Source organism: Streptomyces sp. NPDC088261, assembly GCF_044740805.1.
In the GTDB taxonomy this organism is placed as follows: domain Bacteria; phylum Actinomycetota; class Actinomycetes; order Streptomycetales; family Streptomycetaceae; genus Streptomyces.
The window spans coordinates 455,963-512,927 of the sequence record NZ_JBIURL010000002.1; the positions used below are offsets into that span (position 1 = coordinate 455,963).

General features: G+C 71.3%; 51 protein-coding genes and 2 pseudogenes (2 of these 53 cut by a window edge). 32 read left to right on the forward strand and 21 right to left on the reverse strand.

Annotation, left to right across the window (positions count from 1 at the left end; translation table 11 throughout):
- The 3 genes from ACIODU_RS05915 to ACIODU_RS05925 all read right to left on the reverse strand — a co-directional run.
- Positions 1-1,901, reverse strand: partial view of an APC family permease gene (locus ACIODU_RS05915; RefSeq protein WP_401764933.1) — the 5' portion only. 355 nt of this gene lie to the left of the window's left edge; the window shows 1,901 of its 2,256 coding nt (coding positions 1-1,901); its start codon is at positions 1,899-1,901; its stop codon lies beyond the left edge, outside the window.
- A 493-nt stretch (positions 1,902-2,394) separates the two neighbouring features.
- Entirely contained in the window at positions 2,395-3,552 is a 1,158-nt protein-coding gene (locus ACIODU_RS05920; protein ID WP_401764348.1) for a homoserine O-acetyltransferase, read from the reverse strand.
- Positions 3,553-3,554: 2 nt separating this feature from the next.
- Positions 3,555-4,916, reverse strand: a complete 1,362-nt coding sequence (locus ACIODU_RS05925) for a bifunctional o-acetylhomoserine/o-acetylserine sulfhydrylase (protein WP_356420283.1) — start codon at positions 4,914-4,916, stop codon at positions 3,555-3,557.
- Between the two features lie 368 nt (positions 4,917-5,284).
- Here ACIODU_RS05925 and ACIODU_RS05930 point away from each other — a divergent pair, with 368 nt between their 5' ends.
- A complete protein-coding gene (locus ACIODU_RS05930) occupies positions 5,285-5,395 on the forward strand; it encodes a putative leader peptide (protein WP_327233060.1) in 111 nt (36 codons plus the stop codon).
- A gap of 155 nt (positions 5,396-5,550) precedes the next feature.
- Positions 5,551-6,381, forward strand: coding sequence for a glutathione S-transferase C-terminal domain-containing protein (locus ACIODU_RS05935; protein ID WP_401764351.1), 831 nt, complete (start codon positions 5,551-5,553; stop codon positions 6,379-6,381).
- A 79-nt stretch (positions 6,382-6,460) separates the two neighbouring features.
- Here the strand turns inward: ACIODU_RS05935 and ACIODU_RS05940 are convergent, their stop codons facing one another.
- The 6 genes from ACIODU_RS05940 to ACIODU_RS05965 form a co-directional block, all read right to left on the reverse strand.
- Positions 6,461-7,450 (reverse strand): ABC transporter substrate-binding protein, encoded by a 990-nt coding sequence (locus ACIODU_RS05940; RefSeq protein ID WP_401764354.1) that lies wholly within the window; start codon positions 7,448-7,450, stop codon positions 6,461-6,463.
- 73 nt (positions 7,451-7,523) lie between these two features.
- Positions 7,524-8,276, reverse strand: a complete 753-nt coding sequence (locus tag ACIODU_RS05945; protein WP_356420429.1) for an amino acid ABC transporter ATP-binding protein — start codon at positions 8,274-8,276, stop codon at positions 7,524-7,526.
- A 68-nt stretch (positions 8,277-8,344) separates the two neighbouring features.
- Positions 8,345-9,340 (reverse strand): amino acid ABC transporter permease, encoded by a 996-nt coding sequence (locus ACIODU_RS05950; protein WP_356420275.1) that lies wholly within the window; start codon positions 9,338-9,340, stop codon positions 8,345-8,347.
- Between the two features lie 17 nt (positions 9,341-9,357).
- Positions 9,358-10,299, reverse strand: coding sequence for an ABC transporter substrate-binding protein (locus tag ACIODU_RS05955; protein WP_401764357.1), 942 nt, complete (start codon positions 10,297-10,299; stop codon positions 9,358-9,360).
- On the reverse strand, positions 10,296-10,802 hold the full coding sequence (locus tag ACIODU_RS05960) for a GNAT family N-acetyltransferase (protein WP_401764359.1): 507 nt from the start codon (positions 10,800-10,802) through the stop codon (positions 10,296-10,298). Before ACIODU_RS05960 ends, ACIODU_RS05955 begins: the two co-directional genes overlap by 4 nt.
- A complete protein-coding gene (locus ACIODU_RS05965) occupies positions 10,799-11,974 on the reverse strand; it encodes an LLM class flavin-dependent oxidoreductase (protein WP_401764362.1) in 1,176 nt (391 codons plus the stop codon). Before ACIODU_RS05965 ends, ACIODU_RS05960 begins: the two co-directional genes overlap by 4 nt.
- A 584-nt stretch (positions 11,975-12,558) precedes the next feature.
- Between ACIODU_RS05965 and ACIODU_RS05970 the strand changes: the two genes are divergently transcribed.
- A complete protein-coding gene (locus ACIODU_RS05970; RefSeq protein WP_401764364.1) occupies positions 12,559-13,572 on the forward strand; it encodes an amino acid ABC transporter permease in 1,014 nt (337 codons plus the stop codon).
- Between the two features lie 29 nt (positions 13,573-13,601).
- Here the strand turns inward: ACIODU_RS05970 and ACIODU_RS05975 are convergent, their stop codons facing one another.
- The gene (locus ACIODU_RS05975) at positions 13,602-15,038 is read right to left on the reverse strand and encodes an MFS transporter (protein ID WP_401764366.1); all 1,437 of its coding nucleotides are present in this window, start codon (positions 15,036-15,038) and stop codon (positions 13,602-13,604) included.
- A 102-nt stretch (positions 15,039-15,140) separates the two neighbouring features.
- On the opposite strand from ACIODU_RS05975, the gene ACIODU_RS05980 reads away from it, so the two are divergent.
- From ACIODU_RS05980 to ACIODU_RS06000, 5 genes are all read left to right on the forward strand, one after another.
- Positions 15,141-15,704: a winged helix-turn-helix transcriptional regulator gene (locus tag ACIODU_RS05980; RefSeq protein WP_401764369.1), complete on the forward strand. Its 564-nt coding sequence runs from the start codon at positions 15,141-15,143 to the stop codon at positions 15,702-15,704.
- A 158-nt stretch (positions 15,705-15,862) separates the two neighbouring features.
- Positions 15,863-16,333 (forward strand): SAV_915 family protein, encoded by a 471-nt coding sequence (locus ACIODU_RS05985; RefSeq protein ID WP_401764372.1) that lies wholly within the window; start codon positions 15,863-15,865, stop codon positions 16,331-16,333.
- Between the two features lie 146 nt (positions 16,334-16,479).
- Positions 16,480-17,013: a type 1 glutamine amidotransferase domain-containing protein gene (locus tag ACIODU_RS05990; RefSeq protein ID WP_401764375.1), complete on the forward strand. Its 534-nt coding sequence runs from the start codon at positions 16,480-16,482 to the stop codon at positions 17,011-17,013.
- Positions 17,014-17,083: 70 nt separating this feature from the next.
- The gene (locus ACIODU_RS05995) at positions 17,084-17,452 is read left to right on the forward strand and encodes a hypothetical protein (protein WP_401764378.1); all 369 of its coding nucleotides are present in this window, start codon (positions 17,084-17,086) and stop codon (positions 17,450-17,452) included.
- A 249-nt stretch (positions 17,453-17,701) separates the two neighbouring features.
- On the forward strand, positions 17,702-18,232 hold the full coding sequence (locus tag ACIODU_RS06000) for an ATP-binding protein (protein WP_401764381.1): 531 nt from the start codon (positions 17,702-17,704) through the stop codon (positions 18,230-18,232).
- 109 nt (positions 18,233-18,341) lie between these two features.
- Here ACIODU_RS06000 and ACIODU_RS06005 read toward each other — a convergent pair whose 3' ends face one another.
- Positions 18,342-18,812, reverse strand: a complete 471-nt coding sequence (locus tag ACIODU_RS06005; RefSeq protein ID WP_401764937.1) for a DUF5709 domain-containing protein — start codon at positions 18,810-18,812, stop codon at positions 18,342-18,344.
- A gap of 331 nt (positions 18,813-19,143) precedes the next feature.
- On the opposite strand from ACIODU_RS06005, the gene ACIODU_RS06010 reads away from it, so the two are divergent.
- From ACIODU_RS06010 to ligD, 5 genes are all read left to right on the forward strand, one after another.
- Positions 19,144-20,496 (forward strand): NAD(P)/FAD-dependent oxidoreductase, encoded by a 1,353-nt coding sequence (locus ACIODU_RS06010; RefSeq protein ID WP_401764383.1) that lies wholly within the window; start codon positions 19,144-19,146, stop codon positions 20,494-20,496.
- A 149-nt stretch (positions 20,497-20,645) separates the two neighbouring features.
- Positions 20,646-20,969 (forward strand): WhiB family transcriptional regulator, encoded by a 324-nt coding sequence (locus ACIODU_RS06015; protein ID WP_401764940.1) that lies wholly within the window; start codon positions 20,646-20,648, stop codon positions 20,967-20,969.
- Positions 20,970-21,126: 157 nt separating this feature from the next.
- Positions 21,127-22,518, forward strand: a complete 1,392-nt coding sequence (locus ACIODU_RS06020) for an NADP-dependent succinic semialdehyde dehydrogenase (protein ID WP_356420238.1) — start codon at positions 21,127-21,129, stop codon at positions 22,516-22,518.
- 67 nt (positions 22,519-22,585) lie between these two features.
- Entirely contained in the window at positions 22,586-24,976 is a 2,391-nt protein-coding gene (locus ACIODU_RS06025) for a phosphoketolase (protein ID WP_401764386.1), read from the forward strand.
- Complete coding sequence (gene ligD / locus ACIODU_RS06030; RefSeq protein WP_401764389.1) at positions 24,964-25,902, forward strand: non-homologous end-joining DNA ligase; 939 nt, start codon at positions 24,964-24,966, stop codon at positions 25,900-25,902. Before ACIODU_RS06025 ends, ligD begins: the two co-directional genes overlap by 13 nt.
- An 8-nt stretch (positions 25,903-25,910) precedes the next feature.
- On the opposite strand, the gene ACIODU_RS06035 is transcribed toward ligD, so the two are convergent.
- Positions 25,911-26,270, reverse strand: a complete 360-nt coding sequence (locus tag ACIODU_RS06035; protein WP_356420229.1) for a tetratricopeptide repeat protein — start codon at positions 26,268-26,270, stop codon at positions 25,911-25,913.
- Positions 26,271-26,363: 93 nt separating this feature from the next.
- Between ACIODU_RS06035 and ACIODU_RS06040 the strand changes: the two genes are divergently transcribed.
- From ACIODU_RS06040 to ACIODU_RS06080, 9 genes are all read left to right on the forward strand, one after another.
- Entirely contained in the window at positions 26,364-27,329 is a 966-nt protein-coding gene (locus tag ACIODU_RS06040) for a pirin family protein (protein WP_401764392.1), read from the forward strand.
- A 778-nt stretch (positions 27,330-28,107) separates the two neighbouring features.
- A complete protein-coding gene (locus ACIODU_RS06045; RefSeq protein ID WP_401764395.1) occupies positions 28,108-28,371 on the forward strand; it encodes a hypothetical protein in 264 nt (87 codons plus the stop codon).
- 577 nt (positions 28,372-28,948) lie between these two features.
- Positions 28,949-29,728, forward strand: coding sequence for a DUF4331 family protein (locus ACIODU_RS06050; protein WP_401764398.1), 780 nt, complete (start codon positions 28,949-28,951; stop codon positions 29,726-29,728).
- Between the two features lie 196 nt (positions 29,729-29,924).
- Complete coding sequence (locus tag ACIODU_RS06055) at positions 29,925-31,322, forward strand: tetratricopeptide repeat protein (RefSeq protein WP_401764400.1); 1,398 nt, start codon at positions 29,925-29,927, stop codon at positions 31,320-31,322.
- Positions 31,319-32,950 carry a nickel/cobalt transporter gene (locus tag ACIODU_RS06060; RefSeq protein WP_401764403.1) on the forward strand — a complete coding sequence of 544 codons (1,632 nt, stop codon included), beginning with the start codon at positions 31,319-31,321 and terminating at the stop codon, positions 32,948-32,950. Before ACIODU_RS06055 ends, ACIODU_RS06060 begins: the two co-directional genes overlap by 4 nt.
- A gap of 117 nt (positions 32,951-33,067) precedes the next feature.
- Positions 33,068-34,360, forward strand: a complete 1,293-nt coding sequence (locus ACIODU_RS06065; protein ID WP_401764406.1) for a hypothetical protein — start codon at positions 33,068-33,070, stop codon at positions 34,358-34,360.
- Between the two features lie 112 nt (positions 34,361-34,472).
- Complete coding sequence (locus tag ACIODU_RS06070) at positions 34,473-35,000, forward strand: hypothetical protein (RefSeq protein ID WP_401764409.1); 528 nt, start codon at positions 34,473-34,475, stop codon at positions 34,998-35,000.
- Between the two features lie 227 nt (positions 35,001-35,227).
- Positions 35,228-36,919, forward strand: coding sequence for a DUF4331 domain-containing protein (locus ACIODU_RS06075; protein WP_401764411.1), 1,692 nt, complete (start codon positions 35,228-35,230; stop codon positions 36,917-36,919).
- 152 nt (positions 36,920-37,071) lie between these two features.
- A complete protein-coding gene (locus tag ACIODU_RS06080; protein WP_401764414.1) occupies positions 37,072-37,647 on the forward strand; it encodes a class F sortase in 576 nt (191 codons plus the stop codon).
- Between the two features lie 191 nt (positions 37,648-37,838).
- On the opposite strand, the gene ACIODU_RS06085 is transcribed toward ACIODU_RS06080, so the two are convergent.
- The gene (locus ACIODU_RS06085) at positions 37,839-38,315 is read right to left on the reverse strand and encodes a hypothetical protein (protein WP_401764417.1); all 477 of its coding nucleotides are present in this window, start codon (positions 38,313-38,315) and stop codon (positions 37,839-37,841) included.
- 27 nt (positions 38,316-38,342) lie between these two features.
- On the opposite strand from ACIODU_RS06085, the gene ACIODU_RS06090 reads away from it, so the two are divergent.
- From ACIODU_RS06090 to ACIODU_RS06100, 3 genes and pseudogenes are all read left to right on the forward strand, one after another.
- A complete protein-coding gene (locus ACIODU_RS06090; protein WP_401764420.1) occupies positions 38,343-39,260 on the forward strand; it encodes a hypothetical protein in 918 nt (305 codons plus the stop codon).
- An 834-nt stretch (positions 39,261-40,094) separates the two neighbouring features.
- Positions 40,095-41,420 carry an amino acid permease gene (locus tag ACIODU_RS06095; protein WP_327233030.1) on the forward strand — a complete coding sequence of 442 codons (1,326 nt, stop codon included), beginning with the start codon at positions 40,095-40,097 and terminating at the stop codon, positions 41,418-41,420.
- Between the two features lie 54 nt (positions 41,421-41,474).
- A pseudogene (locus ACIODU_RS06100) lies at positions 41,475-42,336 on the forward strand (IS5 family transposase).
- Between the two features lie 278 nt (positions 42,337-42,614).
- On the opposite strand, the gene ACIODU_RS06105 reads toward ACIODU_RS06100, so the two are convergent.
- Both ACIODU_RS06105 and ACIODU_RS06110 read right to left on the reverse strand, forming a co-directional pair.
- Positions 42,615-43,136 (reverse strand): EF-hand domain-containing protein, encoded by a 522-nt coding sequence (locus ACIODU_RS06105; RefSeq protein ID WP_401764424.1) that lies wholly within the window; start codon positions 43,134-43,136, stop codon positions 42,615-42,617.
- Positions 43,137-43,543: 407 nt separating this feature from the next.
- Positions 43,544-43,765 carry a hypothetical protein gene (locus tag ACIODU_RS06110; RefSeq protein ID WP_401764427.1) on the reverse strand — a complete coding sequence of 74 codons (222 nt, stop codon included), beginning with the start codon at positions 43,763-43,765 and terminating at the stop codon, positions 43,544-43,546.
- Between the two features lie 144 nt (positions 43,766-43,909).
- Here ACIODU_RS06110 and nhaA point away from each other — a divergent pair, with 144 nt between their 5' ends.
- The 3 genes from nhaA (at position 43,910) to ACIODU_RS06125 (ending at position 46,172) form a co-directional block, all read left to right on the forward strand.
- A complete protein-coding gene (nhaA, locus tag ACIODU_RS06115) occupies positions 43,910-45,211 on the forward strand; it encodes a Na+/H+ antiporter NhaA (protein ID WP_327233027.1) in 1,302 nt (433 codons plus the stop codon).
- Positions 45,212-45,348: 137 nt separating this feature from the next.
- The gene (locus tag ACIODU_RS06120; RefSeq protein WP_401764429.1) at positions 45,349-45,660 is read left to right on the forward strand and encodes a hypothetical protein; all 312 of its coding nucleotides are present in this window, start codon (positions 45,349-45,351) and stop codon (positions 45,658-45,660) included.
- 47 nt (positions 45,661-45,707) lie between these two features.
- Positions 45,708-46,172 carry a hypothetical protein gene (locus ACIODU_RS06125; protein ID WP_327233025.1) on the forward strand — a complete coding sequence of 155 codons (465 nt, stop codon included), beginning with the start codon at positions 45,708-45,710 and terminating at the stop codon, positions 46,170-46,172.
- A 90-nt stretch (positions 46,173-46,262) separates the two neighbouring features.
- Here ACIODU_RS06125 and ACIODU_RS06130 read toward each other — a convergent pair whose 3' ends face one another.
- On the reverse strand, positions 46,263-47,033 hold the full coding sequence (locus ACIODU_RS06130) for an ABC transporter permease subunit (protein WP_401764431.1): 771 nt from the start codon (positions 47,031-47,033) through the stop codon (positions 46,263-46,265).
- 59 nt (positions 47,034-47,092) lie between these two features.
- On the reverse strand, positions 47,093-48,022 hold the full coding sequence (locus tag ACIODU_RS06135) for an ABC transporter ATP-binding protein (RefSeq protein ID WP_401764434.1): 930 nt from the start codon (positions 48,020-48,022) through the stop codon (positions 47,093-47,095).
- 91 nt (positions 48,023-48,113) lie between these two features.
- On the opposite strand from ACIODU_RS06135, the gene ACIODU_RS06140 reads away from it, so the two are divergent.
- Complete coding sequence (locus ACIODU_RS06140) at positions 48,114-48,587, forward strand: GbsR/MarR family transcriptional regulator (protein ID WP_401764436.1); 474 nt, start codon at positions 48,114-48,116, stop codon at positions 48,585-48,587.
- Between the two features lie 181 nt (positions 48,588-48,768).
- Here the strand turns inward: ACIODU_RS06140 and ACIODU_RS06145 are convergent, their stop codons facing one another.
- The gene (locus ACIODU_RS06145; protein WP_401764943.1) at positions 48,769-49,173 is read right to left on the reverse strand and encodes a hypothetical protein; all 405 of its coding nucleotides are present in this window, start codon (positions 49,171-49,173) and stop codon (positions 48,769-48,771) included.
- Between the two features lie 305 nt (positions 49,174-49,478).
- Here ACIODU_RS06145 and ACIODU_RS06150 point away from each other — a divergent pair.
- From ACIODU_RS06150 to ACIODU_RS06160, 3 genes and pseudogenes are all read left to right on the forward strand, one after another.
- Positions 49,479-49,637: pseudogene (locus tag ACIODU_RS06150) on the forward strand (pirin family protein); the annotation flags it as partial.
- A gap of 157 nt (positions 49,638-49,794) precedes the next feature.
- Positions 49,795-53,415, forward strand: coding sequence for a protein kinase (locus ACIODU_RS06155; protein WP_401764438.1), 3,621 nt, complete (start codon positions 49,795-49,797; stop codon positions 53,413-53,415).
- Positions 53,364-54,800, forward strand: coding sequence for an FHA domain-containing protein (locus ACIODU_RS06160; RefSeq protein ID WP_401764441.1), 1,437 nt, complete (start codon positions 53,364-53,366; stop codon positions 54,798-54,800). The genes ACIODU_RS06155 and ACIODU_RS06160 overlap by 52 nt, the downstream gene beginning before the upstream one ends.
- Here the strand turns inward: ACIODU_RS06160 and ACIODU_RS06165 are convergent.
- From ACIODU_RS06165 to ACIODU_RS06175, 3 genes are all read right to left on the reverse strand, one after another.
- Positions 54,754-55,464 (reverse strand): hypothetical protein, encoded by a 711-nt coding sequence (locus ACIODU_RS06165; RefSeq protein ID WP_401764444.1) that lies wholly within the window; start codon positions 55,462-55,464, stop codon positions 54,754-54,756. The genes ACIODU_RS06160 and ACIODU_RS06165 overlap by 47 nt on opposite strands.
- A 5-nt stretch (positions 55,465-55,469) precedes the next feature.
- Positions 55,470-56,108 (reverse strand): DUF7019 family protein, encoded by a 639-nt coding sequence (locus tag ACIODU_RS06170; protein WP_401764447.1) that lies wholly within the window; start codon positions 56,106-56,108, stop codon positions 55,470-55,472.
- A gap of 345 nt (positions 56,109-56,453) precedes the next feature.
- Positions 56,454-56,965 carry the 3' portion of a TDT family transporter gene (locus ACIODU_RS06175; protein ID WP_401764946.1) on the reverse strand. It continues 448 nt past the right edge of the window, so only the last 512 of its 960 coding nucleotides appear in the window; the start codon falls outside the window, past its right edge — the gene reads right to left on this strand; its stop codon occupies positions 56,454-56,456.

The window sequence follows — 56,965 nt, forward strand, 5'->3', positions numbered from 1 at the left end:
GCCTGGTGCAGCGCGTCGATCGGCACGACGGACAGATGGCGGATCTCCTCCGGGGTGTCCTCCGTCTCCGCGTCCCGCTCCCGGCCCGCCGAGGCCGTGGGGTCCGCCCCGGTCGGCGCGGCGGGCCCCGGCGGCGCGGGCGCGCGGGCGGCCGACCAGGCGCCGGTGCCCGTGCCGCTGCCTGCGCCGTTGTCGGGGCGCGAGTGGGGCGTGATCGAGTGCCCGGGGATCTCGATCATCTGCGGGTGCAGCCGCAGCGCCTGACGCACCCTCGCGTAGTGGCGGTGGATCCGCGTTGTCACCAGCAGGAACGCGCCCACCGCGAGGATGGCGAGCCACGCCCCGGCCGTGAACTTGGTGATGCCCGCCGTGATGAAGACGGCGGCCGACAGGACGGCGCCGGTGGCGTTGAAGCACAGGCTCTTGCGCCAGTGGCGGTTGCGCTTGCGCCACCAGTGCACGACCATGCCCCACTGCGACAGGGTGAAGGCGAGGAACACCCCGACGGCGTACAGCGGGATCAGCGACGCCGTCTTGCCCTCGAAGGCGATGTAGACGAGCGCGGCGGCCACCGACAGCAGGATGATCCCGTTGGAGAACGCCAGCCGGTCGCCCAGGCGCAGGAAGATCCGCGGCGCGTGGTCGTCGCGCGCCAGCAGGAACAGGACCCGGGGGAAGTCGTTGTACGCGGTGTTCGCGGCGAGCAGGAGCACCAGCGCGGTCGCCGCCTGGGTGAAGACGTAGAACCCGTTCGACCCGTAGCTGCGATGGGCCAGTTGGGACAGCGCGGTCTCCTGCGACTGCGGCACGATCCCCTCGTAGTGGATCAGGGCGACCACCCCCGCGAACAGCACCACGAGCAGCACGATCATCCACGACAGGGTCGTACGCGCGTTGCGCCAGGCGACCGGCTTGAAGGCGGGCACGGCGTTGGAGATCGCCTCGATGCCGGTCATCGCCGTCGCCCCGGAGGCGAACGCCTTCATCACCAGCAGCACGCCCAGCCCCTCGGTCGCGTTCACGACCGGGTGCGGTGTGGGGGTGAAGTCCCGGCCCGCCGCGCTGTACAGGCCCGTCGCCACCAGCGCGAGGATCGCGATGATGAAGGCGTAGGTCGGCGCGGCGAACAGCGCGCCCGCCTGGCGCACCCCGCGCAGGTTGCCCGCCAGGAGGATGGCGATGACCAGCACGCCGATCGGGACGATCTCCGGGGACAGGCTCGGGATCGCCGAGGTGACCGCGCCCATGCCGGAGGAGACCGAGACGGCGACGGTGAGGATGTAGTCCGTCATCAGTCCGGCGGCCGCGATCAGTCCCGGGACGCGTCCCAGGTTGTCCGTCGCGACGATGTACGAGCCTCCGCCCATCGGATACGCACGGATCGTCTGACGGTACGACAACCCCACGGCCAGCATGAGGAACACGATCGCGAGGGCCACCGGCACCGTCGCGTGGAGCCCGGCGGTCCCGGCGAGCACCAGGACCAGCAGCATCGCCTCGGGGCCGTACGCCACCGACGACAGGGCGTCCGCCGAGAGGACCGGCAGCGCCACCAGCTTGCGCATCCGCTCCCGCACGATCGCGGTGTTCGCGAGGGGAGCCCCGAGGAGGGTCCGGCGCAGGCGCAGCGCCACTCCGCCGGGCTGCCATTCGGGGCCCGCCCCCGCCTCGTCCCCGCCGGCCCCGCCGGCCTCCGCCGTGGTCGGTCCGCCGCTGAGCGTGGGGACGCTGACGACCCGTCCGAACCGGGCCGGGACGATCTGGCCGGGCTCGGGGTAGCTGCCGACGTCGGGGTCCACCGGCAGGACGCGGCGCCACGCCTCGGGGGGCGCGGACACCCGCCCCCACTCCTCACCGACCCGCCGCAGGAGCCCCGACTGCTCGGCGTCGAGCTTCGGCATGATCACCGCGCCGCCGGCCGCGGTGTGCGGCGCGCCCGCGCTCTCCTTGCCCCGTCCGTCCTGACCCTCTGTGTCCGTCACATCCGCGAGTGTCTTCCGCCGGGGTCCCCACCGGTCCCACCCGGCGCGCGCGACACCCGGACAGCGGGCCCGATCACCCGTTCGGGCGTACGGTTCCGCTGTCCCCGCCGCCGCCGTCCGCCTCCGGGACCGGGGCGGGACCCGGGGGCGTACGGGAAGGGGCGTCCGGCGCCCGGCGCCCGCGTCGGCGGACCGGGCGCGTACGTGCGGTACGCGCCCGGCCCTCCGCGTGGCGATCACACGCGCGGGACGCCGCGCGCCATGCGCGCCGGGTGGACCCGCGCCGGGTGGACCCGCGCCGGGTGGACCCGCGCCGGGTGGACCCGCGCCGGGCGGACCCGCGCCGGGTGGACCCGCGCCGGGCGGACCCGCGCCGGGCGGACCCGCGCCGGGCGGACCCGCCCCGGTCACCTCACGCCAGCAACTCCCGCACCAGCGCGCCCACCTGTTCCGTCTCGATGAGGAAGCCGTCGTGTCCGTACGGCGACTCGACGACCCTCGGCCGGTCCGCGCCCGGCAGCGCGGCGGCCAGTTCCGCCTGCTGGGACGGGGGGTACAGCCGGTCGGAGTCGATCCCGGCGACCAGCGCGGGCATGGTCGCCCGGCGCAGCGCCGCGGCGGCGCCGCCCCGGTCCCGGCCCACGTCGTGGCCGTTCATCGCCTCCGTCAGAGTCACGTAGCTGCCCGCGTCGAAGCGGTGCGCCAGCTTGGCCGCGTGGTGGTCCAGGTACGACTCGACCTGGTAGCGCCCGCCCCGCCAGGGGTGTTCGCCCGGCTGCGGGGCGCCGCCGAACCGGGCGGCGAGTTCGGGCTCGCTGCGGTACGTCACATGGGCGATCCGCCGGGCCACCCCGAGACCGCGGTACGGCCCCGCGCCGGCCGGCGCGTCGTGGTAGCGGCCGCCGCGCCAGCCCGGGTCGGACCTGATGGCCTCGATCTGGACGGCGCCCCACGCGATCTGCTCGGCGGAGGCCGCGGCGGGACACGCGAGGACGAGGAGGGAGCCCGTACGTTCCGGGTGGCCCACGGCCCATTCGAGCGCGCGCATCCCGCCCATGGAACCGCCGACGACCGCGGCCCAGCGGCCGATGCCCAGGGCGTCGGCGAGCGCCGCCTCGGCGGCCACCTGGTCCCGCTGGGTCAGGTACGGGAAGCCGGGCCCCCAGCGCTCACCGGGGCGGGCCGCCCCGGGACGGAGCGACGAGGGGCCCGTACTACCCTGGCAGCCGCCCAGCGCGTTCGGCGCGACGACGAACCACCGCTCGGTGTCGAACGGCAGCCCCGGGCCGACCAGGGCATCCCACCAGCCGCCGGTGGGATGCCCCGGTCCCGCCGGTCCCGCGACATGGCTGTCTCCCGTCAGCGCGTGCAGGACCAGCACCGCGTTCGAGGCGTCGGGGGCGAGGCGCCCCCACGTCTCGTACGCGAGTCGTACGCCGGGCAGCGAACCGCCCGCCTCCAGGGGAAGAGGGCGCTCCAGCGTCACCCAGGAGCGGTGGCCCGCCGGGTCCCCCTCCCGCCAGCCGGCGGCGGCCGGCGGGAGGGGGCGCGTGGCCGGTCCGACCGACATCGTCAGGACGCCGCCTTGGCGGCGCGGAACCCGGCCTCCAGATCGGCCCTGAGGTCGTCCACGTTCTCCAGGCCCACGGAGAGCCGCACCAGACCGGGCGCGGTGCCGGTGGCCACCAGCTGCTCCTCGTCGAGCTGGCTGTGCGTGGTCGACGCCGGGTGGATGATCAGACTGCGTACGTCACCGATGTTGGCGAGGTGGCTGAACAGCTCGACGCCGTCCACGAACCGCTTGCCCGCCTCCACCCCGTCCCGCAGCTCGAAGGCGAGGACCGCGCCCGCGCCCCTCGGCAGGTAGCGCTGCCCGGCCTCGTACCACCGGCTGGACTCCAGTCCCGCGTAGTGGACGGCCGACACCTCGTCGCGCCCCTCCAGCCACTGGGCCAGCGCCAGCGCGTTGGACGTGTGGCGCTCGACGCGCAGGCTGAGCGTCTCGACACCCTGGAGCAGCAGGAACGCGGAGTGCGGGGAGAGCGCCGGACCGAGGTCGCGCAGCAGCTGGACCCGGAGCTTGATCGCGAAGGCGCCGGGGCCGAGGGCCGGCCAGTACTGGAGGCCGTGGTAGCTGGGGTCGGGCTCGTGGAAGTCCGCGAACCGCTCGGCGTGCGCGCCGAAGTCGAACGTACCGCCGTCGACCACCACACCGCCGATCGTGGTGCCGTGCCCGCCGAGGAACTTCGTCGCCGAGTGCACCACGATGTCCGCGCCGTGCTCCAGCGGACGCAGCAGGTACGGCGTCGGCACGGTGTTGTCCACGATCAGCGGCACCCCGGCGTCGTGCGCCGCGTCCGCCACCCCCCGGATGTCGAGGACGTTGCCGCGCGGGTTGCCCAGCGTCTCGGCGAACAGGGCCTTGGTGTTCGGGCGTACGGCCGCGCGCCAGGCGTCGAGGTCGTCCGGGTCGTCGACGAAGGACACCTCGATGCCGAACCGGGGGAGCGTGTGGCGCAGCAGGTTGTACGTACCGCCGTACAGCGACGTGCTGGAGACGATGTGGTCGCCCGCGCTCGCCAGGGTGAGGATCGCCAGGGTCTCCGCGGCCTGTCCCGAGGCGAGGGCGACGGCCGCCACCCCGCCCTCCAGCGCGGCGATCCGCTGCTCCAGGACGTCCTGGGTGGGGTTGTGGATCCGGGTGTAGATGTTGCCCGGCTCGGCGAGGGAGAACAGGTCGGCGGCGTGCTGGGTGCTGTTGAAGACGAACGACGTCGTCTGGTAGATCGGCGTCGCGCGGGCGCCGGTCGTCGGGTCGGGTGCGGCGCCCGAGTGGATCTGCTTGGTCTCGAAGGACCAGGCCGCGGCGGGCTCCTGGCCGGAGATGTCCTCGGGGGTGTGCCCCGCGGTGACGGAGTCGACGGGCTGACTCATGGTGTGCCTCGCACGGTTCGGGTCGGGCGGCGGGTGTCGGGTGGTGTGTGGGAGAGAAAGGAAGAGGGGGAGGGGGGAGAGGGAGATGGGAGGGAGAGGTCCACGCCTGACACGGACCCTAGAGAAGGTGTACGGCACCCGGTGGCGCGCGGCCGGTTCGGCCACAAACCCGACATGTCGCGGAAACACAACGCGCCCGCCGTTCACACGCGGAGCAACTCCCGTCACACACGCCCCCTCCTGCCCGCGGTCCCCACCCCCGCTCTCACCATGCGAGACGGTCCCCCCGAGAGGCGCGGGCACCCTTGACGGAGCCCGTGGGCGGCCGGACACTCGACTGTGGGCATCTAGCGAACGGGTAGGCACAAATGGGTCGTTCGGGGCTGGACATCGATCGTGGGGCCGGTACGGCCCGATCGCTGCCCCTGCTGACCTCCCGTCGCCACATCGACCTGCTCCGTGTCTGTTCCGCCGCGTAATCCTCCGAGCCGACACGGCACAGGCACGCCCTCCTCCGACCGGTAGCACCACGCGCCGCGCTCTCCCGCGCCCGCGTGCCCGGCCCGTGGTCCGCCCTGCCCCGCGCGTGTCGTGAGCGTCCGTCCGTCCGTACGCATCCACCGCAGGGAGACGCATGTCCCTCATCACCCCCGCCGTCGCACCCTCCATCCGCGGCAGGATCGGCTGCGACGCGCGCAGCGGCCACTACGCCGTGCCGCGCCGCTACCGCCTCCACCTGTCCCCGGCCTGTCCCACCTGTCTGGAGATCGCCGTCACCCACAGCCTGCTCGATCTCGGCGACACCCTTCCCGTGACCCTGCTCCCCGCCGTGCCCGACGGTCCCGGCGGCGGGTACGAGGCGCTGCTCCCGCTGTACGAGGCCACCTCGCACCACCACCCGGGGCCGGCCGCCGCACCCGTGCTCAGCGACGGCTGGACGGGGCGGATCGTCAGCACGTACGTCCCGGACATCCTGCGGGACCTGTCGGTACGGTTCGGGGGCTCGGGTCCCGAACTGCGCCCGCGCGGCACGGAGGAAGAGATCGACGCCGTCGCCCTCCTGTGCGAGCGGGACATCGGTGTGAACGCGGGGATCGCCGGGCGCCCCGACACGGCGCCCGAGGACCGGGACCGCGCCCTGCGCACGCTCTTCGCCGCGCTGGACACGCTCGAACAGCGCATGGAGGGGAGGGACTTCGCACTGGGCGGTGACGCGCCGACCGCCGCCGACGTCCAGCTGTGGGTGGCGCTGGTGTATCTGGACACCGTGCACCGGCCACACCTGGACACCGTGGCGGCGCGGTGTGTCGCGCACTATCCGCGCCTGTGGGACTACGCCCGCCGGCTGGCGGCGCGGCCCGCCTTCGGCGCGCATCTGGACCTGGCGGCCATCGCCCTCAAGTACCACGCGCGGTGCCCGTGTCCGGCGGGTTCGCCGGGCACGGGCACGGGGCAGCTGGGCTGAGACCGGCCGGGTGGGGCCGCCGGCCGGTACGCCCGCCGGCCGGTGGTCACCCCCCCGGCCGGTGGTCACTCACCACTCGTCACTGGTTGGTCTTCGGCAGTCCCGGCGGGTTGAGCTCCGAGGACGTCACGGCCTCGTTGGAGAGGCCCCAGCGCTTGAGGACCTTTCCGTAACTGCCGTTCTTGATCACGGTGTTGAGGGCTTCATGCACCGCCTTGATCAGGCCGTTGTCCTTCTTCGTGGTGGCCGCGATCTTGCCCTGGACCTCGGCCCCGCCACCGGAGTAGGTGCCGATGACCTCCGTCTGGCCGGTGGAGGCGGAGTGGTACGCGGCGACCGGGTTCGGGCCGAGGTAGGCGTCCAGGCGGCCCGAACCCAGCGCCAGGTAGTAGTCGGTGGCGTTCTGGTAGTACTTGATGTCGGTGGCCTTGAGGCCCTTCTTCACGTTCTCCTCGCTCCAACCGACCAGCAGTTTCTCCTGGTTGGTGCCGGAGCTGACCCCGATCGTCTTCCCCGCCACGTCCTTGGGGCCCTCGACCTTCCAGCCCGAGCCCTTCTTGGCCTCGAACGCGAGGTTGTCCAGCCGGTAGGTGGCGAAGTCGTACTTCTCCTTGCGCTCCTCGGTGACGGTGATGTTGCTGACGCCGAGGTCGTACTTGCCACTGTCGAGCCCGACGAAGATGTTCGCCCAGTCGACCGTGTGGGACCGCAGCTTGAGCCCCAGCACGTCGGCTATCAGCGAGGAGATGTCGGTCTCCACGCCGATCACGGTCTTGTCGTCGGTGGCGTAGAAGTCGAGTGGCGGCGCGGAGCCCGCCGAGTTGACGACCTCCAGCGTGCCGCGCTCGCGGACGGCGGCGGGCAGGAGGGCGGCGACGGCGTCGACCTTGGGGGTGGTGAGGCGCTTCTGGTTCGGACTCAGGTCGAACTCGGCCTTCTTGGCGCCCTTCGCGGCTGGCGCGGCGTTGCTCACGGTGTCGTCGGCGGGGTCGCCGCAGGCGGTGAGGGTGAGGGCGGTGACGAGGCCGAGCAGGGCGGCGGCGGGACGAAAGGCGCGACGGGGCGACACGGTGGGCTCCTTGACGGGGACGTTGACGAAGAAGGGGGAGGGGAGGACGGTGAGGTGGGACGTACGGAAGAGGTCAGAGGACCTTCGACAGGAACGCCTTGGTGCGCTCGTGCCGGGGCCGGTCGAGCACCTCCGCCGGTGTGCCCTGCTCGACGATCACTCCGCCGTCCATGAAGACGACGGTGTCCGCGACCTCACGGGCGAAGCCGATCTCATGGGTGACGACGATCATGGTGGTGCCCGACCGGGCCAGGTCCTTGATGACGTCGAGGACCTCGCCCACCAGTTCGGGGTCGAGCGCCGAGGTGGGCTCGTCGAAGAGCAGCACCTTCGGCTCCAGCGCCAGGGCGCGGGCGATGGCCACCCGCTGCTGCTGGCCGCCGGACAGCTGCCGCGGGTACACGTCGGTCTTGTCGGCGAGCCCGACCCGCTCCAGCAGCACCCGGGCCTGTTCGAGGGCCTGCTTGCGCGGGACGCGCAGCGCCGAGACGGGGGCCTCGATGATGTTCTCCACCACGGTCAGGTGGGGGAAGAGGTTGAAGTTCTGGAAGACGAACCCGATGTGGAGGCGCTGCTTGAGCACCTCGCGCTCCTTGAGCTCGTGCAGCTTGTTGCCGGCCCTGCGGTAGCCGATCAGCTCGCCGTCGATGCTGATGTAGCCCTTGTTGAGCTTCTCCAGGTGGTTGATGCTGCGCAGCAGCGTCGACTTCCCCGAGCCGGACGGGCCGAGCACCACGGTCACCTCGCCGGTGCGGACCTGGAGGTCGACCCCGCGCAGTACTTCGAGGGTGCCGAAGTTCTTGTGGACTCCGCGCACGTCGACCATCAGGCCGCCGTCGGGCCGCTCGGCGCCCGGGCCCTTGCCCAAGCCCACCGTTGTGGTGTCGTTGTCGCTCATCGCGGGAAACCTCCGGTGGCGGCGGTGGCCCGCAGCTTGAGGACGAACGTGCGGGCACGCTGGAGCGGGGTGGGCGGGGGAGTGCGTTCGTGGCCCCGCGCGAAGTGCCGCTCCACGTAGTACTGGACGACGGACAGCAGGGTGGTCAGCAGGATGTACCAGGCGGTGGCGACCATCAGCAGGGGCACCACACGCCCGTTGCGGCCGTAGATCACCTGCACCTGGTAGAACAGCTCGCCGATGGCCATCACGGACACGATCGACGTGCCCTTGAACAGGGAGATGACCTCGTTGGCGGCGTTGGGCAGGATGCCCCGCATCGCCTGCGGGAGCAGGATCCTGCGCAGCTGCCGCAGCCGGGGGATGCCCAGCGCGGCGGCGGCCTCCAGCTGCCCGCCGTCCACGGAGATGATCCCGCCGCGCACGATCTCGGCGGCGTACGCGGCCTGGTGCAGCGCCAGACCGATGACGGCGGCCGAGAGGGCGCCGACCAGATTCAGTGTGTCGAAGCTCCACAGCACGGGACCGAACGGGATCCCGACGCCCAGCTCCTTGTACAGATAGGCGAGGTTGAACCAGAACAGCAGCTGCACGATGAGCGGGATGGACCGGAAGGCCCAGATGTACGTCCAGGCGACCGTCTGGAGGATCGCGCTGCGCGACAGCCGCATGAAGGCCAGGACGATCCCGAGCGCGAAGCCCAGCACCGTGCCGTACGCGGTGAGTTGGAGGGTCACCCAGACGGCCTTCAGCACGCTGTCGGCCGTCAGGTAGAGCGAGAACGTGTGCCAGTCCCAGCCCGGGTTGGTGGCCAGGCCGTGGACGAACTGGGCGACGACGACGAGGGCGGCGATCCCCGCGGCCCATCGCCAGTAGTGGCGGGCGGGCACCACTTCCAGAGTGGCGAGCTCCTCGCCGTCCGGAACGGTTCCTGGTGGTACGAGAGGGCCTGGCGGCGGCGCGGCCTGCGCGGTGCCGGTGGCGGTTTCCATGGTGGGCGCTCCTGCCGCTACTTCTTCTCGGGGGGACTGATCTCGGACTTCTCGATCGCGGAGTCCTGGGTGCCCCACCGCGCGAGGATCTTCTGGTACGTGCCGTCGGCGATCAGTTCGTTGACCGCGCCCTCGAACGCGGGGAGCAGCGCGGAGCCCTTCTTGAAAGCGAATCCCACGTCGAGCCGGTGGAACTCACCGAGGAACTTGACGCCCGCGGCCGGCTGGGCCGCCTGGTAGCGGAGCCCGTTGATGGTCGACATGACGATGTCGATCCGGCCCTGCTGGAGGCTGGTGAGGACGGCGCCGGTGTCCGAGTAGACCTTGACCGTGTACGGCTTTTTGCCCGCCTGCGCGCAGACCGATTTGTTCGCGTTCAGCGTCGCCTCGAAGGTGGTGCCCGCCCCGACTCCGACGGTCTTGCCGCAGAGTTCGTCGAGCTTGGTGACCTTCTGGGTGGTCGTGTCGTTCTTGCTGACCGCGAAGCCCTGGCCGTCGTTGATGTACGTGACGAAGTCGATCGTCTTGCGGCGCTCGTCCGTCACACCGAAGTTGCCGGTCCCCACGTCGTACTTGCCACTGCCGAGCGCGGGCAGAATCGCTTCAAAGCTGGCCTCCTCGCGCTCCAGCCTCAGCCCCAGGATCTTGGCGACCCCGTCGGCGATGTCGATGTCCAGGCCGACCGGCTTCTTCCCCGTCGCGTCGGGGAAGTAGGCGCTGGGCGCGGCTCCCACCGACGAGGCGATCTTGATGGTGCCCCGCTCGCGGACGTCCGCGGGCAGCAGCTTCGCCAGCGCGTCGTCCTTCTTGAGCGCGGCGACCACGTCACCCGACGGCGCGGGGGACGCGGCGGCCGCCGACTCCTTGCCGGACGTGTCGTCCGTACCACAGGCGGCCAGGGCGGGCAGCAGCAGAAGGGCCGCGAGGACGGCGGATACCTGAGCGCGCACGGGTTTCATCTCTTTCCCCTCGACGGAGCGAGGTGTTTCTCGAACGGGAGCGGCCCGATGGTCTCCGGGTCGGCCGTCGTGTCGAACAGCGGTGTGTAACCGGTCCGCAGGTAGAGGCCCTTGGCCTCGGGCTGGCGCGGCCCGGTGGTGAGGTGGACCCGCCGGTAGCCCCGCGCGGCGGCGATCCGCTCCAGCTCGGCGACGACCCGCCGGGCCAGCCCGCGCCGCCGGTGGGCGGAGTGGGTCCAGATGCGCTTCAGCTCCGCCGTCGCCGGGTCGTAGCGGCGGAACGCGCCTCCGGCGACCGCCTCACCCCGCTCCAGCAACAGCAGCAGCACCCCGTGCGGCGGGTCGAACTCCGCCGCCGGGTAGCGGGCCATCTCGGCGTGCGCGTCCTTGCCGTACCGCGCGGAGTACTCGTCCCCCAGCTCCCGCAGCATCGGCCGGGCGAGCGGGTCCGTGACGGCGGCCGTGACCCAGGTCAGCCCGCCCGGTTCGGCGACGGAGGTCATCGTCCGGCCTCCGCCAGTCTCCGCGGGCCGCTCGCGGCGCTCGCGTCGGTGTGCTCGGCGCGCGCGTCCCGCGCGGTCTTCTCCGCGTCCCGCTTGGCGACCTCTTCGCGCACCAGCGGGATCACGTGGCGCCCGAAGTCGATCGCGTCGCCCAGCAGGTCGTAGCCACGGGCCGAGAGGATGTCCACCCCGAGGTCGTAGTAGTCGAGCAGCGCCTGGGCGACCGTCTCCGGTGTGCCGACCAGGGCGTTGGAGTTGCCCGCCCCGCCCGTGGCGGCGGCGGTCGGCGTCCACAGCGCGCGGTCGTACCGCTCGCCGGCCTCCGCGATCGCGAGCAGCCGCCGCGAGCCGGTGTTCTCCGGCGCTCCCCGCCCGCCGCCGCGCCTGACCACCGCGTCCCCGCGCTCCTTGCGGGCGTTGATGGCGGCCACCGTGCGGTGCGCCTTCTCCCAGGCGAGCTCCTCCGTCGGGGCGATGATCGGCCGGAACGCGACCTGGATCCGGGGCGGGGTCGTACGGCCGGCGGCGCGCGTCGCGGCCTTCACGGCCTCGATCTGCTCGGCGGTCCTCGCCAGCGGCTCGCCCCACAGGCAGTAGATGTCCGCCTCGGCGCCCCCGGCGGCGTAGGCCGCGTCGGACGAACCGCCGAACGAGACGCCGGGACGCGGCTGTTGGACCGGGAAGACGTCGCTCACGAAGTCGTGGAACCGGTAGTGCTCGCCCTCGTGGTCGAAGGGCTCGTGCGAGGTCCAGATCCGCTTGACGATCTCGATGTACTCGCGGGTGCGGGAGTACCGCTGGTCCTTGGTGAGCGTGTCGCCCTCGCGCCCCTGCTCCTGGTCGCTGCCCCCGGTGATGAAGTGGACCGTCAGCCGGCCGTCACTGATCCGGTCCAGGGTGGCGAACGTCTTCGCGGCGAACGTCGGGTACGACACGTTCGGCCGGTGCGCCAGCAGGAGTTGGAGCTTGTCGAGGTGCGCGGCGATGTACGCGGCGGCCGGGGCGGGGTCCGGTGAGCCCGACCCGTACGCGAACAGCACCCGGTCCCAGCCATGGTCCTCGTGGGCCCGTGCGAGCTTGAGTGTGTAGTCCTTGTCGAACGAGGCACCGGAGCGCGGATGTGTCTCCGAACCGTCGTGGGTGGCGGCTATCCCGAGGAACTCCACAGGCATGGCGGACCTTTCGTACAGAAGAGAAGCTGGGAGAGACCGGTCGTGGTCATGCCTCAGGGCCGCGGGAGCGGAACCGGAGCAGGGAGGGACCCGACAGGGTGGCACCGAGCAGGTGAGAACCGGACTGGCGCGACGACGTGATGACGTGACGAGGCGTGACGTGCGTCAGGGGTACGACGGGGTCGACGGCAGCGCGCGCCCGGTGAGGAGAGGAGTCTCGGCCCGCGAGGGGGTCACCGAGGGAGGGAGGGGCCGGTCAGGCGGCCCGCTGCCGGGTCAGGCGCAACAAGAGGCGGACCACACTCGACCGAAGTCGATGTGTCCGCGGGTGACCAACGGCAGCTGCTTCTGCATGGAGCCAATTGAGCATGGCGGGTCCGGGGAAGTCAACCGGCGTTCGTACTGTGGTCGGGCCGCGGCCGGGCGGAAAAGGACTTCTTGACAGACCTCCTGTTTCCGCACGTACGATCGAAGGGATGACGGCCCGGTGGGAACACCGGGGCGTGACGGCCGTGTTGAGGGACGCGGTGCGCGTGACGACACCCGCTGGCCACCGCCGACCACCTCTCCCGTGGAGCCCCTCCATGTCCGTCTCCCCCGACGTCCTGCCCGCGGCCGGCGCCTCCTCGCCGCGCCGCGCGGACATCCCCCCGTCCGCCGGCGACCTCACCCGCATCGTGCCCCGCCGCCACGTCGGCCGGTGGCTCTCCGCCGTCGTGGCCCTGCTGGCCCTCGCCATGGTCGTCAACTCGGTCGTCCGCAACCGGCGGTTCCAGTGGTCCGTGGTGGGCGAGTACTTCACCACCCCGGCCGTCCTGGACGGGCTGGTGCTCACACTCTGGCTGACCGCTGCCGTGATGGTCCTCGGATTCCTCATCGGCACGGTCTTCGCCGTCCTGCGGCTGTCCGCCAACCCCGTGCTGCGCACGATCAGTTGGGGGTACGTGTGGATCTTCCGCTCCACCCCGCTCCTGGTGCAGCTGCTGTTCTGGTTCAACATCGGCGCGCTCTACCCGACGCTGGGCCTCGGCATCCCGTTCGGCCCCGAATTCCTCACCGTCAAGACCGTGAACCTCTTCGGCGCCAGTCTCACCGCGCTGATCGGGCTCACCCTGCACGAGGCCGCGTACGCCGCCGAAGTGGTGCGGGGCGGCATCCTGTCCGTCGACGCGGGCCAGACCGAGGCCGCCGCCTCGCTGGGCCTCGGACGGTGGCGGGTGCTGCGCCGGATCGTCGTACCGCAGGCGATGCGGTCGATCGTGCCCACCGCGGGCAACATGCTCATCGGCACCCTCAAGGGCACCAGTATCGTCAGCGTCCTCGCCGTGCAGGACCTGCTGTTCTCCGTGCAGTTGATCTACAACCGCACCTACCAGGTCATCCCTCTGCTGATGGTGGCGACCATCTGGTACATCGCCGTCACCAGTGTGCTGTCGGCGGGTCAGTTCTACGTCGAGCGGTACTACGCGCGCGGCGCGGCCCGCGAGTTGCCGCCCACGCCCCTGCAACGGCTGCGCCGCCAGGGCACGTTGCTGACCGTACGTCTCCGCAGGGCGACCGCGTCCGACGCGCCGCCCCTGCCGGGCGGGCGCCCATAGGGCCCCGCCCGGCGGCTGACGGACAGGCTCTAGACCGCGACGGGCTCCGCCGGGGCCTCCTCGGCCGCAGCGCGGCGCCCGAGCCGGGGGACCAGCAGGACCGCGCCGGCCGCGAGGCCGATGGCGGCGAACACCCACCAGGTCCGGTGGAAGGCGCCGACGCCCGACGCCGGGCCCGGGGCGCCGAGGACGGCGACGAACACACTGATCCCGAGGACCGCCCCGAGCTGGCGGAAGCTGGCGTTGATGGCCGAGCCCAGTCCGTACCGCTCCGGGGGGAGCGAGGCGACGGCCGCCCCGGACTGCACCGGGAGCGTCAGCCCGATGCCGATCCCGATGAGCACGCTCGCCGGCAGCCAGGCCGCCGCCCAGTGCGGCGACGAGGTGACCGCGAGCGCGAAGGTGGCCGAGCCGGCGGCCCAGCTGACGGCTCCCGCGAGCAGCACGGGGCGGTACCCGATCGAGCCCGCCAGCTTGCTCGCGGACCGGGCGATCAGGGTGACCACCAGCGGTCCCGGTGTGCTGGCCAGCGCGGCCCGCAGGACGGAGTAGTGCCACTCGGTCTGGAGGAAGATGATGTTGCTGAGCAGCATGCCGTAGAAAGCCGTGGCGAACAGCAGGGTCGCCGCGTTGACCAGGCGGAACTGCCGGACCTTGAACAGCGCCAGGTCCATCACAGGCCGGGCCGCCGTGGCGGAGCGCCGTACGAACACCGGCAGCAGGGCCGCCGAGAGGACGAAGCCCGCGATCACCCAGGGGTCGGACCAGCCCCGGGACGGCCCTTCGATGATGGCGAAGCTGAGCAGCGCCGGGACGGCCGCGACCAGGACCACACCGAACGGGTCCGGGATGCCCGAGGCCTGCGGGTCGCGGGACTCGCGCAGCAGCCGGGCCCCGAAGAAGATCATGACGGCGCAGATCGGGACGTTCACCAGGAAGATCCACCGCCAGGACGCGTACTCGGTGAGGAGCGCGCCGATGGTGGGGCCGAGGGCGGCCGCCGCCGCGCCCATCGCGCCCCACGTGCCGACCGCCACATGCCGCCGCTCGGCGGGGAACTCGGGCAGGATCAGCGCGATCGAGGTCGGTACGACCAGCGCCGCGAAGACGGCTTGCAGGGCCCGGGCGGCGATCAGGAACCCGGCGTCCGGCGCGAGCCCGCAGAGGGCGCTCATCGCGGCGAACCCGGCGAGCCCTATGAGGAAGATCCGCTTGCGCCCGTACCGGTCGGCCAGGCGTCCCGCCGGGATCAGCATGGCCGCGAAGACCAGGCTGTAGGCGTTGAGGACCCACGCGAGATGCCCGGTCGTGGTGTCGAAGCCGCGGCTGATCGTCTCGAAGGCGACATTCACGATCGTCGTGTCGAGGAACACCACGAACACACCGAGGCTGCCCAGGGCCAGCACCCGCAGGGCATGCCGTTTCGCCGCGGCCTGCTCGTCGGGGACGGACGGGGGAGTGGACATGGGGGACCCCTCACAGAGTCTGTTGTGATTTCCAACTTACCTGGTGGAAGCTAGCAGTGGTCTGTTGGAAAAGACAACCAACCACCGGTTAGGGTGGAGGGCATGGAGACGAAGGACGGGTCGGGGACAGGGGCCGGGACGGGGTCCGTAACAGCGGAAGAGCCCGGGAACGAGGCGGCCGCCGCCGGGGAGCCCGGCGGCGGGATGTCCCTCATGGCGCGCCAGCCCCTCGCCGTGCGGCCCTGCTCGCTCGCCGCCTCGCTCGACGTCCTGGGCGAGCGCTGGTCCCTGCTGGCCATCCGCGAGATGGGATACGGCGTCCACCGCTTCGGGCGCATCGCCGGATACACCGGCGCCTCCCGCGACATCCTCGCCGACCGCCTGCGCAAGCTCGAAGCCGCCGGTGTGATCGAACGGCGGCAGTACAGCGAGCACCCGCCGCGCTACGAGTACCACCTCACCGAAGCCGGCCGGGAGCTGCACCCGGTGCTGCTCTCGCTCTTCCAGTGGGGCGACAAGTGGGCCGTGGAGGAAGTGGAGGAACCGGCGTTGACGCTCCGCCACACGTGCGGACACCGCCTGGAGGTCGACCACGTCTGCCGTCACTGCGGCGGCCCGGTCGGGCGCGGCACGGTCGAGGCACGGGTCTCCCGCGGCCAGGAGTGATCCTCGGGCCGTCAAGCCCGCGTCAGGAGAAGGCCGCGGTGGATCAAGGCCGCGTCAGCGACCGGGGCCGGAGCGTGCCGTACGGGCATACCATCTCTGGTATGCCCCGCTCCCGACCCGCGGACCGGGGCAGTCATTCTGTCCTCAGGAGCGACACCATGTCGGAGCATCAGAACAGCGAGGATCCGGAGCCTTCACATCCGACCCCGGCCGGAACGTTGTTCGTCCCGGTCCGGCCGGGATCCGCAGGCTTCAGCGTCCGCCTCTTCCGTACCGCCCTCGGCGCCCGGACGGCGGTCGCCTTCACCACCGCGACCGGACTGGCCGCGACCCTGGGCCCCCAGCAGTCCTGGATCAAGCTCTCGGAGCACGCGGTGCGCGCCCTCACCGAGCCGCTCGGCGTCACCGCCCTCACCGTCGACCCCCAGCTGGCCGCCCCGGCCACGGCCCCCGCCACCGCTCCGGTCACGGTCCCCGTCGCCGTACCGGGCCCGCCGCCCGTCCTCCCCCTCCCGGTCCAGACCGCCGGCCCGTACGGCGCGCGCAGGCCCTCCGCCGGCGCACTCCCGCCGCTCCAGCCCGGCCATCGCATGGCCCCCTCGGCACGGCCGGCCGCTCGACGCGCCTGATCGGCCCGCGTCCACCAGACTCGTCTTGCGGGACTTCTTCCCGCTCGCGGGACTCCTCCGCGCCTGCCCGCGCCTCCTGTGTGAGGAGAGCGCCTGCGGGCAGGCGCGAGACATCGCTCCGGTGAAGACGAAGGGACGTGTACCTCATGCGTGTGGCATTTCTCGTGGCTCCCGAAGGCGTGGAGCGGGTGGAACTCACCGAACCCTGGCAGGCCGTCGGCGAAGCGGGCGGCGAACGCGTGCTCATCTCGACGGAACCCGGCCAGGTACAGACGTTCGACCACCTCGACAAGGCGGCCACCTTCCCCGTCGACCTGACCGTCTCCGAGGCCTCGGTGGCCGACTACGACGGACTCGTGCTGCCCGGCGGCGTGGCCAATCCGGACGCCCTGCGCACGGACGCCGGCGCCGTCGCGTTCGTGAAGAGCTTCTTCGACGCGGGCAAGCCGGTGGCCGCGATCTGCCACGCCCCGTGGACGCTCGTGGAGGCCGATGTCGTACGGGGCAGGACGCTGACGTCCTGGCCCAGCCTTCGGACGGACCTCCGCAACGCGGGGGCCACCTGGGTCGACGAACAGGTCCAGGTCTGCACCTCCGGGCCCAACACCCTCATCACCAGCCGGAACCCCGGCGACCTCAAGGCGTTCAACGCCACCTTCGTGCCCGAGTTCGGCGGCTGAACGAGGCAGAGGAGGGCAGGGGGTGTCGGGGGGAAGACGGGGAGCGGACACGGAGAGAGGGCGATTTCAGGTGAAGACTGCGGATCAGCCGGCGGCGCAGGTCGTCGTGGCACTCAGCGGACAGGACCAGGACGACGCGCACACGGTGTTCTCCGCGCTCAGGACGGCGTTCGGGTCCGACCGGCCGGCCGACGACGTACCACGGCCGGCCACCGGCGGCAGGCCGGCCGTGTGGACCGCCACCTTCGACGCGTCCGACGTACGCGACGAGCCGGCCGCCGCGCGGCTGTCCGCACCCGTCAGCGCCACCCTCCAGGGCGCCTACACCGATGTGGACAGCCTGCGCAGGGCCCTGACCGCCGCCTTCTCCGTACGGATCGTCGGTACGGCCTCCGGGGACCAGGAGGAAGAGGTCCAGCTCCGCCTGGAGAGCAGGTAGCCGGGCGGACGCACCCGCAACACGGCCGGTCCCCGCGAGTGCGCGGGGACCCGCCCGTCGGCGTGCCCTGTTCCCGTACGGTCGCCCGCACCTTCTTCCCGTACGGCCGTCCGCCGTTCGTGTTGCGCGTCCGGCGCGGCGGCGGCAATCTGGTCTTGACCCAGAAGTGACTGCCGCTCACGCTTCGTACTCGGGGGTCGTTGGTACAACGTGGTGAAGCATGAGGGCCTCTCTGTGAGGAGCCCCGACATGACAGTTCCACTCGACCGGCACGACGGCCGGCGGTACACGGTGGAATTGCACGCCTCTCCGGAACGTCTCTCCCAGCTGCGGCGCATCGTCGCCGCCCACCTCAGGCACTGGAAACTCGACCTGCACGTCGACCCCGTCTGCGAGGGTCTCGGCGAACTCATGGCCAACGTCCACCGGCACGTCGGGCACGCCCCCACGTGTGTGGTGGAACTGCGCTGGCGCGGACGCCATCTCACGGCCTCGGTGGAGGACAACGGCCCCCGCCTGCCCCGGCTGCTCACCGCCCACGGCGGAGGGCTCGCGCGCGTCGCCGCGCTGAGCGACAGCTGGGGGACCTGCCCCACGGCCGGCGGCAAGGTCATCTGGTTCACCAGGAGCGTCGAGTCCCCGCAGGACATCTTCCGCGTGCCCCGGATCCCGGTCACCGGTGTCGGTGCGGCCGAGCTGCGCCGCGTACCCGTTCCCGAACCGGTGCCGTTCGGCCCGCCCGCCCTGGCCCACGCATCCTCCGTGGCGGCCCTGGTCTGAACGCGGGCTGCCCTTGGAACGAGGGCTCGTACGACCGCCTTCGTACGGTCCAGGCCAGTACGCGCAGCCGGTACGGTCCCGGCCGGTACGGCCCCGAGCCGGCACCGCCCTACTCGTACGCCTCGGGCTCGTCGTCCTCCTCCGGCACCAGATGCACCGCGGCCTCCTCCGCCGAGGCGGCCGCGCCGTCGATGCCGACGTCGCTGGCGACCATGTCGTTCTCGGCGTCCTCGTGCGCGCCCTCGTCCGGCGCCACCAGCCGCCCGGACCGGCCGTCGCCGACCTCGTCGTCCACCAGCTCGCCCTCGCCGTAGGCCAGATCGCCGATGCCGTCCCCGAACGGGACCCCGCGCTCGGGGATCTCCTCGGCGAGGCGCTGGTCCAGCGACTCGCCCGCGAGCTGCTCGGAGGCGGTCGTCCCGGCGTGGTCCACAGCGAGCGGCCGCTCGGGCGGCGACCAGCCCTCGTCGAAGGGGTCGGACCCGCGGTCCACCAACGTGTCCTCGGGATCGAGGATGCCCTCGTCCTCGAACACCCCGTCACCGTCGTCGTGGTCGGGCTGGTACACCTCGTCGCCCATCGTCTCGCCTCCGTCGCCGCTCACGTCGGTCTCCTCACGCCCTAGCGGGTGTTTTGCCGTCCTGTACGGCCTCCGGACCCTGCCCGGCGGACAGGACCCACCTCCCCGTACCCCTCGGCGGCCTCGGCAAGCGGCAGTTCGCGTGATGCTCACGCTGTCCTCTTCACCCCCACCCTCCCACCAATCACTGCCGTGTCAAACGGCAGGTGAAAGGCCCTGTCGAGGGCTGTGGAGAGGGTTCTGCGGACGCCTCCGGTGTTTGTCGGCGCCGGTGGCGGGCACGTGACCAGTCCGACGGTACGTCCCGATTTGTGACTGTTCGGAGTCGAACGTGAGCCGAGAACGCATTGTCATCGTCGGAGCCGGCTTCGCCGGCTACGAGGCCGCCCGCACCGTCTGCCACAAGGTCCGGGGCGCCGCCGACATCGTCCTGCTCAACCCCACCGACTACTTCCTGTACCTCCCCCTCCTGCCCCAGGTGGCGGTGGGCGTCCTGGAGGCCCGCCGGGTGACGGTCTCCCTCACCGGAACGCTGCCGCGGGTGCGGCTCGTCCTCGGCGAGGCCGACAACGTCGACCTGGAGGGCCACCGGGTGACGTACACCGGCCCGGAGGGCGCGCGGGGCGAGCTGACGTACGACCGGCTCGTCCTCGCCGTCGGCAGTGTCAACAAGCTGCTGCCGATCCCCGGCGTCGCCGAGTACGCGCACGGTTTCCGGGGCCTGCCGGAGGCGCTCTACCTGCGCGACCACATCACCCGCCAGATCGAGCTGGCCGCGACCACGGCCGACCCGGACGAGGCCGCGGCGCGCTCCACCTTCGTGGTGGTCGGGGCCGGTTACACCGGCACCGAGGTCGCCGCCCAGGGCAAGCTCTTCACGGACGCCCTGATGCGCAAGCAGCGCCGGTGGAGCAGGGGCGAGAAACCCCGCTGGATGCTCCTGGACGTGGCGCCCCGGGTGCTCCCGGAACTCGACCGCAGGCTCTCCGCCACCGCCGACCGCGTGTTGCGCGACCGTGGGGTGGACGTACGGACCAAGACGTCCGTGAAGGAGGCGACGCCGACCGGAGTCACCCTGGACACCGGTGAGTCCGTCGAGACCCGCACGCTGGTGTGGTGTGTGGGCGTCCGGCCCGACCCCCTGGTGTCCGGGGTCGGACTGCCCGTCGAGCGGGGCCGTCTCGTGGTCGACCCGCGCCTCAACGTGCCGGGACATCCCGAGGTGTTCGCGTGCGGTGACGCCGCCGCCGTACCGGACCTCACGAGGCCGGGGGAGTACACGCCGATGACGGCCCAGCACGCGAGCCGCCAGGGGAAGGTGGCGGGGCGCAACGTCGCCGCCTCCCTCGGCTACGGCGGGGCCGAGGCGTACAGCCACCACGACCTGGGTTTCGTGGTGGACCTCGGCGGGGTCAAGGCGGCGGCCAACCCGCTCGGCGTGCCGCTGTCGGGTCCCGTCGCGGGCGCCGTGACGCGCGGCTACCACCTGGCGGCCATGCCGGGGAACCGGGTGCGGGTCGCCGCCGACTGGCTGCTCGACGCGGTGCTGCCCCGCCAGGCCGTGCAGCTGGGACTGGTCAGGGCGTGGACCGTACCGCTCGAATCGTCGTCGCCCGAACTGGCCAAGGTGCCGGTCGGACCGGGCGGTCCCCACGGTCCGGGCGCACCGGGCGGGAAGCCGTAGGACCATCCGGAAAAACGCCGGTCCCGGGAAACAGAAGCGCAGTCTCCGTTTCGCAGCGGGGTGAGGGGTACGCGCAGACAGAGAGACCCCCACCGCCCACCGAGCGAAAGGAACGATCGACTGTGCGGCTGCCTACGGAACCCCTGAGCATCGGCCCCGATACGGACACCTGGGCGTGGCTGCGTCAAGCGGCCTGCGTCGACGCCGACCCCGAGCTGTTCTTCCCGGTGGGCGAATCCGGCCCCGCCGCCGAACAGGCCCGGCGCGCCAAGGAGGTGTGCCACCGCTGCCCCGTGGAGCGCGAGTGCCTCGAATGGGCGCTGGAGACCGGCCGTACCTCCGGCGTCTGGGGCGGTACGGACGAGGAGGAGCGGCGCAGGATGCGGCGCAGGAGCGACCGGCGCAGGACGCCCCAGACGGCCCCGGCCCGCGCCACGCAGCAGTCGGGACCGGGCCGGTCGCGCCGCCCCTGAGCCCCGCCCGCCCCTGAACCCGGCCCCGAACCCCCGACGCGCGCCCAGGACCCCGGCCCGCGCCGCGTCCCGGGCCCGCTGTGCCCCCGTCTCCCGTGTTGCGGGCGCGGGCAGGTCGCGGAAGGGTCGGACTGTCGAACCGAGGAGGAATGGCCCCATGCCCATCGCGACGGTGAATCCCACCAGCGGAGAGACGCTCAAGACCTTCGACGCGCTGGGAGCCGAGGAGATCGAGCGGCGCGTCGCCGCCGCCGACGCCGCCTTCCGGCAGTACCGCCTGACCGGATTCGGCGAACGGGCCCGGCTGCTGAACCGCGCCGCCGACCTGCTGGAGCAGGACGCGCCCGACATCGCCCGCACCATGACCACCGAGATGGGCAAGCCGGTCGCGGCCGCCCGCGCGGAGGCGCTCAAGTGCGTGAAGGCGATGCGGTGGTACGCGGAGCACGCCGAGGAACTGCTCGCCGACGAGCACCCGTCCGACGCCGACGTGAAGGACTCCGGCGCCTCCCGGGCCCGTGTCCACTACCGCCCCCTCGGGGTGGTGCTCGCGGTCATGCCGTGGAACTTCCCGCTCTGGCAGGTCGTACGGTTCGCCGCGCCGGCCCTCATGGCGGGCAACGTCGGCCTCCTCAAGCACGCCTCGAACGTGCCGCAGACCGCGCTGTACCTGGAAGACCTGTTCAGCAGGGCCGGCTTCCCGCAGGGCTGCTTCCAGACGCTGCTGGTCGGCTCCGGCGCGATCGAGGACATCCTGCGCGACCCCCGCGTGGCCGCCGCGACCCTCACGGGCAGCGAGCCGGCGGGCCGCGCCGTCGCCGCCGTCGCCGGTGACGAGGTGAAGCGGACGGTCCTGGAGCTGGGCGGCAGCGACCCGTACATCGTCATGCCGTCGGCGGACATCGAACGGGCCGCCAGAACCGCCGTGACCGCCCGGGTGCAGAACAACGGCCAGTCCTGCATCGCCGCGAAGCGCTTCATCGTGCACGCGGACGTGTACGACGCCTTCGCCGCCCGCTTCACCGCCGGGATGCGCGACCTGACCGTCGGGGACCCGCTGGACGAGTCCACCGACGTCGGCCCGCTCGCCTCCGAGCAGGGCCGCGCCGACCTGGAGGAACTGGTCGAGGACGCCCTGGGCCGGGGCGCGACCGCCCTGTGCGGCGGGCAGCGCCCGGCGGAGGTCGAGGGCGGGTGGTTCTACGCCCCCACCGTTCTCGCCGACGTCACCACCGCCATGCGGATCCACCACGAGGAGGCGTTCGGCCCGGTCGCCACGCTCTACCGGGTCTCGGACCTGGACGAGGCGGTGGCACTCGCCAACGACACCCCGTTCGGGCTCAGTTCGAACGTATGGACCGAGGACGAGGCGGAAGTGGACCGTTTTGTACGGGACCTGGAGGCGGGCGGTGTGTTCTTCAACGGCATGACGGCCTCGCACCCCGCCCTCCCCTTCGGCGGGGTCAAGCGCTCCGGCTACGGGCGCGAGCTGTCGGGCCACGGGATCCGCGAATTCTGCAACATCACCACGGTGTGGCACTCGGCCTGATCCGCCTGATCCTCCTGATCCGGAAGCGAGACCCTGGTCCACGGCCGGGGAGACCAGGGAGACGTACATGCTCCGCAAGGCGACCAAGGGGACGGGTCCCGCCGCCCTCACCCCCTCGGAACTGGCGGCCCTCGACGCCCACTGGCGGGCGGCCAACTACCTGGCCGTGGGGCAGATCTACCTGATGGGCAACCCGCTGCTCCAGGAGCCGCTCGCGCCGGAGCACATCAAGCCCCGGCTGCTGGGGCACTGGGGTACGTCCCCGGGGCTGAACCTGGTCCACACCCACCTCAACCGGGTGATCAGGGACCGGGACCTGCCGGCGCTGTGCGTGTGGGGACCCGGGCACGGCGGCCCGGCCGTCCTGGCCAACTCCTGGCTGGAGGGCACGTACTCGGAGACGTACCCGGACGTGAGCCGCGACCGGGCGGGCATGGACCGGCTGTTCCGGCAGTTCTCCTTCCCGGGCGGGGTGCCGAGCCATGTGGCCCCGGAGACCCCGGGGTCGATCCACGAGGGCGGCGAGCTGGGCTACTCGCTGGCGCACGCGTACGGAGCGGCCTTCGACAACCCGGAGTTGCTGGTCGCGTGTGTCATCGGGGACGGCGAGGCGGAGACGGGGCCGCTGGCCGGGTCCTGGCACTCCAACAAGTTCCTCGACCCCGTGCACGACGGCGCGGTCCTGCCGATCCTGCACCTCAACGGATACAAGATCGCCAACCCCACCGTGCTCGCCCGCATCCCGGAGGCCGAACTCGACGAGCTGATGCGGGGATACGGCCACGAACCGATCCACGTCACCGGCGACGAGCCCCTCGCCGTCCACCGCGCGATGGCCGCGGCCATGGACCGCGCACTGGACCGCATCGCGGAGATCCAGCGGGACGCGCGCGAGAACGGCACCACCGACCGTCCGCGCTGGCCCATGATCGTGCTCCGCACCCCGAAGGGCTGGACCGGCCCCCGCGAGGTCGACGGGCTGCCGGTGGAAGGCACCTGGCGCGCCCACCAGGTCCCGCTCGGCGGCGTGCGGACCAACCCGGCCCACCTCGCCCAACTGGAGGCGTGGCTGCGCTCGTACCGCCCGGAGGAACTGTTCGACGCGACGGGCGCCCCCCGCCCCGAGGTGCTGGCGTTCGTACCGGAGGGCACCCGGCGGCTCGGCGCCACCCCGCACGCCAACGGCGGCCTGCTGCTGCGAGAGTTGCCGATCCCGGCGCTGGAGGAGCACGCGGTACGGGTCGACAAGCCCGGCACCGTCCTGCACGAACCCACCCGCGTCCTGGGCGGGTTGCTGGAATCCGTCATGAAGGACACCACCGACCGGCGGAACTTCCGGGTCGTCGGACCGGACGAGACCGCCTCCAACCGCCTCGAATCACTGTACGAAGCCACCGGCAAGGCCTGGCAGGCGCAGACACTCGACACCGACGAACATCTCGCGCACGACGGCCGCGTGATGGAGGTGCTCTCCGAGCACCTGTGCCAAGGATGGCTGGAGGGCTACCTCCTGACGGGCCGTCACGGTCTCTTCTCCAGCTACGAGGCGTTCGCGCACATCGTCGACTCGATGGTCAACCAGCACATCAAATGGCTGCGGACCTCGCGCCGGCTGCCCTGGCGCCGTCCCGTCGCGTCCCTCAACTACCTGCTCACGTCGCACGTCTGGCGCCAGGACCACAACGGCTTCTCCCACCAGGACCCCGGCTTCGTCGACCACGTCCTCAGCAAGAGCCCCGAGGTGGTACGGGTCTACCTGCCGCCGGACGCCAACACCCTGCTCTCCGTGGCCGATCACGCGCTGCGCAGCCGCGACTACGTCAACGTGATCGTGGCCGGCAAGCAGCCCAGCTTCGACTGGCTCACCCTCGAAGAGGCCAAGGCCCACTGCGCGCGCGGCGCCGGGGTCTGGCCGTGGGCCGGTACGGAGGACGGGACCCGGGAGCCGGACGTCGTGCTCGCCTGCGCCGGAGACGTACCGACGCAGGAGACACTGGCCGCCGCCGACCTGCTGCGGCAGCACCTGCCGGAGCTGACCGTGCGGGTCGTCAACGTGGTCGACATGGCCCGGCTGCTGCCCAACTCGGAGCACCCGCACGGGATGACGGACTCCGAGTACGACGCGGTGTTCACCACCGACCGCCCGGTGATCTTCGCGTACCACGGCTACCCCTGGCTGATCCACCGCCTCGCCTACCGCCGTACCGGCCACGCCAACCTCCATGTGCGCGGCTACAAGGAGGAGGGCACCACCACCACGCCCTTCGACATGGTGGTACGCAACGACCTCGACCGGTACCGGCTGGTCATGGACGTGATCGACCGGGTCCCGGGACTGGGGGTGCGGGCCGCCGCCGTACGCCAGGCCATGGCGGACGTACGGACCAGGCACCACGCGTGGATCCGCGAGCACGGCACGGACCTGCCGGAGGTGGAGGAGTGGACGTGGTCGGGGTGACGCGCGCGGCGGAGACGGATTCCGTCCGGGCGGGGAACAGGACCGTACCGATCCACCGCCCGGCGAAGGTGCTGTTCCCCGCCACCGGCCACGGCGCCGGCCTGACGAAGGCGGACCTGGTGGAGTACTACAGGTCCGTCGCGCCGTACATGCTGCCGGAGTTGAAGGGCAGGCCGCTCATGCTGGAGCGGCACCCGGACGGACTCGACGGACCCCGCTTCATGCAGAAGAACACCCCGGACGGCTATCCGGAGTGGGTGCGCAGGACCGAGCTGGCGAAGAAGGGCGGGACGGTCACCCACACCGTGTGCGACAACACCGCCACGCTGGTGTTCCTCGCCGACCAGGCGTGTCTGTCCTTCCACCGCTGGCCGTCCCGCGCGGACCGTCCCGACACCCCCGACCGGCTGGTCTTCGACCTGGACCCGGCGGAGGACGACTTCGAGCCGGTACGGCGCGCGGCCACCCAGCTCGGCGAACTCCTCGCCGAACTGCGGCTGCCCAGCGTCCTGTTGACGACCGGCTCCCGGGGGCTGCACGTGATCGTCCCGCTGGACGGGCGCAGCGGCTTCGACGAGGTGCGCGCGTTCGCCGGCGAGGTCGCGGAGACGCTGGCGGCCCGCGACCCGGACCGGCTGACGACGGAGGTACGGACGGGGGCGCGCGGCGGCCGCCTGTACCTGGACATCCAGCGCAACGGCTACGCGCAGACGGCCGTGGCGCCGTTCTCCGTACGGGCGAGGGAAGGCGCCCCGGTCGCGACCCCGATCAGCTGGGACCAGCTGGCGGACCCGGAGGTGACGGCGAGGCGCTGGACCGTACGGGACGTGCTGGACCAGGCGAGGACGCGCCCCTGGTCGGAGGTCCCGGCCAGGGGCAGGTCACTGACGGCGGCGAGCGGACGCCTGAGGTCGCTGACGGCGTAGGGCCCCCGTTACCCCCGGGCCCCCTGCGGGAAGTCCCCGGCCAGGGCGGCGGCGAGGCGCAGGTGAGGGGCGGCCTCGGCGGCGCGGCCCTGGCGCTCCAGGGTGCGGCCGAGCATCAGCCGGGCGTAGTGCTCCACCGGATCGCGGTCGAGGACGGCGAGCAGCTCGGTCTCGGCCTTGGCGAGGCGCGCGGAGTGGTAGTAGGCGCGGGCGAGCAGCAGCCGCGGGGCCACCTGCTCCGGGACCTCCTCGACGAGCGCGCCGAGGATGCGCGCGGCGGTGCCGTACTCCTTGGCGTCGAAGAACAGCTGGGCGCGGTCCCAGCGCTCGGCGGCCGTTCCGTACTCGTAGTAGCCGGTCTCGTTCATGCCCCCTGCAACAGCAAAACATGGTTGAACATTCCACCATTACTTTCACCGGGGCGGGCGTGTCGGCCGGCGCGCGGGCTTAGGTTGTGTGCCATGAGCAATCTTGATCGTCAGGCCGCCGTCACCGTGTGCGGCGGTCGCGGATTTGTCGTGGCCGAGCCGGTACGTGAGCTGCTGAGCCCGCGCCGGGTCCAGCTGGGGGAGTCCACGGAGGTCCGCAGACTGCTGCCCAACCTGGGCCGCCGCATGGTCGGCGCGTGGGCGTTCGTCGACCACTACGGCCCCGACGACATCGCCGACGAGTCCGGGATGCAGGTGCCGCCCCACCCGCACATGGGACTCCAGACGGTCAGCTGGCTCCACGAGGGCGAGGTGCTGCACCGCGACAGCCTCGGCAGCCTCCAGACCGTCCGCCCGCGCGAGCTGGGCCTGATGACCTCGGGCCGGGCGATCTCCCACTCGGAGGAGAGCCCCCGCCCCCACGCCCGCTTCCTGCACGGCGCCCAGCTCTGGGTGGCCCTCCCCGACGCACACCGGAACGTGGAGCCGCACTTCCAGCACCACGCGAACCTCCCGACGGTCACGGCCCCCGGCCTGACGGCCACGGTCATCCTCGGCACGCTGGACGGCACGACCTCCCCGGGCACGACGTACACCCCCCTGGTCGGCGCCGACCTGGCGCTCACGGCGGGCGCGGAAACCCACCTCCCCCTGGACCCGGACTTCGAGTACGCGATCCTGTCGATGTCCGGCGAGGCCGAGGTGGACGGCGTACCGGTACTGCCCGGCTCGATGCTCTACCTGGGCAGCGGCCGCACCCACCTCCCCCTCCGCGCGGACTCCGAGGCGGGCCTGATGCTCCTGGGCGGAGAGCCGTTCGAGGAAGAGCTGGTCATGTGGTGGAACTTCATCGGGCGGTCCAACGAGGATATCAAACAGGCCCGTTTGGAGTGGGAGTCAGGCACCCGCTTCGGCACGGTACACGGCTACGACGGCCCCCCGCTCCCCGCTCCAGAACTGCCCCCGGTCCCGCTGAAATCGCGCGGACGAGTGCGCTGACCTGGTGTTCCGCGTCGCGGACGGGATGCCTCAACGATCTCTCCACGCGCCCAGTCGGCCAGCCGGAGCGATCGGTGAGGCGTCGGCCGAAAGCGGCTCACCGGGTCGTGCCGGGAGTCGCAGGTTTCGCCGCGTGTAGGCACGTCTAGTCAGACCAATGCTGACTCAATGCTGACTTTTCTGACCGGCCGTCAGCTGGAGAAGAGCCTCGTAGGAGCGGCGTGGAGAGCCTGCGGGGTTTCGGGTGGTCATGATCGGTGCTGACGGCCGCTGGCGGCAGCAGGCACTGCACGCGGCGCGGCGACGGCGGCATCGAGGTACGAGCGGTCACTCGCTGTCGGGTCCACCCCCTTTGTCGAGTTCCAACAAGGAGGGCGACGGATCGTGGTGTGACGGGACGCGGGTGAGTGGACGGCCAACGGTTGTACGCACGAGGTCGATGCAGCCTTGTGCCTTGGTCGCATGGGGCCGTTTGCTTCGTTGGTGACCTCCCTACGTGGCTACTCGGGTGGCTGACGTGCGCGCGAGTGAACCTCTAGCGAAACTTCAACGAGCTTGCGGTTCCGCCTACTGAAGATCGCATATGGGCGCACATGCGGACCCAGATATGCCCGCGTCAGCTCCGACCGACTCACCTCGGCCCGGCTCCGCCGGAGGTTTCCTGAATACCTCGGTCGCCGCGACTGCCGCTCCTGTGCTTCAAAACCTGGGGCTCGCACTGCCACCTCGGCCAAGAACAGATATGGGGCACCCGCTGCGACATCGGCGAAACCGTCAAATGCCCCGAACGCGGGTGATCGGCGCCCTGCTGAACATCCTCGCCGCCTACACCGACGGCCACAACGTCCGCCCCGTGTTCGCCGACGCGGTGACGGCCCTCTTCATCACGCACCGGCTTGCCAACGCCCGTGTCGCCGACCGCGTTATCGTCATGCGCGAGGGCCGTATCGCGGAGTCCGGTACTTACCGTGACCTCCCCGAACGCCCTGACTCCCTCTTCGGCGAACTCCCCCGTCTTCAAGAGGGCCGGGACGACGCCTGAACTCCAGCCGCGTCGAACGCGGGGCGGCCATGATGAAGGACCGCCGTCGTCTCGTCCCGCCACGCCGCCCACAGGGCCTCGAATACGTGGAGGCGCGCCGGAGACATCTCCCGGCGCGCCTCGCCCAACGTGAGCCACCGAAACGCCGGCGGATGGGACCGCCGCCGATTCTTCGTGTACGAGCTGCGCCCTCGTCAAGAGGCTCTGCGCCACCGATCGGCCTAACGCGCTGGCGCGTGTCGCGCTTTGTTCTCGACGTGTTCCCGGGCGGACGGCAATGGGGCGCCACCTGCGGTTTCGCGCTGTCCGTCTGCGTCCCTGGACAACAAGGGCGGGCGAAATATGCAATAACTTGCCATTCCTCATGATTATCTGCCTTCTGTGCGCCGGGCTACCGGTGCGTGATGCTCCCCGTCCGTCAAAGCCCCCTGACCCCGTTGCTTCGTGGAGGCCGTCCCGACGCGTAGCGGCGTCCTGCCAGCAGGGTTGGGCGACTACACCAGACAGCTGAATTCCGTTTCCTGTGGTCGGCCCCGCCCCATGCCGGGAGGCGGGTTCACGGACGAGAGGAACATCGTTGAAGACCACCTCCGCACGCCCGTGTTCACGGCGCACGCTCGAACAGTCCCTGGTCGTGCTGGGCACCGGCGCGCTCGCCGCCGGGCCGGCCGTGCTCAGCCTCGCACCCGGCGTCAGCGCCGCGTCCGGTCACCGCGAGGCGCCGATGACCTCAGGGGACCCGTGGGCCGACAAGACGAGCCTGTACGCGTTCACGAGCCCGGCCCGTTCCGACACCGTGACGCTGGTCGCGAACTTCACCGATCTGCGGGTCTTCGACCTGCTGTACGGCGGTGAACGCAGCGAGCGCGGTCAGGACACGCTCGCCGGCTACAAGGACGCCGACCCGGGCCAGATCTTCCCGGCCGAGGAACCGCGGCTGGGCATGATAGTGGCGCCCGCCAAGAAGCCGCAGCGGCTCGGTGTGCTCGCCGGTGACCTGGCCGGCTTCCCCAACGGACGCCGGCCGGCGGACGACGCGATCGACATCTCTCTTCAGGCCGTCGAGGGCGCCGCGCAGACCGGCAAGCTCGTTCCCGCGCCGGCTGCGGGCGACAAGGCCAACACCAACGACGTCGGCTTGGGCGAGACCTTGCCGTACTTGGCGCTCCCGAGCACCACGAAGTCGGGCGGGCAGAACCGGGCGGCCGACGCCGACCAGGCGCCCACCGTACTGGACCTCGTCGACGCCGTGGCCATCGGCGGCGTGGGCGCACTTCTGTTTGGCACCGGCGGTTTCCGTCTGTGGCGCCGCAGGAACACCAGCGCCGGCTGGACGAGTGGTCGGATGAGCGACTGAACAGCCTGCCCAGCGACATCGTGCCCGTACGCCGGACGCCGCGGTGATGCCGCAACGCACCAGCCGATGGATGACGGCCGACCACCGGTCCGCGTCCACCCGGCCGGAGATCCGGCTCCCCGGCTGCCATACGCAACACCGCGTGCCGAGAGCGCGGTGCCACATCCCTACCTGTACGCGCTCCGCGAGGAGGACCGTGCCCCAGCAGACCGGCCCCGTCGACCCGGCCACCCACCCGGCCGCCGACCCCGCCGCCGACCCGAACGGCCGTCCCCGAGGGCGCGGAATGCTGCGCGCCGCCGGGGTCACTGTGGCCCTGGGCGCGGCGCTGTTCCTCGCGGGAACCATCGGACTCTCGCCTCTGAACCAGGACCCCGGCACCGCAAAGGACGAGCGGCCGGGAGCGAGCTCACCGCACGGTTCGATCGACGCGCTCCGCGCGGACCTGCGCCGACTGCCGGAGAACCCCGTCGGCTGGGCACAGTTGGGCATGGCGTACGTTCAGCAGGGCCGTACCAGCGCCGATCCCGCGCTCTACGCCAAGGCCGAGTCCGCGCTCCGCAGGTCGCTGAAGGTCCAGCCGCGTGACAACTACCAGGCCGAGACCGGCATGGGCGCGCTCGCCGCCGCACGGCACGACTTCGCCAGCGCCCTGACCTGGGCCCGCAAGGCCACCGCCGCCAACCCGTCGAACGCCGCCGCCCAGGGTGTACTCGCCGACGCGTACACCCAGCTCGGGCGGTACGAGGAGTCGTACCGCGCCGTACAACGGATGACCGACCTGCGCCCCGACACCTCCTCACTCGCCCGCGCCTCCTACACCTGGGAGTTGCGCGGCGACCTCCCGAGGGCTCGGGCGCTCATGAAGCGCGCTCTGGACGACGCGGCCTCGCCGCCCGACCAGGCGTTCGCGCGGCTCCATCTCGCCACGCTCGCCCAGGAGACCGGCGATGCGAGGACTGCCCTGCGGGAGGCGTCCGCCGGTCTTCGCGGCGCGAAGAACGACGCCCAGCTGCTGGAGGCACGTGCCCGCGCGCACGCCGCACTGGGCCACGACCGGCAGGCCGTCGCGGACTACACGGCGGCCGTCGCGATCGTCCCGCTGCCGCAGTACGTGCTCGGCCTCGGCGAACTCCAGCAGTCCCTCGGACGTAACGCGCAGGCCCGTACGCAGTACGCCGTCCTGCGTGCGCAGGAGCAGGTCCGCCGGGCCACAGGCGCCCCGGCGGACACGGACGCGATCCTCTTCGAGGCCGATCACGGCGACGCCGCACGAGCCGTCACGATGGGGCGCGACGCCATCAAGGCGCGGCCGTTCATCGCCGTGCAGGACGCCTACGCCTGGGCGTTGCACCGCGCCGGACGGGACGCGGAAGCCCTGCCGTACGCGGACAGGGCCCTGTCCCTCGGGACGCGCAGCGCGCTCTACCACTACCACCGGGCGATGATCCATGACGAACTCGGGGACACGTCGGCGGCACGCGAGGATCTCAAGCAGGCCGTCGCGGTCGACCCGCACTTCCATCCGCTGCACGCCCCGCGTGCCCGCACCACCCTCGACCGAATCCTTGGCCGAAGCGAGGGCGCCTCATGAACCTCACCGCGAGCCGCACCCTCGCGGCCGGGCTTCTGCTGAGCGCCGCGGCCGTCGCCGGGGGTGCGACCGCACCCGCCGCCTCCGCGCACCCGCTCGGCAACTTCACGGTCAATCACCACACCGGCCTCACGCTGTACACCGACCGCGTCGAGGCCCTTCTCGTGGTCGACCGCGCCGAGATCGCCGCGGCGCAGGAGCTGCCGGGCGTCGACCGGAACGGCAACGGCGCCGTGAACGCCGCCGAGGCGCGGGGATACGCGCGTACGGCCTGCGCAACCGCCGCCGGCGGACTGCGCGTGAAGAACGCCGGGACGGCAATCGACTTCACCGTCCGGGACAGCGGCTTCACTTACCGCCCCGGCGAGGCCGGGCTCCGCACGAGCCGGCTCCGCTGCGCGCTCACCGCGCCCACGGATCTGCGGCGCCCGGCGGACGTGACCGTACGCACCGGCTACGACAGCCGGCGGATCGGCTGGCAGGAGATCACCGCTCGGGGCAGCGGCGTCACACTGAAGAACAGCGACGTGCCCGCCGTCTCGGCGACCGACGAACTGCTCCGGTATCCGACCGACCCCCTTGCATCGCCCCTCGACCAGCGGTCCGCCCACCTCCGCACGGAACCGGGCGGGTCAGGCGACGCGGCGGGCGGGGCCGCCGCGCTGCCCGGCGCACGAGTAGTCCCCGGCCCCGTCACCGCCGCGCTGGACAAGGTGTCCGGCGTCTTCGACTCACTCGTCGGTACGCGTGAACTCACCGTCCCGGTAGGGCTGTTGGCTCTTCTGCTCGCCGTGGTGCTCGGCGCCTCGCACGCCGTCATGCCAGGCCACGGCAAAACGATCATGGCGGCTTACCTGGCGGGGCGGCGAGGCACTCCTCGCGACGCGGTGACGGTCGGCGCGACCGTCACCCTCACCCACACCGCCGGGGTGCTCCTGCTCGGCCTGCTGCTGCCGGTGGCCACGACGCTCGCCGGGGAGACGGTGCTGACGTGGCTCGGGCTGGCCAGCGGGCTGCTGGTGACGGGGATCGGGCTGTGGCTGCTGCGCTCCGCCGTACGGGGCAGGCCCACGCACGGCCACCACCACCATCACCATCACGGGCACAGAGACGGGCACAGCCAGACGCACGGACCGCACGGTCATGACTACGATCACCCGCATCCGGAGCCTCAATCCGGTGAGCGGTCGTCATCCGTCGCCGTGCTGACCCCCCTCCAGGCCGAGCCGCACACCCACACTCACCCCCCTCACGACGTCCACGGGCACGGCCACTCCCATCCCGCTGCCGCGACCCGTGGCGGGCTCATCGGCATGGGTGTCGCGGGCGGTCTCGTCCCCAGCCCTTCGGCGCTCGTCGTCCTGCTCGGCGCCGTCGCCCTGGGCCGTACGGCCTTCGGGGTCATGCTCGTCCTCTGCTACGGGCTCGGCATGGCCGGAACGCTCACCCTTGCCGGACTCCTCCTGGTCCGCCTGCGCGAGCGTGTCGAGCGGAGCACGCGTGCTGCCGCGGCCACCCGGTGGAAGGGGCTCCGGAAACTGGCCCGCTGGGGCCCGGTGGCGACCTCCGCCCTCGTCCTGGTGGTCGGTGTCGGGCTCACCGTGCGGGCCGCGAGCGGCCCCTGGTGACAGCAGCCACCTCAGCCCGCCGGCCTGTAGCGGTATGGGCCGGATGTCCCACGGGTACGGATACGGGTCCCGCGGGCGGTCCGGCGCGCGGGACCTGACGGGTGGGGTGGGGTCGGCATGGACGCCGCACGGGGAATTCTGGCACTGATGGGGTCCGGCGAGACGAGCCCCACCATGGTGACGCTGCACCGGGAACTGGCCGCCCATCTGGGCCGCGATCCGGACGCGGTGATCCTGGAGACGCCGTACGGCTTCCAGGTCAACCGGGACGACATCTCCTCCCGGGCACGCGAGTACTTCCGCCGCAGTGTCGGGCTGACGACGGTGGTCGCCCCCGACACGAAAACGGACGTGGACGGTGTACGCGATCAACTGCGCCGCGCCGACTGGGTGTTCTCCGGCCCCGGCAGCCCGTCGTACGCCCTGGGCCGCTGGCACACCCAGCGCGTCGGGGAGATCCTGCACGAGCGGGTGCGCCGGGGCCACGGAGTGACAGTCATGGCCTCCGCCGCAGCGTGCACGGTCGGGTTCGCCGCGCTGCCGGTGTACGAGGTGTACAAGGCCGGCCACCCGCCGGTGTGGCTGGACGGGCTCGACCTGACGGGGGCGCTCGGTCTGCGGGTCGCCGTGATCCCGCACTACGACAACACCGAGGGCGGCACACACGACACCCGCTTCTGCTACCTCGGCGAACCCAGGCTGGCCGCCCTCGAACGTGAACTGCCCGACGACAGCGCCGTCCTGGGCATCGACGAGCACACCGCGGTCCTCGTCGACCTCGACACGTCGCTTGCACGGGTGTGGGGGCGGGGCCTGCTGACCGTACGCAGACGCGGCGTCAGCATCCCGTTCCAGGCGGGCACCGTCCTGTCCCTGGAGCAACTGCGTGACCTGGTGAGCGGCAAGACCCGGGCGCCGACGGCGATCCCGGCGCCGCGCGGCGCCGCCGCCGACGAACCTGGTCCTTCCCCCACAAGCGACAGTCCGGCCACACTCCAGGAGGCCGTCTCCGCCTCGGAGGCACGCTTCGACAGCGCCCTCGCCGCACGCGACGCCGAGGCTATGGTGGCGGCCATCCTCGACCTGGAGGCGGTGATCGCGGCCTGGGGCGCGGACACGGAAGAGGACCAGGGCGGTGAATGGGCCCGTACCGTACTGCGCGGCATGATCCGCCAGTGCGCACGGCCCTCCCAACGCGGCATGGACGAACCGCTAGCCACTCTCGAGCGCATCGTGGGTCCTCTGCTCGATCTGCGCGGGCACCTGCGCTCGCGAGGCGCGTACGAAGTGGCCGACCGGTTACGCGACGCCCTCGCCGCCGGCGGGGTGCACGTCCACGACGCACCGGGCGACAGCGCATGGCGGCTCGCGCCCACCGGGGAGGAAGCGCCCGCACCGTCCCCCGAGTGAGGCGGCCGGGCCGCCTCCGCTCAGCGCGCACCTGCACATGATGTGCAATAAGGTCGGGGCAGGGAGCCGGGCCGCAGCCGGGCCCGCCCGACGATCCAGGAGCCGTCACACCATGACGACCACCCCCTCGCCCGCCGCCCCGACCTCGTACGGCGACGCACCGCCGACCGTCCTCGTCGAGGCCCTGCTCCTGCGGCACGACCCGACCGAGGGCTTCGCCTATCGCCGGCTGATCACGGCGCTGGGCGGCGGGGCCCGTCCCGACGACACCGCGCGGTGCCTCGCGCTCCTGGCAGGACACGACGAGGGGCACCTCGTGCACTCCACCAGTTGGCGCGCCACCGACGACGGCCGGATCGTCCTGACCTACCTCATCCACCCGGACCCCGCACCGGACCTGCCCGGCATCTCCCTGCCCGACCCGGGCACCATCGCCCGCTCCCCGAAACCGGGCCACCCCGCCCCGCCGGATCTGAGGCCGCACCACGTCGCCGCGCACGCCGTCCGGCATCTGGCCTTCCTGGCACGAACCGATCCCGCGGTCGCCGCACATCTGGCTTCCCGCAGCGGCACGCGCGACGCCCTCGACAGCCTCCCGGGTGTGCCGGCCGGACAACTCCGCCAGGTACCAAGCTTCTAAAGGCGGTTCCAGGAGGCGCGCCCCATTCGGCCGAGGACTCGTTGCGGGCGCCCCTCACGCATGGTGGTCTGTGAGTAGCTCGACGTCACAAATGGGATTTTCATCGCGTAGCCATCGTCGATCAGGGCGCCTCCGCGGGCCCGCGTGACGTTCGGAGCCTCCGCAGCTCTCAGCCGCCCCGCCCTCGGACCCCGGAGGGACGCGGCTCTCACCGGATCGGATGGCCCATGCAGCTCTCCCGCCTGCCCAGACGGAAGCCCGCGCCCGGACGGAAACCCGCGCCCCGCAAGGCCGAGCGCACGCTCGCCACGGTCGGCACGCTCTCGCTCGTGGCCTCGGCGGCCGTCACCGGCCTCGCCCCCGCCACCAGCTCCGCCTCCAGCCACCGCGAAGCACCGATGACCGCGGGCGACCCGAAGGCCGACAACACCGACGTCTACGCCTTCACCAGCCCGGACAAGCCCGACACCGTCACCCTGGTGGCGAACTGGATCCCGTTCCAGGAGCCCAACGGCGGCCCGAACTTCTACCCGTTCGCCAACGACGCCCGCTACAACATCAAGATCGACGCGGACGGCAACGGCAAACCCGACACGACCTACACGTGGGAGTTCACGGACCACATTCGCGATTCGGCGGACCAGTTCCTCTACAACACCGGCGTCGTCAAGAACCTGGACGACCCGACGCTGAACTTCCGCCAGACGTACGACCTGACGGTCACCGACAGCACCGGCAACCGCAAGACGCTCCTCCACAACGCCCCCGCCGCCCCCTCGAACGTGGGCAAGGCGTCGATGCCCGACTACGCGTCACTGCGCAAGCAGGCCGTGAAGCAGCTGCCGGACGGCGGCCAGACGATGGCGGGCCAGGCATCCGACCCGTTCTTCCTGGATCTGCGGATCTTCGACCTCCTGTACGGGGGCAACCTCAAGGAGAGGGGCCACAACACGCTCGCCGGGTACAACGTGAACACGATCGCCATCCAGGTGCCGAAGAAGTCCGTGGCCCTGAAAGGCGACGCCACACGTAACCCCGTGATCGGCGTGTGGTCCACGACCGACCGCAAGGGCGTCGACGTCACCGGCAGCAAGGGCGGCGAGAACGCCGCCACCGAGGACGGCAAGGCAACGGACGGGCAGGCAGGCGCCACCCCCGACAAGGGCGGCGAGGCCGGCTGGCGCCAGGTCTCACGCCTGGGCAACCCCCTGGTCAACGAAGTCGTTGTACCGCTCAAGTACAAGGACGCCTTCAACGCGCTCAGCCCGGACAAGGACGCCTCCGTCACCCCGGTCGTGAACGCGGTGAAGGACCCGATCGTGCCCAAGCTCATCCAGAACATCTACGGGGTCCCCGCACCCGCCACCCCGCGCAACGACCTGGTCGAGATCTTCCTCACCGGCATCTGCAAGGCGTGCGGCCCCATCAAGGCCGACCTCAACGCGCAGCAGCTCAACAAGGACGCGGTCAAGGCGGCGATCGTGCCCGCCGAGGAACTGCGGCTCAACATGTCCGTACCGCCCGCCGCCAAGCCCAACCGGCTCGGCGTCCTCGGCCAGGACCTGGCCGGCTTCCCCAACGGGCGCCGGCTCAACGACGACGTCGTCGACATCGAACTCCAGGCCCTCGAAGGCGCCGCCCAGACCGGCAAGATCGTGCCCGCGCTGGCCGCCGGCGACGCCGTCGACACCCCCTACCGCGAGCCGGGCGACTCCTTCCCGTACGTGGCGCTGCCCAACACCGCGGCCGTGAACCAGGCCGATGCCCTGCACCCCGACGGCGGCGTCGGCGCGGGCCTCGGCGGCAACGCGTTCGGCAGCGGCTTCCCTACCGGCCCCGTCGCGGCCGTGGGCGGCGGCGCCCTGCTGGCCTGCGCCGGAGTCCTGGCCCTGCGCCGGCGGCGCGCCGAGCGGGCATGACAGGCCCGCTCCTCTCCGGTCGCCCGCCCCGCTCCTGGCGGGGCGGGCGACCGCGCCACGGCCGAGCATTCCGACCGCCCACGCGCCGAACCGCCGCCGCCGGAACGGTCGTTGCCGGTATAGCCCTCGCCTGCGTCGGCGTATCCGCGCTGATGTCGGCCCCCGAGCCGGCACCGGAACGGACGGACATCGGCACCGTGCCCGTCCACCCGGGCCCGGACGAGGCGGTCGCCCCCTCCGCGAGCCGTACACCCCACGCAGCCCCGACCCGGATACGGATACCCGCCCTCGGACTCGACCAGGGACTCGTCGGCCTGCGGGTGCAGCAGGACGGCCGGCTCGGCGTACCGAAGGACCCCGCCCGGGTCGGCTGGTGGAGCGACGGGCCCCGGCCGGGCGATCCCGGCGCGGTAGTCCTCGTCGGCCACGTCGACTCCGCAACCGGCCCCGGCGCCTTCCACGGACTTTCCTCACTACGCCCCGGCGACAAGATCACCCTGCGTCGCGAGGACGGTGGCAACGCGACGTTCACCGTCCGCGCTCTGCGGCAGTACGAGAAGGACGCGCTCCCCGACAGCCAGGTCTACGCGACCACCGGCCCCCCGGCCCTGCGACTGATCACCTGCGGCGGAACCTACGACCGCGGCCGGGGCGAGTACCGCGACAACCTGGTCGTTTACGCGACACCGAGCCAGCCACGAACCAGCGGAAGCCCCAAGAAGCAGTGAACAACGTCAGCCGCATTGACGTCGTGATGACGCGATACGGGTAAGGGAAACGGCGGCGGCCGAACACGCTGCCGACCACGTGGCCCGCCACCGCTCGTGTGATCACCTCCCGCCGGACCCAGGGCAAGGCACTCACCGGCAGGGGTGCAGCTCTGCCTCGAGTTGCGCCCCGACCGCCCCGACCGCCCCGATCAGCGCCGGTGAGCATCAACGTGGCACGTCACAGGGCGCCTAGTACTGGAATTGTGGGACGCGACTGTCGGGGTGGCGCCCTCGGCCGGCACGACGAAGGCGATCACCCGCTGCCCGGTACGGCCCCGCTCGCCCGTGACCACGGCCGCCCCGACCTCCGGGTGACCTGCGAGCGCTGCCTCGACCCGGTAGGTGTCGACCGTCCGCCCCGCGATGGTGACGCGCTGATCGAGCCGCCCCCGGAACTCCAACGGCCCGCCTGCATCCTGCCGTCCCCCGTCCCTCGTCGGGACGGCGTCCGCGCCTCCGGGCGCCGTCAGCCAGATCTCGCCCTCGCGCACCTCCGCCGCGCAGCCGGGGAACGGCACTCCGCGATACGCGGCCCGCTCCGGACGCGTCACCGGGCCCGGCGGCTGCTCGGGCTCGAACCACGTGCCACAGCCGGCCACCTCGGCGGTCCCGTACACCGAGAGCACCCGGGCACCCGGTGCCGGAAGGAGCCCTTGGAGCCGGAGCTGCTCGCCGAGCGACAGCGGTTCGCCACCGACAAGCAGCAGCCGCAGCTCGGGCAACTCCGCCTCCAGCAGGCGGTGGCGACCGACCTGGTGGCGGTCCGTCCGGGAGCGTCCGGTCCGGCGGTGGCCGGCCCGGTGCCGACCTGCCCGGGGACGACTGGTCCGGCGGCGGCTTGCCCGGGGACGACCTGCTCGGTGCCGACCGGCCTGGCACCGACCGGCTCGGCACCGAAGAAGCCTCTCAGGAGCCTTTGGCGTACGTACGAAACCGTCGTCGGCACGGGTCTTACGTATCAGCTGACCGCAGGTATCGAGGGCCATCTCGATCCCGCTGATGATCCGGTCGTGGCCCTGTCGAAGGGCCTGGGAGGAGACAACGACGCGTGCCGGAAACGGGTCGCGGCGCACCTGAAAGTCACAGAGGACGCGCTCACCGACTTTCTTCCTCTGGTGCGTGTAAGGCCTCTGCCACGGCGCGGGGACATCGAGCTGCGTAACACCCGGGTCCTGGCCGATCTCGGCCAAGGGCTCACTATGGCGATGATCGACGCTCTCTACGCAGAGTTGCTCCGGCGTACTCGCGACGCCACTCAAGGGCTTCCCATCGCCCGATGGACGGAGCTTCTGGTCCTCGACAGTCCGCCCCCGGCAGTGCTGAGCAAACGCATCACCGCGGCGGCGATGGACGAGGTACGGCGGCGCCTGACCCGTCCCGATCACGTTTTGCTGGAAGATCTCTCCCAGCAGCCAACCGGTCCCGAAACCGCCCTCGTTCGCAAGCTCCGTCAGGGCGCAGCCTCCACGCAGGACATCGAAGAGGCACAGATGCTACGCGCTCACGCTGAGCGCCATCGGAGCCCCGAAGCTCGACATCGCGGCCGTTGGCGTCCTGCCGAAACAGCATGAGGTCAGCCACCAGTATCCCCCTCTCACGACCAGTACAAGGTAAGCAATCGAAAGGGGCACGGAGTTATTCCAGCGGAGGAGGAGCCGTCTGCCTTGGAATGGTCCACCGCACTGGCTCGGCATCAGGTACGGTGGCGGACTGCTTGCAAGATTTGACTTTTGTACGGCCCATTTCAGCTCTGTCTTTCTCACCGGCTCGAAGGTGGCGTGACCGAATTGGTGGCGTTGAGTTCTGGGGGTCGCGGAGAGAGGTGAGTATGTCTTGGAGGAGAGGCGTCCGTCGTAACGATGCCCAGTTCCACTCCGCAAGTCCTTGAGAGCAACGCCGCATCCGAGTCGGCGGTCTTCGCAAGCCGCTTCTGGTTCGGGTCGGCGAAGCCGTCCGCCGAGTTCATCACCTGGGAACTCAAGGGCGGCCTCGCACAGCGGAACCTTCCCTTGCCCGGCCAAGCTCGGCCGGCACTTCACTCCCTGGTCCCTGCGCAAGCTGGTCGCCCGCCTGCGCAAGGTCCAGACCTCCGCATCAGCCGCAGGTGTGTACTGCCCGGTTCTCCGCCACGGCATCACCTTCCAGCGCACCAGGTCGTGGAGGGACTGTCCGGACTCTGAGCATGACGGCGAACTGCTGCCGAAGCGTGGCGAGGCAAGGGTGCTCTCCGCCTGACAACATAGCGATGTGTGCCCGGGGTGTCGCGGGTGCGGGTGTACGTTTCCCGTCGGAGTGGCGGAAGACTGGACGCTAATTGCTCAGTGCTGCTTCTAGTCAGGACGTCCCCCGTGACGCACCATGCTTCCGCCGCAACCTCGTCGCCGCGGCTCGGGCCGCGGAGGTCCGTGCTGTTCTTCGCGTTCGCTTTCGCCGTGATCGCCGACCCGGTCTCCTCCGTCGCTTACGCCATCCAGGCCGCCCTGCACGCTCTGGACGGTGATCTGTCCCGGTTGCTGCCGACCATGGCCCTGGTGGTGGGCCTGGTCGCGCTGGTGACCGCCAACTACTGGCAGCTGGTGGCGCGTTTTCCCAAAGGGGGTGGCGCCGCCGCTGCCGCCGGGCGGGCGTTCGGTCCGCGGTGGACGTTCCTGCCGATCGGGGCGCTGGTCGTCGATTTTGTCCTGACCATCGGCGTCTCCATCTCCGCGGCCGCCAGCGCGGTCATCGCCCTTGCTCCCCAACTGGCGCCATGGCGCGTCGCCTTCGCGCTGGTTCTGCTGTTCGCCGTGGCGGGGCTGACGTGGTTCGGCCATCGGGGGCGGTTGTTGTTCGCGGTGATGACCGCGCTGTTCGTCGCCGTCGCTGTGGCCGTTCTCATCCTCGGGTTCACCTCCCCGCACACCACGGGCACCGCGCCGTCCACGCCCCACTCCGGCTCCCACGCGGCCGTGCTGGCCGTTGTGCTGGCGTTTCCCGTGGCGATGGCCCTGGCCACCGGTGTGGAGGCGCCATCGACGGCGATCGCCCAGCTCGGCCAGCTCGACGACACCGCACGCCGCCGCTTCGGCCGCGGCACCCTGGCCCTGCTGGTCGTCATCGTCGGCGGACTGACCCTCGCCCTGACCGCCCTGGCAACCCGGCTGCACATCGGCCTGCCCGCGCACGACTCCACTCAGATCGCCGACATCGCCCACGCCGCCGCCGGGCCGGGCTGGCTCTACACGATCTTCCAGCTGACCAGCGCTCTGCTCCTGCTGGCCGCCGCCAGCTCCTCGTTCCAGGCCGGCCCCGGACTCCTCAAAGCCCTCGCCGGAAGCCCGCAACGGCCAGCGGTACTGCCCGCCTGGCTGGGACACACCAACCGCCAGTACACGCCTTATTGGTCGGTGGTCGTGTATCTCGCGGCTGCCGCTCTGGTCATCCTGGCGGCAGCGGGAAAGGAGCAGAGGCTCGTTCTCTTCTACGCTGTCGCGGTATTCGTCAGCTTCCTCGTGGGCCTGCTCGCCATGACCCACTTCGCCCGCACGGAACACAAACCCGCGCTGGCCACGCTCAACGCGGTCGCCGCTCTCGCGGTCGCCTTCACTCTGGTCGTCAACCTCACCCGCGGCTGGCCGCTCCTGTCCCTCCTGGCCACGGTCGTCATCGCCGCGATCCTCTACCTGCGCTGGACCCGCGCCGGACGACCCAGCGGCCTCGACGACATCGAAGCACGTACGGAACACGACTAGGCCGTGTTTTAGGGTCGGGTCCCGGCGTTGTCGCGGAATCGTGATGATCGCGGTGTGGGGCGTGGGGATCTTTCGGACGAGCAGTGGGCGGTGTTGGAGTCGGTGTTGCCTGCGGAGGGTGTGCGTCGCAGGTCGGGGAACCGGCGGCGGTTGGTTGATGGGGTTGGCGGGTGCGGACGGGCGCTCCGTGGCGTGACCTCCCGCCCGGGTAGGGGCCTTGGCAGACCGTGTACGGGTGTTCCGGCGCTGGCAGCGCGAAGGTGTGTGGGCGCGGATGCTGACGTTGTTGCAGGCGCGGGCGGATACGGCGGGGCTGATCGTGTGGGAGGTGAGTGTCGACTCCACGGTCTGCCGGGCTCACCAGCACGCGGCCGGTGCACGCCGGGACGGGGCCGGGCAGAAGGGCCGCCCGGCGGAATGGTGCGCGAGCCGGACGACCATGGGCTGGGCCGGTCGCGGGGCGGATTCGGCACGAAGATTCATCTGGCGTGCGAGCAGGGCCAGAAGCCGCTGTCGTTGCTGGTGACAGCGGGACAGCGCGGCGACAGTCCGCAGTTCGTGCCGGCCCTGGAGGCGATCCGGGTGCCGCGGCTGGGCCCGGGTCGGCCAAGGCGGACTCCGGTGCGGGTGCGGGCCGACAAGGCGTACTCGTCGGCCGCCAACCGCGCCTACTTGCGCAGGCGGGGTATCCTGCACGATCGCGGAGCCAGCCAACCAGGTCCGCAATCGCGTGCGGCGGGGCCGCTCGGGCGGGCGCCCGCCTGCGTTCGACGGTGAGGACTACAAGGCACGCCACGCGGTGGAGTGCGCGATCGGCCGGCTCAAGCGCAACAGGGCCGTGGCGATGCGGTTCGAGAAGCTCGCCGTGCGGTTCGAGGCCGTCGTCGTGGTGGCCGCGATCAACGAATGGCTCTGAGCACGCTCGGAAATCGCGATGACCGGCTGGCGCGTCTACCACTCGGCGAGCCAGGCACTGAGCGGTCGGAGGGGCTGGCGGCCGGGGTCCGGCAGCGATCGGCGCCGCTGCCGGACCGCCTCGTCCGGAAGGACGTCGAAATGCCAGCCGCGCACCTCGTGCCCGTCCTCCCGTTCGCCGCCGGTGCGGTCCTGCGGTTGGCAGGGAGAGGACCCCTGCGAACCGAATGCCGCACGGGTAGGCGAAGGTCCTTCAGGGCCCCGTCACGCGGTCGCGCCCTACGCGGGAACGGCAGCGAGGAGCCAGAACGCCGGGGCCCCGTCCGGGGCGGTGAAGAAGGCGTGAGCCGCCACCTGGATGTCGTCGCGAGTGAGGAATCCGTCGTGGTCGCGGTCGAGCATCTCGAACTCGCGGCCGGCGACGTCGACGCTGGTCCCCTGGGCCTTCAGGTACGCCTCGAAGCCGGCCTTGTCGACCTTGCCGGACTTGTCGGTGTCCATGACGACGAACAGCGTGGAGGCGAAATCGCGGACGTACGTGGGAAGGGTCTCGGGAGTCGTCCCGGCCATCGACTTGTCCACGCAGGCGGCCAGTTCATCCAGGCTCGCCCTGCTGTCCTTGTTCCGGTCGGCGTCCTGGATGAAGCCCTGGACCAACTGCCCGGTGCTCCGGGCCAGGTCCGACCGCTGGTCACCCGTGCCCCTTGCGAGGATTCCCAGGTCGGCCGGATCGATGTTGCCGTCGTGGTTCTTGTCGAGCCGCATGAACAGGCTCATGGCCCTCTCCTTGTACGCGCCCATGGTCGTGCTCCTTGAGTGTGAAGGGTGCTGCTGCCGGTCTTCCTGACGAACGTAGCCCGGCGGGCATTGGCGCCTCGGGAGCACTCAACCGTATTCCCCCGATAGGGTGGACGGGTGACGCTCCTGCGGGGCCGGGTCCGGAGAGGGATGGATCCTGCCTGGCCTTCAGGGTCAACGAGGATGACCTCTTGTGCCTGACCATGGCCATCGATTGATCGTTCTCATTGCCAATCGCTGTACCAGTCCCAAGGCTGTACTCGCAGGGCGTGGTCAGCGGACCGGCAGAGCCTGGCGTGCCGTAGGCATCTCGGCTGCCATGGACCCGTGCAGAGGCCCGAACCTAAAACAGACCTAGACGAACCGGTTGTCCGCCCGCCCGGCGGCGACCCTCCGTGGAGGGCCGCGCGTCAGCCGGTCCCGCGCGCCCTCGCGGCACGCCCCGACGACCACCGTCGCCTCAGCCGGTCGCCGACCTCACCGATGGCGATCACGAGCGCGGCGGTCGCGGCGCACCCCGCGAGCCGCACCGGCTGATCGAAAACTATCCCAAGAACCCAAAGAACGACGGTGACAACGACCCACCACGCGATCAACGACCTGATCTCGGACCACCTGCGCGGCTTCTTCACGGGCACACCGTATCCCTTGCCCCGATCTGACTCCACATCACCAACCCTGATACCCGGCCCGTACCGGGATAGGGTGGCCTCGGTATGCCGGGAAGTCTGGTCGGCGAGTCTTCGTCCTGCCCTCTTCTCCTCAGGAGCCGCTTCGTGGCCATCACACCGCCTCCCGTGTCTCCCGAGCGTCTTTTCACACGCCCCAGCTGGCGGCGCGCCCAGGCCGTGGCCTCGGCCCTGCGCAGTGAGACGCTCGGCGGCATATTCCTGCTCGCAGGAGCGGCGATCGCACTGATCTGGGCGAACTCCCCTTGGAAGGCCGGATACTCCACGTTCACCGGCGCCACGTTCGGGCCCGCTGCACTGCATCTGCACCTGAGTGTGGGGCAATGGGCCGCGGACGGACTGCTTGCCATGTTCTTCTTCGTCGTGGGGCTCGAACTCAAAAGGGAGTTCGCCGACGGTGATCTGCGCTCCCCCACCCGGGCCGCGCTGCCGATCATCGCCGCGGTCGGCGGCATGGCGGGGCCCGTCCTGGTCTACCTCGCGGTCAACGCGGTGATGAGCGGCGGAACCACCGATGGCTGGGCTGTGCCGATGGCCACGGACATCGCGTTCGCCGTCGCGGTGCTCGCCATCATCAGCACCCACCTTCCGGCAGGCCTGCGCTCTTTCCTCCTGACCCTGGCCGTCGTGGACGACCTGCTGTCCGTATTGGTGATCGCCGTTTTCTTCACCGATCACATCAGCCTTCTCCCGCTGGTCGGGTCCCTCGCCGCCATCGCCCTGTTCGGCCTACTGGCCCGTCACCGCATCATCCACTGGTGGCTGCTGGTCCCCGTCGGGGTGGTGGCGTGGGCCCTGATGCACGCCTCCGGCATTCACGCCACGATCGCGGGCGTTCTCCTCGGCTTCGCGGTACCCGCCCTCGCCCACGGCGGTGAACAGGCCAGCCTCTCCGAACGCTTCGAACACCGCTGGCGCCCCCTGTCCGCCGGCGTCGCCGTCCCGCTGTTCGCACTCGTCTCCGCCGGTGTCTCCCTCTCGGGGGGCCTCGGCCCCACCCTGAGCGACCCCGCCGGCCTCGGCGTCGGCCTCGGCCTCGTACTCGGCAAACTCCTCGGCGTGTTCGGTGCCACCTACCTCCTTGCCCGCTTCACCCGCGCCACCTTGGACGAGGAACTCTCCTGGTTCGACATTCTGGGCATCGCCCTGCTCGCCGGCGTCGGCTTCACCGTCTCCCTGCTCATCGGTGAGCTGGCCTTCACCCCCGGCACCGCCCGCGAAGACCACATCAAGACCGCGATCCTCCTCGGATCCGTGGTCTCCGCGCTCCTCGCCACTCTGGTGCTGCGCTGGCGCAACCGCGTCTACAAGCGCCTGTGCGCCCTGGAATCCGTCGACAACGACCACGATGGCATCCCGGACATCTACCAAGGCGCCACCCGGTCCTGACCTCGGTCCTCGGCACCGAACGACCGTGACCGCCACGGGCACCTCACCTCAAGTCGGCGCCGATCCGAACGAGTAGGGCTCAACCGCCTCATCAATCGATCCATCCGTGAGCACCTGCCAGAAAGCAGTCAACAGACGTGAATTACGTGATGCTCCAGGGCGTTCTCATCCTCTGGTTCGTGGTCGTGATCCCCTGGGCCGTCGCTGTCGCCGCCGGATGGAAGCCACCCTGGCTCCGGCGCAGACCCGGGTCGCTGCGACTGGTCGGCGCCGCCTGCCTATGTCTGCATCTGGCGGCGGTGGCCAATCTGCTCCCGCGGCTCGCCCATCTTTCGCAGGACATGATCGCCTACTGCTCCTACCTCGGAACCGCCCTGGCAGTCAGCGCCGTTGTCCTCTTCATCTCTTACCTCGTCCAGCACTCTCGCGCGGCAAGAACCACTTCATGACCCGTCTACCGAGGCCCGTGCATCGCGTCAACGGGGAGCGAACCGACATGCGACGCGGCGAGGACGCGATCCTGGCCGACGAACTGGCCGCACTGGCCGCCACTACCGGTGCGAGCCGCCGAATAGCCCGGCTTACGGCCAAGGCGAGGGGAAAACGCGTCTACGTCACCCTCCTCACCGTTCCGCTTCCAGCCGCTGAGGCGTTCAGCCGCGTGACCGAAGTCCTGGAAGAAGCAGGCCACATCGTGGATTTCACCGGTGCCGGAATCCAGAACCGCCGTCCCGTCGTCCGTGCTGTGACCGGAGGTGGATTCGGACGGCTGAACCCCGTCGTGGTCACCATCACGATGACACGCAGTACCGGGGCGGCCACCTACATTCGGCTGCGTGCCACCTCACTGGAAGGACTGCTGCGACAGCACGCGAGCGAGCGGACCGCCGCCCGGATCGCAGCCGCACTCTCACATGGCGCCACGGAGCCTGAGGGGCCCGCACGCCCATGCATGGGGTGAGCGCCGCCTGCCGCGGCGCTCACCTGCGCGGCTGTCGCGATGAAGAACCGTCGCGTGGGTGGTGTCGGTCTCCCGGTCCTGGTGAGGTGGTCAGCTGTTGAGGTCCCGGCGGTTGAAGCGGAGGGTGCCCGCGAGGATGAGTACGGCGGTGGCTCCTACGAGGACGGTCGCGTCGGCCCACTGGAAGCCGTTCTTGAGGGGTTCTCCGCCGATGTAGTAGTGGAACGGCGAGAGATAGGCGATCCAGTCGGCGCCGAGCTGGCCGGCGAAGGTGCTCGCGGAGTACGCCAGGACGCCGATGACCGCAGTGGAGGCGAGGACGACCGCCCTGCGGCCGACCGCGGCTCCGACCCCGAGCGCGAGTGCTCCGAACGTGATGGCGAGCAGTGCGAGGTTGAGGCACTGGGCGAGGAACTCGACGGGGGTGACGCTGGTGAGTTGGGCGCTGTTGCGGATGGCCAGCAGGGCGATCCAGACGAGGGCGGCGATGGCCAGAGCGCCGGTGACGGGTGCGGCGAAGCGCTGGAGAACCAGCTTGGTACGGGTGACGGGGTGCGCCAGGAACAGGTCGAGCTGCCCGGATTCCTCGTCGCCGGCGACGGCCCGGGAGCCGGTGGTCACTCCGTAGATCATGGCCAGCAAGGGGAGAATGACGCCGAAGACACTGGCGTGCAGATAGCCGGCGGCTGACGCGTCGATGTGGAGGGATTCGCGCAGAGCCTCGGGCAGGCTGGCGGTGTTCTCCTTCTGCGAGGGATAGGTGCTCGCGTACGCCATGCCCACCACGGCGGTGCCCAGGGCCCAGCCGAGCAGGCCGCGGCGGTTGTCGGTGAGCGATTTGGTGAAGACGGCGGTGTTCATGCGGGGGTCCTTCGGTTCTGTGGCGGCCGGGGTCCTGACGGGGGTGGGGGAGGGGGAGCTCAGACCGCTTGGGCCGGCACGGTGCGCGGGGCGTCCTCGGCGGTCTCGTAGTAAGACTGGAAGAGTTCCTCCAGAGCGGGTTCGGTCGCGCGCAGCCCGGTGACCGTGTGCAGGGCGAGGGCCTTGATCAGCGCGTCCGGGCTGCCCGCGACCTGGCCGGTCAGTGTGGTGCCGGCCTCGTCGAGGCTCAGCCGATCGGCGCCGGGCAGGGAGGAGAAGGCGCCGGCGGGGACGGGGGACTCGAAGGTGACTTCGATGTCCCGTACGGTTCCCGCGCGCAGGTTGTCGACGGTGTCCAGCGCGACGAGGAGGCCGTCGCGGATGATGCCCACGCGGTCGGCGACCGCCTCGACCTCGCTCATGATGTGGCTGGACATGAAGACGGTCTGGCCGTTGCCCGCCGCTTCGGCGACGAGGTCGAGGAACGTCTGCTGGACCAGCGGATCGAGGCCGGAGCTGGGTTCGTCCAGGATGAGCAGTTCAGGGGTGTGCATGAACGCCTGCACCAGTCCGAACTTCTGTCGGTTGCCCTTCGACAGCTTCTTGACCTTCGTGGTCTGGTCCAGACCCAGACGATCGGCCAGGTCGTCGATCCGCTCCTGTGGGACGCCGCCGCGCAGCGCGGCCAGGAAACGCAGGTAGCCGCGTACGTTCTGGCGGCCGTCGCAGACGAAGTCGCCGGCCAGGTAGCCGACACGGCGTCGCAGGGCGACCCCGTCGGCGCGCGGGTCGAGGCCGAGGACGGTGACGGTGCCGCCGGTCGGCCGGATGAGGTCGAGCAGCAGCCGGATGGTGGTGGACTTGCCCGCGCCGTTGGGCCCGAGGTAGCCGAACACCTCGCCCGCGCGCACCTCCAGGTTCAGACCGCTCAGGCCCCGCCGTGCGCCGTAGGTCTTGGTGAGCTCACGTAGCTCGATCACATTCTCCATGCTCGGAACATATCGAACGTTCAGAGATCTGTAAACGATTGGAGTTCTGGCAGTTCTGGCTATGATGGGGCATTGCTACCCAGGAGGAGTCATGGACGACAAGATCGAACAGCTGCGCGAAGCTGCCGAGAGACTGGCGCTCACTCTCTCCGAGAGCGGCATGCAGAGGACCACCGCACGAGTGATGACCGCCCTGCTCTTCAGCCGGCAGACGAACATGACCGCGGGGGGTCTCTGTGAGGAACTCAAGATCAGTTCGGGCGCGGTCTCCAACGCGGTCAAGCAGCTGATTCCCACCGGGATCATCGAGCGGGTCCCCGCCCCGGGCAGCCGCCGTGACCACTACCGGTTCCGTGAGCACGCGTGGGCGACCTTGATGGGCAATCAGAACGCGCTCCTTGCGTCGATGGGGGATGCGGCGGCCGAGGGCATCAAGGTCGCGGGCGAGGACAGCGTCGCCGGACGCCGGCTGGCGGAGATGCAGGACTTCTACGCCTTCATGGGGCGGGAGATGGCCGCACTCATCGACAAGTGGCGTGAGCAGTACGACGCGAACCTGGAGTGACGGCCCGCCGGGCGTGCGGCGCGCATCCTGGGGTCGAGGCTGGGGGACACCCGGGTGCCCGATCGGGGTGCGGCCCGCCACGCTGCGGTGGCCGACCTGTCGATTCAGGTGAGAAAGGTGATGGGATGTCCGCCCTCGACCATGAGATTCCACCGCAGCCGAACGTCAATGACCCCGCCATTTACGAGTGGTATCGCAGAATGCGGGACGAGCATCGGGTACACCGGGACCCGACGACCGGCTGGTGGGTGGTCGCGGCCCGCTCGCGCAGGTCGACCTTGACCCCTGTGGTGCATCCCGGAGGAAAGAGAGGTTCGCCCCCGCGGTTCAGCTCCTCCAGTTCCGGCAGAGAAGTGGCGCGTACGTTGACCGGGCGGGCGAAGCCTCCGCGCCGCGACAGCACCAGCGAGGTCGCCGCGTCGCCGAACAGCCCACCGGGCGTCGCGCGCCAGCGGTCGACGAGCGGGTCCCCCCAGTTGTCGGCCGAGGTGATCAGGGCGGCCACGCGGTCCGCGGGAGCGGCTAGAGAGCAGTCCGCCAGTTCCATGGCGGCGAGAAATCCGTTGCAGCGCTGTCGGATCTCCAGCGCGGGGTCGTGCCTCCGAGGGTGTGGCGCAGGATGTAGTGCTGGGGGACCACATGTCCGGGCCTTGGTGGTTGCAGCTGACGTGCATCAGAACCGCGATGTCCTCCGCGGAGAGCCCTGACATGGCCAGCGCGTCGCGCGCGGCACGCACCGCCATGTCCGGCGCCGGGGTCTCACCCGCCACAGCCACGGACAGCCAGCCGAGCCGCTCCGCATCCTCAGGGTCGTACCAGCCCTCAGCGGCGGCCTTCTGCGTCGTGACGCGCTCCGGCAGGAAGGCGCCGATGCCCGCGATGTAAAGATCGTGGAACTTCATCGGGCGGTCGCACGACGAAATCGAGGCGGCGCGCAAGGACTGGACGGAGGGTGCCCGTTTCGGCGAGGTGACGGGTTACGACGGCACCCGCCTCCCCGCCCCGGACCTCCCGCCGGTAGCCCTGAAACCACGCGGACGAGTGCGCTGACCTGGCGTTCCGCGCGCGTCATCGTGCCGGTTCGCGGCCCTTGCGGTCGTCGTTCTGCGTCCGGCCCAGTTGGTGGAACCTGTCAAGGACCGGGCGGGACCGCCTCGTTCCCCCATCGGATTGTCAACTTCCCCGTACAGCACGCAAGGTAGGTGCCATGACCGTGGGGAGCTGGAAGCGCGGCAATGTCGTTCTCGGGCTGTACGAGGTGCTCGACGTGCTCGACGGCGGGGGCATGGGGCTGGTGCACCGGGTCCGGCACCGCGAGTGGAACACGGATCTCGCGATCAAGGTGCCGCGCTCCGAGCTGGCCGCCACGGCCGCGCAGCGCGCCCGCTTCGAGGACGAGGCGGGCACCTGGGTGGGGCTCGGCTTGCATCCGAACGTGGTCAACTGCCTGTACGTGCGCCGGGTCGAGGATCGCCCGTGCGTGTTCGCCGAATGGGTCGACGGGGGCTCCCTCGCCGAACTCGTACGCGGCGGCGGCCTCTACCACGCGGAGGGCCATGAGGGTGCCGGCACCGGTTTCCCGGCCCGCGCTCTCGACCTGGCGGTGCAGACCGCCTGGGGCATCCACCACGCGCACGAGCAGGGGGTGATCCACCAGGACGTCAAGCCGGCCAACGTCATGGTCGACACCGACACGTGGACGGCGAAGGTCACGGACTTCGGGCTGGCCGGTGCCCGTGCCGCTGCCGGGGAGGCCGCGTACGCGGTCGGCCCGGCGGGAGCGAGCCTGGCGGCGAGCTACGGCGGAATGACGCCCGCGTACTGCTCCCCCGAGCAGGCGGAGGCGGCGGCCGGGGCACGGGTAACGCTGACCCGGGCCACCGACGTATGGTCCTGGGCGCTGTCCGTCCTGGAGATGTTCGTCGGCGACATGCCCTGCGAGCGGGGGCAGGCGGCGCCGGAGGTGTTCGCCGCGTTCCTGGCCGGCCTGTGGGCCGGGCCCGGGCCCGGCCCACAGGCCATGCCGCCCGCGCTCGTGGACCTGCTGTGGCGGTGCTTCGAGGTCGACCCGGCGGTGCGTCCGCACCGGCTGGACGAGGTCGCCGCCCAACTGGCCGGCATCTACGCGGACGTGGCCGGGGAGCCCTACCCGAACGCGGCTCCTCAGGCGGCCGACCTGCTGGCCGACGGGCTCTCGAATCAGGCACTCTCCCTCCTCGACCTGGACCGGTCCGACGAGGCCGAGGCGCTGTGGCAGCGCGCCTCCGACGTCGACCCGCACCATCCGTCCACCGTCTACAACTGGGCCGTGTACCGCTGGCGTGAGGGCAGGCTGTCGGACGAACAGGTCCTGGCGAAGCTCCGTACGGCGCGCGACATCGAGGGGAGCCGGTGGCGGTCCGACCACCTGCTCGGGCTCGTACACGTGGAGCGCGGCGACGACGACACCGCTCGCGAGCTGCTGGCGGGCGCGCCCGCGGTTCCCGAGGTGGAGGCGGCCCGCTCCGAACTGGCGGACAGACGGCGGTTACCGGAGCCGGAGCGGGTGGTGGGACACCACGACTCGGTGACCGCGCTCGCTGTCGACGCGACCGGAGGCACGGCTGTGAGCGGCGGGGAGGACGGGCGCGCCCTGGTGTGGGACCCGGGCCAGAACCGGATCCGGTACGAACTCACCCAGGACGCGGGGGCGGAGGACGCCGGGGCGGCCCCGGTCACCGCCGTCGCGGTCTCCGCCGACGGACGTACGGTACTCGTCGCACGCGAGGCCGGCCCGGTCGAGGTGTGGGACCTCGCGGGGCCAGAACTGCCGCCCCGGCTGGTGCGCGTCCTCACCGGTCACACGGCGTCCGTGACCGCCGTGGCCGTGACGGATTCCGGCCACGCGGTGGCCGCCCGCGCCGACGGGTCGTTCGACGTGTGGGACACCCGCACGGGTCGGGTGCGGGCCCGGCTGGCCCATCCGCCCCAGTCGTTCCGGAGGCTGGACCCGGCCACCGGCCGGATCCTGCCCGAGGTCCACCACAAGCCGAGTGCCGTGGACGTCGTGGGTATCACAGAGGACGGCGGCGTCGTGGTGACCGCCGCGCCCGGTGACGGATCGGTGGTTGTGTGGGACGTGGCCGAAGGGCGCTCGCTCCACCGGCTGGTCACGAGCGAGGACTTCCACCGTACCGGCATAGACACGGTGGCGCTGAGCCCCGGCGCCGAGCAGGCCCTGTTGGCCGGAGGCCCGCCGGTCCACCTGAGCGTCTGGCAGACCCGGACCGACCGGATCCTGAGCACCGTGCCCTACCATGCGAAATTCCGGCGGGCCGTCGCGCTGAGCGGGAATGCGTCGTTCGCCGTCTCCGTGGGGGACGGAAGCCATCCCGCACTACGCCTGTGGGAGACGGGCTCGGGCCGGTGCCTGCGTACGGTCGACACCCGGCTCGACGGACCGATCGCGTACCCGCCGCGCCACGTGGCCCTCAGCGCGGACGGCCGGGTCGTGGTCATCGGCGACATGTACGGCGGCCTCCATTTCCATCCCCTCCACCCGCCGGGCTTCCGCGCCGGGTGGAGCTACGCACGGCCGCGCAACGCGAGGGCCCAGGACGACAGCGAGCAACGTGTCCGGCAACTGGTGGACAGTGCGGAGGAGTTGGCGAACGAGGGTGACGTGGCGGGGGCCGCTGCGCGGCTGCGGGCCGCCCGCGCCGTCCCGGGCTTCGAACGCCACCCAGGGTTGCGTGCGCTCTGGGCCCGGCTGGGGGAATCCTCCGGCCTGCGGACCGATCTGCTGGCCGCTTGGGGCCGGTACGAACTGCGCGGCGGCACCTGGACCTTCACCCAGAGTCCCACGCTCGCGGCGAGCGGCGACGGTGAACTGCTGGTCACCGGTGGCGCGGACGGCCTCGTACGGGTGTGGGAGCTCCAGACGGGGCAGCAGCTCCACACGTTCCCCGAGCGGGCGGGAAAGGCGCATACGGTTCTGCTCAGTGAGGAGGGCGGCCTCGCCGTCACCGCGGACTGGTCGGGGACCGCGCACGTATGGGACTTCACGACGGGCAAGAGGGCGTTCGAACTGTTCGGGGATCACGGGCGGGTGCGGAGCGTGTCCGTCGACCGGGCCGGTCAGCACGCCCTGGTGGGCGACGCCGACGGCGCGCTGTGCCTGTGGAACGTGCGGAACCGGAGCCGGATCCGCACGATGCTGGCGCACGAGGGGCCGGTGACGGCGGTGCGGCTGAGCCCGGACGGCAAGTACGCCGCGTCCGTGTGCTCCGAGGACCGTACGGGCCGGCTCTGGCGGACGGCCACCGGAAGCCCGTTGCTCGACTTTCCCTCCGCCTTCGGCGACACCGTCCTCCGGTTCGACTCCGACGGCACGCGCCTGTTCGTCAACACCGGCCAGGGGGTGAGCGTGTGGGACCTCCGCACGCGCCGCAAGCTCTATGAGAGGGAGAGCGCCTACCACGCGACCCTGGTGCTCAGCGCCGACGGCGGCAGAGCGGCGACCCACACCATGGGAGTGCAGGTGTGGGACACGACGACCGGCACGACCTTCGCCGAACTCCCCGAGCAGACCGATACGTTCGACATCAGCCCGGACGGCCACTACGTGGTCACCGGCGGCTACGACCGGAAAGTCCGCCTGTGGGAGGCCGCGACCGGACGGTGCGTACACACTCTCGAAGCCCACCCGGAGTCCCTGGCCCAGGTGTTTTTCACCGCCGACGGGCGCAATGTGGTCTCCGCGGACCTGCGGCCGGCCATCCACCTGTGGGAGTTGGAGTGGGACTACGACTTCACGGCGCGGCCGGCGGCCGCGCCGGAGAGCTGGTGACAGTGAGGGTGCTGGTGATCGTCTCGGTGTCCGGGGACCCCGCGGAGCAGGCCCCCGCGGAGTACACCTATGACGAACCGGCAGTCTGCGAAGTGGGCCTGGCTCCCGCCTGCGCCATCCGGATCGGCGACGGGCACGGCTCGGTGTCGGGACGGCACTGCCGGCTGGAGATCGACCCGCCGGCCGTGCGTCTGCGGGACCTGGGCAGCAGGGGCGGCACCTACGTCAACGGCCGGCGGCTGGGCCGGCTGGAGGAGTACCGCATCGCTGACGGGGACGAGATCCGCATCGGGGACGTCCGGCTCCGCGTCCGCACGGTGCACCGGCCGGCACCGGGCGGGGAGCCGGGCGCCAGCACCGCCACCGCCCGGCGCCTCCTCCCCGATCCCCCATCCGCGGTTCTGGCGGACTACGAGCTCCTGCGCGAGCTGGGGCGCGGCTCCCAGGGTGTGGTCCACCTCGCCCGCCACCGGGGTACGGGGCACCTCCTCGCGCTCAAGCAGTTCCTGGTCAACGGCACGGTGGACGAGACCGCCCGCTTCGCCCTGCACCGCGAGCTGGAGAGCATCCGCGCCCTGGACCATCCCCACATCGTGCCGTTCCGCAACAGGGTCCACCTGGACGAGCAGTTCTGGTTCACCTGCGAGTACTGCCCCGGCGGCAGCCTGGAGCGGCTGGCGGCCCGGCACGGGGGTCGGATACCGCCCCGGCTGGCGCTCCCGGTCGCGCACCAGGTGCTGGCCGCACTCACCTACGCGCACGGAGTGCCGCTGCCCCGGCCGCCTCGGCGCGACGGCACGACCGCCCCGGCGCACGGACTCGTACACCGGGACGTGAAGCCCGCCAACATCCTGCTCGCGGACCCGGACCCGAACCCGGGCTGGGGGCCGGGGTCGGGGCCGGAGGCCGGAGGCTCGACGTCCGTACCGCCGAAGGTCAAGCTGGCGGACTTCGGCCTGGCCAAGGCCTTCCAGCAGGCGGGGCTGTCGGGCCACACCCGGACGGGCGCCCTGGGCGGCACGATCCCCTTCACCGCCCGCGCACAGCTGGTCGATTTCAAGTACGCCGGCCCCGAGGTCGACGTGTGGGCGGCGGCGGCCTGTCTGTACTGGATGCTCACCGGTGCGACGCCGCGCGACTTCCCGCCCGGTCGAGACCCGATCGCGATCACGCTGCGCGAGCCGGTGGTCCGGATCAGGGACCGCGATCCCTCGGTCCCGCCGCGGCTGGCCGGGGTGATCGACGCGGCGCTGGTCGACACGCCCCGGATCACGATCCGTTCGGCGCGGGAACTGGCGGACGCACTGCGGGAGGCACAGGAGGAACCCGGCCGCTTGCTCAGCCGCCGGTGTCCCGCAGACAAGCCCATCCCATGCGAGTGGTGAAGCCGGTGCGGCCCAGCGGTTCCAGCCCCTGGCCGCCCAAGGCGGTCCGGCGCAGGGCCGCGTCGTGCGCGGCCCGCTGCTTGCGGGAGCAGCGGCTGCGATCCATCGCGAGGACGGCGAGAACCGGGGGAATCGTGTCGCGGAACCGCTGGACGACGTGCTCGGTGAACTCCCCGTACCGGGGGTCGTCCTCATATCCGAGCCGCAGCGTGACGGGCGGGTCGCCCGCCAGGCGCAGTGATTCCGCCGTGTACTTCAGCATGATCCTCAGGTCGCCGCTCAGCGTCAGGTCCCCCGGATCGGACTGGTACACGCGCGGGGCCGCCTCCGGCACCATGTAGCGAACCGTCACCCGGCTCTGCGGCAGCTCCACGAGCAGGGCCGGCCAGACTCCGCCGCCCTCGATCGTGCAGGCCGGGCGCTCCGGCTTCTGCGACAGGCGCAGCGCCACCCATCTCATCATCTCCACGGCCTCGGGCGGCAGGTCCTCCGGGGTGTACGGGCCGCGGCTGCGGGTCCGCAGCGCGTGATCCTTCATCACGGCCAGCAGCCGCACCCCGTCGGCGTCGGCCTCCAGGGCCAGCGGATTGACCGCCAGGTCCAGCATGGTCTCGCACGCCGCCAGGAGCAGCGCCGAGATGTGCGGGCCTTGCCGAGGGCTCATCGCGCTCACTCCGCCAGGGCGACGAACAGCGGGCTGGCCAGCAGGACTGCGGTCGTGCCGGGCGGATACAGCTCGGGGTACGGACAGGGCCCATGGAGCATCCGCTTGGCCACGAACTCCACTGTCTGGGCCGGGCCGCGCAGCGTGGCGTTGGCCTGGAGGACGGTGGCCAGGGCCTCGTGGTCGGCGGCCCCGTCCTGCGGGGCGAGCGCCGCCAGCCGGTCGAGAAGGACGGGCGGGAGCGAGGCGCTCAGCACGCTCTGCTCGGGCGGGGCCGCCGCCACCGTGCCGAGGAGGTGGTGGGCGGAGCCGCCCAGCCCGACGACGGTGTGCTCGCTGCGGCCGCCGAAGTAGACGGTGCCGCCGTCGCCGATCGCGCCCCACTGCATGGGCAGGACCCCGTGGACGTACTGCCCGGGCTCGTCCACGTGCCCGAGGTCGGCGTGGTCCTCCAAGTGACGCAGGACGCGCTCCAGCCGGCCGACGCGGTCGGCCCCGGTGACCTCGACGCTCCGCTTCGCACCCGCCACGGACAGCCCGAGGCTCAGCTCCGTGACCCGCTTGCGCCCCCACGCCGGATCGATCTGCGACAGCAGCATGTCGGTCTTGGCGTCACTGATGTACAGGTAATAGCGGACCGACACTCCCGCTCCCTCCCCCGCGCGGTACGACCTGAGCCAGAGTACCCACCAACTGCCGCCCGCGCCCGCACAACCGGGCCAACCGCGCCGGCACCTGACCGGCCCGAGGGCCGGCGCCCGTTCCGGGCTACAGACCAGGGCTGCGCGAGCCCGGGACTACGCCAGCTGGGTGCGGGCGCGGATGACGATTTCGCTGACGTCGGCGTCCGGGGGCTGGGCGATGGCGTAGGCGATGGCGTCCGCACGCGAAACGGGACCGGCCCAGAAAATCCGGTTTGAGCTTCCCCCTCCGGCACCGGGTCGTTCCCCGTAACCCCGACAGCACGACCCGGCCGGAACCGGTCATCGTCAGGGGCTCGGCGGCAGCAGGGTGCGGTGGGCCAGGGCGAACGCGGTGCGGACCGCGATGGCGCCGATGAAAGCGGTGATCGCCGCGAGCAGCAGGTACGTATAGACGGTGTGCCCGGAAGGCTGCCCCGCCTCGTTCCAGCGCAGGGTCGTCTCGACCACCGCGGCCCAGGAGAAGGTGAACGCCCAGAAGCTGGGTGCGTAGCGCAGGCGGAGGAAGGCGGGGAGCAGTCTGATCTGTACGAGGACCATCAGCAGCGCGTACCCCGCCAGAGTCGCCGCGAAGAAGTCGATCCGCTCCCCGTTGATGGCGAAATAGGCGACGCTTCCCACGGTCGGGGGTGCCACCTCGATGGCCAGTGTGGGCAGGAGCGGAGTGGGCAGCATGGGGCGGAAGAAGAGCCGGGCCATGATCATTGAGCCCAGGATGAACCAGCAGACGAGGCCGAGGCCGAGCATGACCTCGGCGAGCCGCCGCTGTCCGACGTCGGCGGCGGATGCCGCGGCGACCA

What these genes read in the sequence shown, in the direction of transcription:
- ACIODU_RS05965 (WP_401764362.1), bottom strand. Translation starts at nt 11,974, where the DNA reads ATGCCTGTGGAGTTCCTCGGGATAGCCGCCACCCACGACGGTTCGGAG.
- ACIODU_RS05925 (WP_356420283.1), bottom strand. Translation starts at nt 4,916, where the DNA reads ATGAGTCAGCCCGTCGACTCCGTCACCGCGGGGCACACCCCCGAGGAC.
- ACIODU_RS06135 (WP_401764434.1), bottom strand. Translation starts at nt 48,022, where the DNA reads ATGGAGAATGTGATCGAGCTACGTGAGCTCACCAAGACCTACGGCGCA.
- ACIODU_RS05970 (WP_401764364.1), top strand. Translation starts at nt 12,559, where the DNA reads ATGTCCGTCTCCCCCGACGTCCTGCCCGCGGCCGGCGCCTCCTCGCCG.
- ACIODU_RS05930 (WP_327233060.1), top strand. Translation starts at nt 5,285, where the DNA reads ATGGGTCGTTCGGGGCTGGACATCGATCGTGGGGCCGGTACGGCCCGA.
- ACIODU_RS06000 (WP_401764381.1), top strand. Translation starts at nt 17,702, where the DNA reads ATGACAGTTCCACTCGACCGGCACGACGGCCGGCGGTACACGGTGGAA.
- ACIODU_RS06105 (WP_401764424.1), bottom strand. Translation starts at nt 43,136, where the DNA reads ATGGGCGCGTACAAGGAGAGGGCCATGAGCCTGTTCATGCGGCTCGAC.
- ACIODU_RS06065 (WP_401764406.1), top strand. Translation starts at nt 33,068, where the DNA reads ATGGACGCCGCACGGGGAATTCTGGCACTGATGGGGTCCGGCGAGACG.
- ACIODU_RS06155 (WP_401764438.1), top strand. Translation starts at nt 49,795, where the DNA reads ATGACCGTGGGGAGCTGGAAGCGCGGCAATGTCGTTCTCGGGCTGTAC.
- ACIODU_RS06130 (WP_401764431.1), bottom strand. Translation starts at nt 47,033, where the DNA reads ATGAACACCGCCGTCTTCACCAAATCGCTCACCGACAACCGCCGCGGC.
- ACIODU_RS06140 (WP_401764436.1), top strand. Translation starts at nt 48,114, where the DNA reads ATGGACGACAAGATCGAACAGCTGCGCGAAGCTGCCGAGAGACTGGCG.
- ACIODU_RS05950 (WP_356420275.1), bottom strand. Translation starts at nt 9,340, where the DNA reads ATGGAAACCGCCACCGGCACCGCGCAGGCCGCGCCGCCGCCAGGCCCT.
- ACIODU_RS05945 (WP_356420429.1), bottom strand. Translation starts at nt 8,276, where the DNA reads ATGGTCGACGTGCGCGGAGTCCACAAGAACTTCGGCACCCTCGAAGTA.
- ACIODU_RS05980 (WP_401764369.1), top strand. Translation starts at nt 15,141, where the DNA reads ATGGAGACGAAGGACGGGTCGGGGACAGGGGCCGGGACGGGGTCCGTA.
- ACIODU_RS06070 (WP_401764409.1), top strand. Translation starts at nt 34,473, where the DNA reads ATGACGACCACCCCCTCGCCCGCCGCCCCGACCTCGTACGGCGACGCA.
- ACIODU_RS05960 (WP_401764359.1), bottom strand. Translation starts at nt 10,802, where the DNA reads ATGACCTCCGTCGCCGAACCGGGCGGGCTGACCTGGGTCACGGCCGCC.
- ACIODU_RS05985 (WP_401764372.1), top strand. Translation starts at nt 15,863, where the DNA reads ATGTCGGAGCATCAGAACAGCGAGGATCCGGAGCCTTCACATCCGACC.
- ACIODU_RS05955 (WP_401764357.1), bottom strand. Translation starts at nt 10,299, where the DNA reads ATGAAACCCGTGCGCGCTCAGGTATCCGCCGTCCTCGCGGCCCTTCTG.
- ACIODU_RS06045 (WP_401764395.1), top strand. Translation starts at nt 28,108, where the DNA reads ATGCCCCGAACGCGGGTGATCGGCGCCCTGCTGAACATCCTCGCCGCC.
- ACIODU_RS06075 (WP_401764411.1), top strand. Translation starts at nt 35,228, where the DNA reads ATGCAGCTCTCCCGCCTGCCCAGACGGAAGCCCGCGCCCGGACGGAAA.
- ACIODU_RS06025 (WP_401764386.1), top strand. Translation starts at nt 22,586, where the DNA reads ATGCTCCGCAAGGCGACCAAGGGGACGGGTCCCGCCGCCCTCACCCCC.
- ACIODU_RS06040 (WP_401764392.1), top strand. Translation starts at nt 26,364, where the DNA reads ATGAGCAATCTTGATCGTCAGGCCGCCGTCACCGTGTGCGGCGGTCGC.
- ACIODU_RS06060 (WP_401764403.1), top strand. Translation starts at nt 31,319, where the DNA reads ATGAACCTCACCGCGAGCCGCACCCTCGCGGCCGGGCTTCTGCTGAGC.
- ACIODU_RS05990 (WP_401764375.1), top strand. Translation starts at nt 16,480, where the DNA reads ATGCGTGTGGCATTTCTCGTGGCTCCCGAAGGCGTGGAGCGGGTGGAA.
- ACIODU_RS06080 (WP_401764414.1), top strand. Translation starts at nt 37,072, where the DNA reads ATGTCGGCCCCCGAGCCGGCACCGGAACGGACGGACATCGGCACCGTG.
- ACIODU_RS05920 (WP_401764348.1), bottom strand. Translation starts at nt 3,552, where the DNA reads ATGTCGGTCGGACCGGCCACGCGCCCCCTCCCGCCGGCCGCCGCCGGC.
- ACIODU_RS06035 (WP_356420229.1), bottom strand. Translation starts at nt 26,270, where the DNA reads ATGAACGAGACCGGCTACTACGAGTACGGAACGGCCGCCGAGCGCTGG.
- ACIODU_RS06165 (WP_401764444.1), bottom strand. Translation starts at nt 55,464, where the DNA reads ATGAGCCCTCGGCAAGGCCCGCACATCTCGGCGCTGCTCCTGGCGGCG.
- ACIODU_RS05935 (WP_401764351.1), top strand. Translation starts at nt 5,551, where the DNA reads ATGTCCCTCATCACCCCCGCCGTCGCACCCTCCATCCGCGGCAGGATC.
- ACIODU_RS06125 (WP_327233025.1), top strand. Translation starts at nt 45,708, where the DNA reads ATGCGACGCGGCGAGGACGCGATCCTGGCCGACGAACTGGCCGCACTG.
- ACIODU_RS06005 (WP_401764937.1), bottom strand. Translation starts at nt 18,812, where the DNA reads ATGGGCGACGAGGTGTACCAGCCCGACCACGACGACGGTGACGGGGTG.
- ACIODU_RS06020 (WP_356420238.1), top strand. Translation starts at nt 21,127, where the DNA reads ATGCCCATCGCGACGGTGAATCCCACCAGCGGAGAGACGCTCAAGACC.
- ACIODU_RS05975 (WP_401764366.1), bottom strand. Translation starts at nt 15,038, where the DNA reads ATGTCCACTCCCCCGTCCGTCCCCGACGAGCAGGCCGCGGCGAAACGG.